This window comes from Streptomyces sp. BRA346 (genome assembly GCF_052851135.1).
The window spans coordinates 1-54,680 of sequence record NZ_JAIWIH010000043.1 but is presented as its reverse complement, the minus strand read 5'-3'; the positions used below and the strand labels follow the sequence as shown (position 1 = coordinate 54,680).

At 69.5% G+C, this 54,680-nt stretch carries 51 protein-coding genes and 1 pseudogene; 8 read left to right on the top strand and 44 right to left on the bottom strand.

Annotated elements, in window-relative coordinates:
- From LCH29_RS37215 to LCH29_RS37205, 3 genes and pseudogenes are all read left to right on the top strand, one after another.
- Positions 1 to 557, top strand: a pseudogene (locus tag LCH29_RS37215) (DUF2637 domain-containing protein); the annotation flags it as partial.
- Positions 558 to 1,901: 1,344 nt separating this feature from the next.
- Positions 1,902 to 2,438 carry a hypothetical protein gene (locus LCH29_RS37210; RefSeq protein ID WP_446466104.1) on the top strand — a complete coding sequence of 179 codons (537 nt, stop codon included), beginning with the start codon at positions 1,902 to 1,904 and terminating at the stop codon, positions 2,436 to 2,438.
- 442 nt (positions 2,439 to 2,880) lie between these two features.
- A complete protein-coding gene (locus tag LCH29_RS37205; protein ID WP_446466103.1) occupies positions 2,881 to 4,746 on the top strand; it encodes a hypothetical protein in 1,866 nt (621 codons plus the stop codon).
- A gap of 127 nt (positions 4,747 to 4,873) precedes the next feature.
- On the opposite strand, the gene LCH29_RS37200 is transcribed toward LCH29_RS37205, so the two are convergent.
- The 24 genes from LCH29_RS37200 to LCH29_RS37085 all read right to left on the bottom strand — a co-directional run bounded on the left by LCH29_RS37200 (position 4,874) and on the right by LCH29_RS37085 (position 31,034).
- Positions 4,874 to 8,191, bottom strand: coding sequence for a LysM peptidoglycan-binding domain-containing protein (locus tag LCH29_RS37200; protein ID WP_446466102.1), 3,318 nt, complete (start codon positions 8,189 to 8,191; stop codon positions 4,874 to 4,876).
- Positions 8,192 to 8,668, bottom strand: a complete 477-nt coding sequence (locus tag LCH29_RS37195; RefSeq protein WP_446466101.1) for a TadE/TadG family type IV pilus assembly protein — start codon at positions 8,666 to 8,668, stop codon at positions 8,192 to 8,194. It abuts the gene before it with no gap.
- Between the two features lie 2 nt (positions 8,669 to 8,670).
- On the bottom strand, positions 8,671 to 9,117 hold the full coding sequence (locus LCH29_RS37190) for a TadE/TadG family type IV pilus assembly protein (protein ID WP_446466100.1): 447 nt from the start codon (positions 9,115 to 9,117) through the stop codon (positions 8,671 to 8,673).
- A 1-nt stretch (position 9,118) separates the two neighbouring features.
- Positions 9,119 to 9,547 carry a TadE family protein gene (locus LCH29_RS37185; RefSeq protein ID WP_446466099.1) on the bottom strand — a complete coding sequence of 143 codons (429 nt, stop codon included), beginning with the start codon at positions 9,545 to 9,547 and terminating at the stop codon, positions 9,119 to 9,121.
- Positions 9,547 to 9,756, bottom strand: coding sequence for a hypothetical protein (locus LCH29_RS37180; protein ID WP_446466098.1), 210 nt, complete (start codon positions 9,754 to 9,756; stop codon positions 9,547 to 9,549). Before LCH29_RS37180 ends, LCH29_RS37185 begins: the two co-directional genes overlap by 1 nt.
- Before the next feature lie 46 nt (positions 9,757 to 9,802).
- Entirely contained in the window at positions 9,803 to 10,690 is an 888-nt protein-coding gene (locus LCH29_RS37175; RefSeq protein WP_446466097.1) for a type II secretion system F family protein, read from the bottom strand.
- Positions 10,687 to 11,616 (bottom strand): type II secretion system F family protein, encoded by a 930-nt coding sequence (locus LCH29_RS37170; RefSeq protein WP_446466096.1) that lies wholly within the window; start codon positions 11,614 to 11,616, stop codon positions 10,687 to 10,689. The genes LCH29_RS37175 and LCH29_RS37170 overlap by 4 nt, the downstream gene beginning before the upstream one ends.
- Positions 11,613 to 13,022 (bottom strand): CpaF family protein, encoded by a 1,410-nt coding sequence (locus LCH29_RS37165; RefSeq protein WP_446466095.1) that lies wholly within the window; start codon positions 13,020 to 13,022, stop codon positions 11,613 to 11,615. The genes LCH29_RS37170 and LCH29_RS37165 overlap by 4 nt, the downstream gene beginning before the upstream one ends.
- Positions 13,023 to 13,128: 106 nt before the next feature.
- Positions 13,129 to 13,968, bottom strand: coding sequence for a hypothetical protein (locus LCH29_RS37160; protein ID WP_446466094.1), 840 nt, complete (start codon positions 13,966 to 13,968; stop codon positions 13,129 to 13,131).
- Entirely contained in the window at positions 13,968 to 14,645 is a 678-nt protein-coding gene (locus tag LCH29_RS37155; RefSeq protein WP_446466093.1) for an SAF domain-containing protein, read from the bottom strand. The genes LCH29_RS37160 and LCH29_RS37155 overlap by 1 nt, the downstream gene beginning before the upstream one ends.
- Before the next feature lie 25 nt (positions 14,646 to 14,670).
- Positions 14,671 to 15,423, bottom strand: coding sequence for an ATP/GTP-binding protein (locus LCH29_RS37150; protein WP_446466092.1), 753 nt, complete (start codon positions 15,421 to 15,423; stop codon positions 14,671 to 14,673).
- A 107-nt stretch (positions 15,424 to 15,530) separates the two neighbouring features.
- Positions 15,531 to 16,130, bottom strand: coding sequence for a hypothetical protein (locus tag LCH29_RS37145; protein WP_446466091.1), 600 nt, complete (start codon positions 16,128 to 16,130; stop codon positions 15,531 to 15,533).
- A 64-nt stretch (positions 16,131 to 16,194) separates the two neighbouring features.
- On the bottom strand, positions 16,195 to 16,989 hold the full coding sequence (locus LCH29_RS37140; RefSeq protein WP_446466090.1) for an SAM-dependent methyltransferase: 795 nt from the start codon (positions 16,987 to 16,989) through the stop codon (positions 16,195 to 16,197).
- Positions 16,986 to 17,798: a helix-turn-helix domain-containing protein gene (locus tag LCH29_RS37135; RefSeq protein ID WP_446466089.1), complete on the bottom strand. Its 813-nt coding sequence runs from the start codon at positions 17,796 to 17,798 to the stop codon at positions 16,986 to 16,988. The genes LCH29_RS37140 and LCH29_RS37135 overlap by 4 nt, the downstream gene beginning before the upstream one ends.
- Positions 17,799 to 18,138: 340 nt before the next feature.
- Positions 18,139 to 19,086 carry a replication-relaxation family protein gene (locus LCH29_RS37130; RefSeq protein WP_446466088.1) on the bottom strand — a complete coding sequence of 316 codons (948 nt, stop codon included), beginning with the start codon at positions 19,084 to 19,086 and terminating at the stop codon, positions 18,139 to 18,141.
- A complete protein-coding gene (locus LCH29_RS37125) occupies positions 19,083 to 21,725 on the bottom strand; it encodes an ATP/GTP-binding protein (protein WP_446466087.1) in 2,643 nt (880 codons plus the stop codon). The genes LCH29_RS37130 and LCH29_RS37125 overlap by 4 nt, the downstream gene beginning before the upstream one ends.
- A complete protein-coding gene (locus LCH29_RS37120) occupies positions 21,707 to 21,955 on the bottom strand; it encodes a hypothetical protein (RefSeq protein WP_446466086.1) in 249 nt (82 codons plus the stop codon). The genes LCH29_RS37125 and LCH29_RS37120 overlap by 19 nt, the downstream gene beginning before the upstream one ends.
- A 431-nt stretch (positions 21,956 to 22,386) precedes the next feature.
- Positions 22,387 to 23,511 carry a C40 family peptidase gene (locus LCH29_RS37115; RefSeq protein ID WP_446466085.1) on the bottom strand — a complete coding sequence of 375 codons (1,125 nt, stop codon included), beginning with the start codon at positions 23,509 to 23,511 and terminating at the stop codon, positions 22,387 to 22,389.
- Positions 23,508 to 26,048 carry a hypothetical protein gene (locus LCH29_RS37110; protein WP_446466084.1) on the bottom strand — a complete coding sequence of 847 codons (2,541 nt, stop codon included), beginning with the start codon at positions 26,046 to 26,048 and terminating at the stop codon, positions 23,508 to 23,510. Before LCH29_RS37110 ends, LCH29_RS37115 begins: the two co-directional genes overlap by 4 nt.
- Before the next feature lie 7 nt (positions 26,049 to 26,055).
- Positions 26,056 to 26,448: a hypothetical protein gene (locus tag LCH29_RS37105; RefSeq protein ID WP_446466083.1), complete on the bottom strand. Its 393-nt coding sequence runs from the start codon at positions 26,446 to 26,448 to the stop codon at positions 26,056 to 26,058.
- Positions 26,445 to 29,108, bottom strand: a complete 2,664-nt coding sequence (locus tag LCH29_RS37100; protein ID WP_446466082.1) for an ATP-binding protein — start codon at positions 29,106 to 29,108, stop codon at positions 26,445 to 26,447. Before LCH29_RS37100 ends, LCH29_RS37105 begins: the two co-directional genes overlap by 4 nt.
- Positions 29,108 to 29,701 carry a hypothetical protein gene (locus LCH29_RS37095; protein WP_446466081.1) on the bottom strand — a complete coding sequence of 198 codons (594 nt, stop codon included), beginning with the start codon at positions 29,699 to 29,701 and terminating at the stop codon, positions 29,108 to 29,110. The genes LCH29_RS37100 and LCH29_RS37095 overlap by 1 nt, the downstream gene beginning before the upstream one ends.
- Positions 29,698 to 30,012, bottom strand: coding sequence for a hypothetical protein (locus LCH29_RS37090; protein WP_446466080.1), 315 nt, complete (start codon positions 30,010 to 30,012; stop codon positions 29,698 to 29,700). The genes LCH29_RS37095 and LCH29_RS37090 overlap by 4 nt, the downstream gene beginning before the upstream one ends.
- Positions 30,009 to 31,034, bottom strand: a complete 1,026-nt coding sequence (locus LCH29_RS37085) for a conjugal transfer protein (protein WP_446466079.1) — start codon at positions 31,032 to 31,034, stop codon at positions 30,009 to 30,011. The genes LCH29_RS37090 and LCH29_RS37085 overlap by 4 nt, the downstream gene beginning before the upstream one ends.
- A 704-nt stretch (positions 31,035 to 31,738) precedes the next feature.
- Between LCH29_RS37085 and LCH29_RS37080 the strand changes: the two genes are divergently transcribed.
- The 3 genes from LCH29_RS37080 to LCH29_RS37070 all read left to right on the top strand — a co-directional run bounded on the left by LCH29_RS37080 (position 31,739) and on the right by LCH29_RS37070 (position 34,009).
- Positions 31,739 to 31,951 carry a hypothetical protein gene (locus LCH29_RS37080; RefSeq protein WP_446466078.1) on the top strand — a complete coding sequence of 71 codons (213 nt, stop codon included), beginning with the start codon at positions 31,739 to 31,741 and terminating at the stop codon, positions 31,949 to 31,951.
- Positions 31,952 to 32,051: 100 nt separating this feature from the next.
- Positions 32,052 to 33,326, top strand: a complete 1,275-nt coding sequence (locus tag LCH29_RS37075; protein WP_446466077.1) for a hypothetical protein — start codon at positions 32,052 to 32,054, stop codon at positions 33,324 to 33,326.
- A 200-nt stretch (positions 33,327 to 33,526) separates the two neighbouring features.
- Positions 33,527 to 34,009, top strand: a complete 483-nt coding sequence (locus LCH29_RS37070) for a hypothetical protein (protein ID WP_446466076.1) — start codon at positions 33,527 to 33,529, stop codon at positions 34,007 to 34,009.
- Between the two features lie 295 nt (positions 34,010 to 34,304).
- Here the strand turns inward: LCH29_RS37070 and LCH29_RS37065 are convergent, their stop codons facing one another.
- From LCH29_RS37065 to LCH29_RS37030, 8 genes are all read right to left on the bottom strand, one after another.
- The gene (locus tag LCH29_RS37065; RefSeq protein ID WP_446466075.1) at positions 34,305 to 35,192 is read right to left on the bottom strand and encodes a hypothetical protein; all 888 of its coding nucleotides are present in this window, start codon (positions 35,190 to 35,192) and stop codon (positions 34,305 to 34,307) included.
- Positions 35,193 to 35,244: 52 nt separating this feature from the next.
- On the bottom strand, positions 35,245 to 35,604 hold the full coding sequence (locus LCH29_RS37060; RefSeq protein WP_446466074.1) for a hypothetical protein: 360 nt from the start codon (positions 35,602 to 35,604) through the stop codon (positions 35,245 to 35,247).
- Positions 35,605 to 35,827: 223 nt separating this feature from the next.
- Complete coding sequence (locus LCH29_RS37055) at positions 35,828 to 36,472, bottom strand: hypothetical protein (protein ID WP_446466073.1); 645 nt, start codon at positions 36,470 to 36,472, stop codon at positions 35,828 to 35,830.
- Between the two features lie 282 nt (positions 36,473 to 36,754).
- Positions 36,755 to 37,759, bottom strand: a complete 1,005-nt coding sequence (locus tag LCH29_RS37050) for a DUF4007 family protein (RefSeq protein WP_446466072.1) — start codon at positions 37,757 to 37,759, stop codon at positions 36,755 to 36,757.
- 178 nt (positions 37,760 to 37,937) lie between these two features.
- Positions 37,938 to 38,885: an AAA family ATPase gene (locus tag LCH29_RS37045; RefSeq protein ID WP_446466071.1), complete on the bottom strand. Its 948-nt coding sequence runs from the start codon at positions 38,883 to 38,885 to the stop codon at positions 37,938 to 37,940.
- Positions 38,886 to 38,900: 15 nt separating this feature from the next.
- Positions 38,901 to 39,446 (bottom strand): single-stranded DNA-binding protein, encoded by a 546-nt coding sequence (gene ssb / locus LCH29_RS37040; protein WP_446466070.1) that lies wholly within the window; start codon positions 39,444 to 39,446, stop codon positions 38,901 to 38,903.
- A 177-nt stretch (positions 39,447 to 39,623) separates the two neighbouring features.
- Complete coding sequence (locus LCH29_RS37035; protein WP_446466069.1) at positions 39,624 to 40,094, bottom strand: hypothetical protein; 471 nt, start codon at positions 40,092 to 40,094, stop codon at positions 39,624 to 39,626.
- Between the two features lie 264 nt (positions 40,095 to 40,358).
- Positions 40,359 to 40,946, bottom strand: a complete 588-nt coding sequence (locus tag LCH29_RS37030; RefSeq protein WP_446466068.1) for an N-6 DNA methylase — start codon at positions 40,944 to 40,946, stop codon at positions 40,359 to 40,361.
- 168 nt (positions 40,947 to 41,114) lie between these two features.
- Here LCH29_RS37030 and istA point away from each other — a divergent pair, with 168 nt between their 5' ends.
- Both istA and istB read left to right on the top strand, forming a co-directional pair.
- Positions 41,115 to 42,749, top strand: coding sequence for an IS21 family transposase (istA, locus tag LCH29_RS37025; RefSeq protein WP_446466105.1), 1,635 nt, complete (start codon positions 41,115 to 41,117; stop codon positions 42,747 to 42,749).
- Positions 42,746 to 43,543, top strand: a complete 798-nt coding sequence (gene istB / locus LCH29_RS37020; RefSeq protein WP_446466067.1) for an IS21-like element helper ATPase IstB — start codon at positions 42,746 to 42,748, stop codon at positions 43,541 to 43,543. The genes istA and istB overlap by 4 nt, the downstream gene beginning before the upstream one ends.
- A gap of 11 nt (positions 43,544 to 43,554) precedes the next feature.
- On the opposite strand, the gene LCH29_RS37015 is transcribed toward istB, so the two are convergent.
- The 12 genes from LCH29_RS37015 to LCH29_RS36960 all read right to left on the bottom strand — a co-directional run bounded on the left by LCH29_RS37015 (position 43,555) and on the right by LCH29_RS36960 (position 53,129).
- Positions 43,555 to 43,947: a nuclear transport factor 2 family protein gene (locus LCH29_RS37015; protein ID WP_446466066.1), complete on the bottom strand. Its 393-nt coding sequence runs from the start codon at positions 43,945 to 43,947 to the stop codon at positions 43,555 to 43,557.
- 244 nt (positions 43,948 to 44,191) lie between these two features.
- Positions 44,192 to 44,515, bottom strand: coding sequence for a hypothetical protein (locus LCH29_RS37010; RefSeq protein WP_446466065.1), 324 nt, complete (start codon positions 44,513 to 44,515; stop codon positions 44,192 to 44,194).
- Positions 44,516 to 44,974: 459 nt separating this feature from the next.
- Positions 44,975 to 46,546 carry a ParB/RepB/Spo0J family partition protein gene (locus tag LCH29_RS37005; RefSeq protein ID WP_446466064.1) on the bottom strand — a complete coding sequence of 524 codons (1,572 nt, stop codon included), beginning with the start codon at positions 46,544 to 46,546 and terminating at the stop codon, positions 44,975 to 44,977.
- A gap of 42 nt (positions 46,547 to 46,588) precedes the next feature.
- The gene (locus tag LCH29_RS37000; RefSeq protein WP_446466063.1) at positions 46,589 to 46,906 is read right to left on the bottom strand and encodes a hypothetical protein; all 318 of its coding nucleotides are present in this window, start codon (positions 46,904 to 46,906) and stop codon (positions 46,589 to 46,591) included.
- Between the two features lie 412 nt (positions 46,907 to 47,318).
- On the bottom strand, positions 47,319 to 47,849 hold the full coding sequence (locus tag LCH29_RS36995; protein WP_446466062.1) for a hypothetical protein: 531 nt from the start codon (positions 47,847 to 47,849) through the stop codon (positions 47,319 to 47,321).
- A gap of 97 nt (positions 47,850 to 47,946) precedes the next feature.
- Positions 47,947 to 48,312, bottom strand: coding sequence for a DUF3846 domain-containing protein (locus LCH29_RS36990; RefSeq protein WP_446466061.1), 366 nt, complete (start codon positions 48,310 to 48,312; stop codon positions 47,947 to 47,949).
- A gap of 162 nt (positions 48,313 to 48,474) precedes the next feature.
- On the bottom strand, positions 48,475 to 48,984 hold the full coding sequence (locus LCH29_RS36985) for a hypothetical protein (RefSeq protein ID WP_446466060.1): 510 nt from the start codon (positions 48,982 to 48,984) through the stop codon (positions 48,475 to 48,477).
- Between the two features lie 125 nt (positions 48,985 to 49,109).
- A complete protein-coding gene (locus tag LCH29_RS36980; protein ID WP_446466059.1) occupies positions 49,110 to 49,748 on the bottom strand; it encodes a hypothetical protein in 639 nt (212 codons plus the stop codon).
- A 193-nt stretch (positions 49,749 to 49,941) separates the two neighbouring features.
- Entirely contained in the window at positions 49,942 to 50,406 is a 465-nt protein-coding gene (locus tag LCH29_RS36975) for a hypothetical protein (RefSeq protein ID WP_446466058.1), read from the bottom strand.
- A gap of 355 nt (positions 50,407 to 50,761) precedes the next feature.
- Positions 50,762 to 51,862, bottom strand: a complete 1,101-nt coding sequence (locus LCH29_RS36970; RefSeq protein ID WP_446466057.1) for a DUF932 domain-containing protein — start codon at positions 51,860 to 51,862, stop codon at positions 50,762 to 50,764.
- Positions 51,863 to 52,156: 294 nt separating this feature from the next.
- Positions 52,157 to 52,549, bottom strand: coding sequence for a hypothetical protein (locus tag LCH29_RS36965; RefSeq protein ID WP_446466056.1), 393 nt, complete (start codon positions 52,547 to 52,549; stop codon positions 52,157 to 52,159).
- Positions 52,550 to 52,634: 85 nt separating this feature from the next.
- A complete protein-coding gene (locus LCH29_RS36960) occupies positions 52,635 to 53,129 on the bottom strand; it encodes a hypothetical protein (protein WP_446466055.1) in 495 nt (164 codons plus the stop codon).
- Positions 53,130 to 54,680: the final 1,551 nt, after the last annotated feature.

Sequence of the window (54,680 nt, the reverse complement as noted above, 5' to 3'; positions counted from 1 at the left end):
CGGCGCCTTCGCCAACGTCTTCCCCATCGGGATCGACGCCGGGATCTGCGTCCTGCTGGCCCTGGATCTGCTGCTGACCTGGATCCGCATCCCCTTCCCCCTGCTGCGCCAGACCGCGTGGATGCTGACCGCGGCGACCATCGCCTTCAACGGCGCCGCCGCCTGGCCGGACCCGATCGGCGTCGGCATGCACGGCGTCATCCCGGTGCTCTTCGTGGTCTCCGTCGAGGCCGCCCGGCACGCGATCGGCCGGATCGCCGACATCACCGCCGACCGGCACATGGAGTCGGTCCGCATCGCCCGCTGGCTGCTGGCGCCGATACCGACCTTCCGGCTGTGGCGCCGGATGAAGCTGTGGGAGCTGCGCAGCTACGACGAGGTCATCCGGCTGGAACAGGACCGGCTGGTCTACCAGACCCGGCTGCAGGCCCGCTACGGGCGGCAGTGGCGCCGCAAGGCCCCGGTGGAGGCGCTGATGCCGCTGCGGCTGGCGCGCTACGGGGTGCCGCTGTCCGACACCGCCCCGGCGGGCCTCGAGGCGGCCGGGCTGGAACCGTCTGCGTTCTCCCCCGCCGCCGCGCTGCCCAGAGGACGGGCCACGGCGCAGGAAGTGACCGGGGAAGCGGCCCGTCAGCCGGGCCACGAGACGGCGTACCAGACACCCGGCGCGAACTCCTCCAGCCACCCGAACGGCCCTGTGATGGACCCGGCCGGGCAGCGGCCCCAAGCCCTACAGCTCACGCTGCCCCAGCCGAACATGGGAGTCGCTCAGAGCGCGTATGTCCCGGAGCAGCGCGACCAGGAGCAGCCGTACGTCGAGCACGGGCATCCGGGGCAGCGCGCCGCGGCGGCGATGCCGGACGACGTCTCGCGCGATGAGGTGTTCTACGCGGCCTACCGCCAGTACCTCGCCGACAACGGACGCTTCCCCTCCGCGTACCAGTTCGGGCAGCGGCTGCGGGAGACCTACGGCGTCGCCGACCTCAGCAACGACGAGCTGACCGGCTACGTGAACCACTACAAGGACCGCTCCCGCGGCACAACCGATGAAGGCTCCGCCACCCCGCTCCCGCCCGCGCACGAACAAGGGCGCGAGCTCGTCGGCGCCGGCCGTGCCCGCCCCCTGGGCCCTCAACGGACCATGAACGGGCATGATCACGGCACGGCTGTGCCGCGGCAGCGGGGCCGCGCACCAGAGCCCGACCACGAGGGCCCGTCAGGTGCCTCGTACTCCGACGGGCCGCAGCGGGCTCGCCCGGGTGCCCACCCGCTCGGCGACACCTCCCGACCGAACCTCGCCAACTCCGGCGCCACTCCCCCGGCCGAACCCTTGTTGCCAGCGGCGCCAGCTGACGAGCACGGCGCTTCCGGCCCGGGCCGAGGACCGGCCGAGCCGCAGGAGGCTGCGGAGCCCGGTCACATTCCCCAGAAGCAGTCCCCCGCTGCCGGGACCGTGGCGGACCGCTACTACACCGCCTGGCGTTCATATCGCGAGGAGCATGGTGCCCCGCCCAATGGCGAGCAGCTGTCTGAGTGGCTCCATGCCCGTGGCGTCACCGGCAGGAACGGCAAGGCGGTCAGCCCCAGCACCCTGCGCCGCTACATCTCCTCCTACCCCTGCTACGAGGTCTGGGCCGAGCACGCCGAAACCTATGGGCAGGAGCTGACCGCGGAAGAGCTGGAGCAGCTGCTGGCCGACCGTGGGCTCATGCGCAACAACGGGGGCACGGCGTGGACCGTGGGCGATCTGGAGCGCCTCCTGCCCGACTTCCAGCGACGCCGCCAGCTGGGCCTGTCCACCGACTGATCAGCGCTCATCGCCAACCGCTCCCCGTCCCCCGCCGCCCGCGGACAACAAGCACGGCACGAAGACCCCTCGACCCCATCACCCTGGAGGCGCTGTGACTGACCAGACGGGACGAGGCCACGCCCGGCAGAGCCGGACCACAGCTGCTCCCGCTGTGCACCTCGACGGACACCTGGTACGGGGCGGCGCACTGCGCATTGACCCTGATGCCAGCTCGCTGCGCATCGACCTTCCCGGGGAGGCCACTGCGCAGGACGACCTCCTGCGGGAGCTGATCGGGGACACCATCGACCGCGGCCACTACCACCGCCAAGCGCCCATGCACGTGCACGGCAGCGGGCAGCGCATGCAGCTCCCGGTGAACGTGGCCGCCTGGGCACTGGCCTGCGCCTGGCGAGGGCTGGACCTGCCGTACCTCCTGTACGGCCCGGTCGTCGTCACCGGGCCGTACGTCGGCCGTGTTTTTCGAGGGCTGGACGAACGGCTGGTCTACGAAGCTGAGGACGTGGCCCGCCGAGTGGGGGAGCTGCGCAATGAGTGGGCAACCCGGGCTCCGGTGGACGAGTCCGCTGCCCGGCGTGAACTGCTCGCGTACGCCCGGCGAGCCGTGCGCTCGTCGGAACCATCCTGAACGGTTGCCGCGAGCGCGCGCAGGGACAGCTGCGCAATTGATCTTGGGCTTTGGTGACCGAGCCAGTCCGGGCTGTGTAGCGCCTCGCCCGGCCGATTGCGCAGCCTGAGCCGGTCCAGCGAGGACTGGTCGAGGACGATTGCGCAGCCCCTGGTCATCGAGCCAGCGGAAGCAGTGCGTCTCGCCGGGCGTGCCGACCGAGATGCATCGAGCCGGTACCGGCTGATCGAGGGACCTGCACTCGATGTAGTTGGAGCATGACGGACGGGTGGGTTAGATTCCTCCCGCCTGGCCTCGGACGCGGCCAGTTCTGGATGCCCGACCCGACCGCTGGCATCGGCAGAGAACCTACGTCGCTCGCACTCGTGATTCTCATGTGCTGTTGCTGTGTTGACTGCGCCTTCGCTGCCCGGGTCGGGGGGTGGCCTGGAGGAAGCGCGCCATGTACAGCATTGACCAGCTCAGCAACGCCGCCGCCGACCTGACCGGTGAGTCTTTGGAAGGCGCTCGACTGCGCCTCAGCACGCTTCAGTGCTTCGGTCAGTTGATCCCGGCTGCCTCGTCGCAACAGGCGCTGCTGGAATCCGTGCTCGCTTCCGTGCTGGGCGCGGTCGACGGGCAGTGCCGACCGTTCGGAGTACGGGAGGCCAAGCCCGTGGACGAGGGCCTGGCGCTGCGGGTGGAGCGGGCCGAGGAGATCAACGCGTTGCTCGGGCTGCTGCCGTACCGAACGAAGAAGGGCCCGTGGTGCGGAGTGCGCGGACTCGTCGTTCAGACCGACGGTGCCCGGCTCCGGTTCGGTATCCGCCCCTGGCTGTACGAGCGGTTCTGGCGGTCGGCCGAACCGGCGGTATGGGTGGCCGGACCGCACAAGGAAGACCTGGAAGCTCTGCTGGCTGCCCACGAAGAGCAGGTCCGGGCGGCCGGGAACAGCGTGCAGTGGGATCCGCAGCACCCCGACCCCGGGCCCAAGCGACAGGAACCGGTCACGCGCAACCTGATGCGCCGACTCGGCGCCTCCTCCGCGATGGGCAGTGCGTTGCTGCGGCGTCCGCGTCTTTGGGACAGCCTGGTCGGCTACGCCGGGGTGCGGCTGGACACCCGGATGACCGACTACGGACTCGACTGGATCGTGGAGCGTGAGGTGACCGGTCCGGAGTTCGACGACGCCCGGCTGAGCGAGGTACTCGCCGACCACATCGTGGGCTGCGGACTGCGCGTCCTGGACCATGAGTGCGGCACCACGGAGTGCACCTTGCGGCTGGCGCCGCGGCCCGGCGTGCGGGGCTGGCGGGGCGTGCTCACCGTGCACAGCCGCCGAGCCTCGTCCAGCACGCACGTTGAGATGCCCGGTCCACGACCGCTGACGGCCACCGGCGATTGTCGTCGCATCAGCCGTCCGCCAACGAAGCCCAGCAGTCCGGACCATGGCCTTCTGGACCGCGGCGGGGCCGTCATCCAGCTCACCGGCGTACCACGCGCCGATGGAGTCCGCAGAGACGACCTGTCCTGGGTGGCGGAACAGATCGCGGCCGTCTGGACAGCCCAAGGACTGGCCACCGCGGTCGTCCTCGCTCAGGACCAAGACTTCGACTTCAGCTTCATGAACCCAGACCAGCCTGCATGGGCCACGACCTCGGTTCCGGAAACCGCCCCGGGATGGCGGCGGCTGCGTATTGCCCCGCCGCCCGGAGAACTGTGGTCGTTGGAAATCTCCCCCAACGAGGCAGCGGTCGCCGCCGCGTTGGACGACGCTCGACGCGCCTACGACCGCATCATCCTGATCGACAGGCACGACGACTGGCCCTACGAAGACCAACCCCTTGGCACGCTCGCCGATGCGCGCATCCTCGTGCACCGGGCAGTGCCCTACGAGCGGAGCATCCCCATCCCCGTCACGACCGGGCAGGACACCAGGGCTGTCCTGCTGACACCACCTGAATCGGCCGTGCAGTGGCGCCAGCAGGAACTGGGCCGATGGACCCCGAGGCGCCCAGTGACCGGGATGCTGCTCCTCCACCGTGCGGACCAGAACGTACCGCTTGATGACTTCGACCTGGCCGTCGAGGGCCAGCTCGCCCGCTACGGGACACCCGTCCTGGGACGCTTCCCGACCAACAGGGAGACCGTCTGCGACCCCGGGTACAGCCCGCACCCGCCCACCGTCCTGGACCCGCCAGCCGAACAGCCCACACATGCCCAGATGACCACCGCAGCAGACGCGCTCGCCCGCCACCTGTGGCCTGACACCCCTCGTACCGCCGAGCTGGCCGAGACGCCAAACGCCTGCCCCTCATCGTCGGATTGATGCGCGCACGGAAGCGGGGCGACGGCAGTGCCTCCGGGCGTCTCGCTTCCCCGCAGAAATGCTGCGCAATCGAGTCGAAACATGGCTGCGCAACGCCTCGGCTACTGCGCAGCCCCGTCCAGGTGCTCTACACCACGTCCTTGGACGCGGGGTCGGCGAGGAGAGATTTGATCAGCTCCTCGGTCTCCGGGTCGAGGTCGAGGTCGAGGGCGCGGTTGGCCTGCTGGAGGGCGGTGATCGCGCTGTGCAGTCCGGCCCGGTTGCCCGCCCGGTGCTCGATGCGCATCCAGTCGCGGTACAGCAACTCGGCGTGCGGCTCGACGTCGATGCCGACGGCGATCGCGCGGCGGGCGGCGTCCAGATCGTGCTGCGAGGTGTGGGAGGAACGGTAGGTGGCCAGGGTGTGGGCCACATCCACCACGCGGCTGATCATCTCCTGCTGAAGGGGCGCAGCCCAGGGCAGGTCGCGGCCGCCGAGGGGCCTACCGCGGACTAGGCCGAGTGCCTGTTCCAGGTCGCTGACGGCGGAGACAGCGGAGCCGGAGGCCAGCCCGCGCTCGGCGAGCTGCTGGAAACGCGTCCAGTCGCAGCGCACGGCGGGGGAGAGGCGGTAAGGGTCGGATCCGCGGGTCCGACGCGGCACGTACGGATTGCCTTCGGCGTCGGTGCCGAGGCGGTTGCGCAGCCCGTACATGCGGGAGTTGAGGGTGGCGGTGGACCACGGGGTCACGGGGTCCATGGCCTCGCAGATGCCGACGGCGTCGCGGTGCGGCCGGAAGTACAGCAGGAGCGCCAGCTCGGACAGCTTGGGGCCATGGCCGGAGGCGCCGATGCCGGTGACTTCGAGCGGACCGAGCACCCGGATCTCCGGTGCGTGCAGATCGCGTGCCGGAGAAGTCTCCAACTCGGGAGCGGCCCCAGCCTTCCCGCTGGGGACGTCGACAGCCTCGCTGTCGGGGCGGGCGTCGTCGGGGTCCTCGGTGTCCTGAGGCTGTTCGCCCGCAGGGGCCGCGGCGGCAGGATCCAGGAGAGGCTGGGTGGTGGGGGAGTCGGCGTCGGGATCGGCGTCTTGGGGTTCTGCGACGGGGGAGAGGAGCCGGAGCCCGGCCGGGTCGCCGACGGCGCCGAGCAGAGCAGGGAAGGCATCCCCCTGAGGCGGCTGGCCCTCGGCGGCCGCAGCCTCAGGGGGCGCCTGCACATCGTCCGGAAGAGAGGCCGGGGTCGAGTCGTCCGGCTCGGACGGCACGTTCTCCCACACACCGTCAGCTGGGCGGGACGGTTCGTCGGCGACGGCGAGCGTCTCCACGAGCTGCTGGTAGTCGTTGGCGGAGACGGCCTGCAACCGCAGCCGCACGCCGAGCGCCTCCAGCTCCTGCGGGGTGTCGGTGGAGCGTGCATCCACCCGGACCGCATCGGGGAAGAGCGGGCTGATGCCGTCGGCGGGAAGCACCGCGGCGACCCGCAGGCCCCGCGCCCTGTCGAGCGCGTCGGCCAGCTGCCACGCCTCCTTCTCGGTGATGTGGGTGGCGCAGATCAGCATCCACGGCAACTGGGCACCGAGCTCGGGGTCCTGGTGGGCTTCGAGAAGCCGCTCGCCCAGGTCCCGGACGGCGGCCGCGGCGTGGGGGAGATGCCGGACCCGGCTGGTGGGCAGCAAGTGGGGCAGCTCGCGGCCGAGCCCGACGAGGAGGATGTCGGCCTGGTCCGCCCACGGGCTCATCCCCGTCTCCAGCGCGATCGCCGCGCACACGGCCGCGACCTGGTCCGGGTCCCCGTCGATGAGCAGGGTGCGCAGCTGGGGGAGGTTGACCAGGTGCAGATCGCCGTCGTCGTCAGCGCCGAGCGTCGCCAGGCCCGGATAGGGGGCCGGGGCCTGCCGCGCCTGGTCCGGCTCCAGGAGGTCGGCTTGCCTGTCGAGGGTCCACCAGCCCGCCTCGGCGGCGGTGAACGGCGGCAGGGGGGCCGCAGGTTCGTCGGGAAGCAGGCCGACGGTCTGCGGGGTGACCCGCGCGCCCCGTACCGGAGGCAGACTCGTGCCGGTCTGGTCGGCGTGATGGGCGAGGGTGCGCAGCGCGGTGTCGAGGAGTTCGGCGCTGGCGGGGGTGGCACTGGCGGTCAGGGCCTGTTCCAGGCGGCTGGTGTCCTTGGGCATGGCGATGGTCTCGCCGGGCTTGCGGCGGCGCTGCTGGATCAGACGCCGGATGCCGAGGCCGCCGACGACGATGGCGGCCAGCAAGGCACCGATACCGGCGATGGTGCGCATCTGGATGCCGTCCGAGTGCGCGGCGGGTTCGGCAGCTGGCTGGTCTGGCTGCCGCTCCGGAGCGGTCGGTTTCGGCGTGGCCGGTGGTCGTGCCGATTGGGTGCTGTCCTCGCCGCGCTGGTGGTGCGAGGGGTTCTCCGAGCGGTTGCTGGCGCCCGGGCTGGGGGTCTGCTGGCCGGGGTGGGAGGGGGCCGTGGTGCCCGGAGCGGGGGAGGAGCCGCGGTCGCCGTGGTCTTGTGAAGGAGCTCGTTCGCTGTCGCGTTGCGAGGGGCGGTCTCCGGGGGACGGGTCGGAGATGGGGAGGGCGAGCCGCTGGCCGGGGTAGATCTGGTCCGGGTCGGTGAGGGTGCGGGCACCGGGGGTGGTGGGGTTGTCGTTCAGGTCGAAGATTTCGCTGTAGCGGGCCGGGTCCCCCAGCTGGGTCTCGGCGATCGCGGAGAGGGTGTCGCCGGGCGCGACGGTGACGGTGCGGGTCGGGGTGTGCGGCCGCGGGGGAGAGGCGTCGGAGTGGTCGGCGGCGGGCAGCAGGAGTGTCCAGCCGGGCTGGAGGAAGGCGTCGGCGTCGAAGTGGCTGCCGTCGGCCATGGTGCGGCCCTGGTTCAGCTCGGCGATCGTCGTCCAGAGTTCACCGCGGCCCAGTTCCCTCTCCGCGATGCTCCACAGGCTCTCGGCTGGGCGGGCGTCACGCACGGTGTAGGTGCGCTGCCCGCTGGAGCGCTCGGCCGCCTTCTGCTGCGGGGCCTGATGGTCGGCGGGCCGGGCGCCGGGAGAGGGATCGGCGGTGGAGGCCGCGGTGGCCGATACGGGGGTGGCCAGCGCGGTGCCGGTCGGCAGCAGGACGAGGATGCTGCTGATCAGGGTGGCGGCCGCGCGGCGGCTGACGGTGAGACGACCGGGGCGCAGCGAGCGGCCGCGGAGCTGGGCGGGGATTTCGAGCAGGACGCAGAGGGTGAAATGGGCCCAGGCGATCCAGGCGATGCCGACCAGGGCCAGGAGGAAAACGCTTCCGGTGTCCTGGCGGTCCAGGAGATGGGGCAGGTCGTCGTGGGCGCTGGCCCAAACGGGCCCGGTGACCATGGCCAGCAGGACGGGAAGCCCGATGACGGCCGCGGCCAGGACCAGGAGGCTGGCCAGGGCGCGCAGAACCGCGCGGCGCGGCGCCGAGGGCGGGGGAGTGGGCATTTACGGGCCTTCCTCGGGACTGTCCACACCGTGGAGGAGCGTGGCCTGTCCGTGTCCGCTCACATCCAAGGAGGTGACGCCGGCGACGGCCAGGAATTTGGTGTTGTAGACGGTGCGCGTGGTCACCGTCAGAGTCTTGCCGTCGGGCGAGACGCGGACGCTGCCGGCGACGCCGGTGGCCCGCAGATAGGAACGGGCCGCGGCCTGGGCGGCCTGCGGATCGGCGACCAGCGCGCGGCCGGGGATGGCCTGCCCAGGATCGATCGCCTGGCCGCCGGCCCGGGCCGCCTCGGTGGCCAGGGCGTCAGCGCGCTCTGTGGCCCGGGCCTTGCCGCCGCCGTCCACGGCGATGCCGATGATGGCCAGCAGCGGCAGCACGCATATGGCCAGGAAGACAGCCACACCGCCGCGGTCTCCCACCGGACGGCGGGCGCGGCAGAACGCGGCGATGCCCGGGCTCCAGCGGATTCTTCGCATCCTCAGGCTCCTTCGCGTTGCCGGTACTGGTCGACGACGGAGGTGAAGGTCGACTCCAGCGTGCGGGACCCGGGGACGGGCAGCAGCAGGTCGGCGAGCTCGACCGTGCACCGCACGGTCACGGTCACCGAACCGGCCTGCCCCAGCGGAGCGTTGAGGCCACTGGTATCGACCGCCACGCTGGTGCTCGCGCAAGCGACGCCCTGGTCGGACAGGGACTCCTCGGCCGCCGACTGGGCTGCCTCCTGGGCGGCCGCGGCCGAGCGCGCGAGGGAGGCCTCGCGCGCGGCGTCCTCGGCCGCCGCGTCGATTTTCGAGCCCGAGATCACCATGCGACCTCCGGCGAGCGCCAGACACAAGAACATGATCAAAAGCGGGGTGATGATGGCGGCCTGAACCGCTTCACTGCCCCGGTCCTCGGCCAGACGATCACCAACCGTGCGCGACACGTCAGCCTCCCGGGGTGGTGAAGCGTTCCACGGCCCCGGACGCGGACTGGGTGACCGCCAGGTCGGGCACGAACGGCAGCAACGACGGCGCCGCCCCGTGCACCTGGACACGGACCCGCTCCCCGGTGCTTCCGGCCGTGGAGACCGTGGCGCCGCGCAGACTGTCCCCAGCCGTGCGCTCCAGTACCTGGCGGGCACGTGCCGCCCCCGCGCCGGGGCCCGCCTGGTAGGTGCGCCCGGCGGTGACGCCTTCACGCGCGGCGGCCAGGGCGATTTCGCGTGCGTAGTACCACATGCTGGCCTGCACGACCGCGACCGTGAGCAGGATGACGACCGGGAAGACGATGGCCATCTGGACGCTGGCGTCGCCGCGGTCGCCGGCCAGACGTGCTCTCCACCGGTCCCAGACGCTCGGCACGGCCGCGGCCATCAGATGCCCGACAGCTTGCCGTTGTACTTCGCGATCACCGCGGCGATGGTCCCGGCGATCAGGATGGCTCCGGTGATGCTGGCCACCCAGATGATGACCGTGGTGATGCTGATGTCGCCCCGGTCGGGACGCCGCCGCATCTCCTCCAGCCGCTCGTCCAAAGCGGCGAGGACGACGGCCGCCTTCGCGGTGATGAAACGCGTGGACACGATTCCATTCCCCTCTACTTTTGCTGATGCGTGGTCAATACGGTGGTCAGGCGGCCGTGAGGATGCGCAGGACAGCCGGGAACGCGATCAGCAGCATGACCAGCACCGCCAGCAGGGCGCCGGGGGCGGTCATCTTCTCGCTGTCCGAGTTCGCCTCAGCGGCCTGCGCCTCCAGCAGCTCGGTCCGCAGACTCAGCGCGCGCGCCCGCAAGCTGGCGTAGACCGCGGCCCCGTCATGCGCCGACCGGCGCATGATCTCGGCGATGTCTTCCAGGACGGGAAGCTCCAGCTCGCGGTGGAGGTCCTCGAGGGCCTCCCACGGTGCGATGCGGTCGACCCGCGCCCGCAGCAGCGCCTGTTGCAGCAACTGGAACGGCCACCCCTGCCCGACGCCTGCCGCGCGTTCCATGGCCTCGGTCGGTCCGGCGCCGCCCGCCCGCTTGAGAGCCACCAGGTCCAGGTAGGCCGTGATGCCGTGGGCGAACTCCTCCCGGGCGCGCTTGGCCTGGTCCCGCACTTGCAGATCCGGCACGACCCACAGCAGGGCGGCGACCGCCAGTCCAGCCACGCCCGGCACATACAGGGGCACGCCCGCCCCGAGCAGTAGCCACGGAGCCGCGGCCACTACCGGCGCCAGCAGCCCCAGAACGGCCAGGGCGACCTTGGTCAGCAAGAACCGCTCCGGGGTCTGCCGCAGCAGGGCGAGGTTCCGGGTTGGCATCCGTACACCGGGCAGACTGCCGAGCCGGTCGACCAGCCACCGGCCCCACACCGCGTCCCGGTCCCCGGCCGCCTCGCTGAGATCGGCGGCCCCCGGCGGGGTGCGCCGCAGGGCTGCGGCCAGCGACGGTTGCGGGCGCACCAACTCCCGCACCAGCAGAGCGACTCCCGCGCCCACGGCGCATCCGGCCACCACAGCAGCGCTGTTGATCACGATGCCTCCAACGGTTCGGCCGCCGCGACCGGCTCGGCGGCCGCGCGGACCCGGCTGCGCGGGTCGGCAATCAGGAACCGGGGCACCGGGCGGTGCTCGGCCAGCGACCGCATCCACGTCAGCACCGCGACGAACCCCGCGGACACCGCGGCCAGGACCAGCTCGCCGAGCAGACTCCCGTACGGGGCGGTGTAGCCGGGCACCAGAAACCCGAGCCCGACCACCCCGACGGTGATGAGCGTCATCCACCGCACGGTCTGCCGCGGCTTGGCCCGGTCCGCTTCGATCTGGCGCCGCTTGCCGACCTCCTCACGCACCGTCTCGGCCAGGTCCTCCAGCGACTGCGCCAGCCCCGGGCCACGGTCGGCGATCGACAAAATCAAGGCCGCGACCACCTTGTCCGCGGTGATGTCGCCCAGCTCATCAGCGAACTCCCGCAGCGCCTCCTCCGGCGCCCAGCCCAGCTGGAGCCGATCGGCCAGGGCCGCGACCGGCTCTTCCAGCACGGCCGGAGCCCCCTTCCGGCTGGCGATCAAGGCCTGTTGCAACCCCCGGCCCACCCGCAGACCATCCGCCAGCTGGCGCGCCCAGTGACTCAGCGCCTCCAGCTGCACAATGCGGGTCTGCGAGGAGCGGGTGGGCGACAGCAGCCAGGGCACCCCCACGACCACGAGCCCTGCCAGCGCACCGGCCACGAACATGCCGGTCACCAGCCAGACGACCAGACCGAGCACGCCACCGGCCACCCAGCGGGCCCGCCGCCGCATCCGCTGCTCCACCGGATCCGGCTGACCAGCGCTCCTGGCCCGCCACCGGGCAAGCCAACCCGGCCGCGGGGGAGTGGTCGTACCGGCCACCCCGGCGGCCAGCGCCACCAGGCCACCGACCAGGGCCATGCCGCACACCACCATCATCAGCGCCGTCATGCCGCCCCCACCTTCAGCGACAGCGGCTGCCCGGCCCAGCTGTCGTACGACGGGCTGAGCAGGTGGTCGGGGAACCCCACGCGCCGCAGATCCGCGATACACGCCGGGTACATGCGCGGTACCGCCCGCACTTCGCCGAACTCCTCACCCGGGGTGAAGATCGCGTTCGTGGCGGGGCGCCCGTACTCCCCGGTCCCGGTCACCTCCAGCACGTGGCTGATGAACCGGTGCCGCTGCCCGCCGATCTGTGTCTCGTCCAGCATCCGCACGAACACGATGAAGTCCAGACCGTTGGCGGCCTGCCGGTAGGCCAGCTGATCGCTCATGTTGCCCTGCGCCAGCAGATACAGCTCGGCGATCCGGTCGAAGACCACCGATGGATCGGAGGCGTGCAGGGTGCACAGGTTGCCGCCCTGTCCGTTGGTCATTGCCTGGAGCATCGCCACGATCTCCGGACCGCGGACCTCCCCGACCACGATCCGCGACAGCGACATCCGCAGCGCCCGGTACATCAGGTCCAGGAGCGTGATCTCTCCCATGAGCCGTCCGTCCGGGCCGCGTTCGCCGTTGGACTCGCGCGCCTCCATGGCCACCACCTGCTGGTGGAAGCCGTTGGTGTGCGCGAACAGCTCGAACTCGGTCTCGATGGTCGCGAACCGCTGGTTCGGGTCGATCTCCTTGAGCATGGCCCGCATCAGGGATGTCTTGCCGCTCGCCTGCGGTCCGGCGATCAGCACGTTCTTCTCCGCCTTCACGCAGGCGGACAGGAAGCTGGCCAGGGTGGGGTTGATCGCGCCCAGGCGGACCATGTCGCCCAGATCCGCTTCCTGCACCCGGTGCCGGCGGATCGTTACATACGTCCGCGGGCTCACCGCCGTGACCGCCTGCAGCCGCGATCCGTCCTTCAGCCGCAGCGCGAGCATCGGGCTGGCAGTGGTCAGAGTGCGCTCGCTCTGCCCTTCGTCCGCGCTGGCCAGACGCCGCAGCAGCTCCAGCAGTTCCTCTTCGGAGTCCGCCACCGGCGCCACGCGCTCCCGGCGCCCCCCGGCCAAGTCCAGCCATACCTCGTGGGGGCCGTTGATGAAGATGTTCTCCACCAGATCGTTGTCCAGATGCGGCTGCAGTCGTCCCGCCCGGAACAGCTCGTCGAACACCGCGCGGGCCAGCGCCGCGTCCTCCGCCGGGGTCGGGCTGACCCCGCGCTCGGCCGCGGCCGCGTCCGACCACTCCGCCACCGCCGCGTTGATCCAGTCCCGGGCCCGCTGCTCGACGCTCGCCACCGCCACCGACGGCTGCGTCTTGCGGTACTCGGTGATCTGCCGGGCGATGCGGTCCTTGACCAGTGCCACGGCCTGACGGTCGACCACCACCTGCGGCACCCCATCGCCCAGCACAGCAGAGGGCACTGCGCCCACCGGCGCACCGGCAGACTGAACCTGCCCCGGCCCGGCGGCAGCGGCCGGACCATTCCACGGCCGCGGGACCCGTACGCTCGGGTCCGGATGCAAAGGCCTACCACGCACCAGCTGTCACCTCCCCGCCACCGTTCACCGGCCCTCCGCGGGGCGCCAGACGTGCCCGCCGCAGCGCAACCCGCTGGCGCAACGGCGTCGTCGCCCCCGCAACGGCCCGCATCAGCTCGCTGCGCGCAAACGAGCGCGGCTGCTCCACTCCGTCCGACAGCACCCGGGCCAGCGCCGGGCGGTGGGGGAGGGTGGCAACGACCGGCACTTTCAGCAGCCGCTGCACCTCCCCGGCCGAATACGGCCCTTCCTCCACCAGCAGCAGCCCGATCTCACCCACCCGCTCCTGCAACGTCTCGATCCGCATCTGTACTGCCTGGATCCCGCGCATCGTGGACCGCGCCACCATCACCAGCAGGTCCGCGCGCTGGGCCAGGACCGCCGAGGGGCCGGATGCCCCGTTGCGGCCGAGGTCGATGAGCACGTCATGCGGAAACTGCGGATGCCGCTCGATCCCCGCGAACAGATCGGCCAGGGGTTCCCAGGCCGGCGCCAGTGCGGCCGCCTGCGCCGGATCGGTAATCCCGGGCAGCACGAGACGGTCGCCCGTGGGCTGCTCCGTCCGCCCGTCGTCGGTCATGTCGACCAGCTGCCGCCAGAACGCCTCGGGCAGCTCGCCCTTACGCGCCGCGACCGAGAGGTTCTTCAGCCCGTACCGGTCGGACAACGTGCCCTGCAGCAGCCCGTACAGCACCGATCCGCCGTCGGGGTCGCACTCCGCCAGCACCACTCGCCGTCCCGGATCCAGCGGCCAGGACAGCAGCAGGCCCAGCGCGGTCGTCGTCACCCCGGGCGCACCGGTACCGCCTGCCAACGCGATCACGGCCATCACGAACCGCCCTGCGCGTCGATCAGCAGCCGGACATCGCCGGTGGACACCCACGAAGCCAGCGTCGGAGCCTGGGACCGCGCCGCCGCGACGTCGATGACCACCTCCCCGGTACCGGGGGAGGGGGCGCCGACCTTCACCACGTGCGCCGGGATTGGCTGCTGCTGGCTCGCGCCCGCTTCCTGGTCCTCGCCCGGCACCTGGACGATGTGCACCCGCTGACCGGGCGCCAGATCGCTGGCGGGTACCTGGTCGGGCTTCAGCCCCATCGGCACGACCTGCTCACCGGCCTTGACCAGGGAGTTGCCGGTCACCTGCCCGCTGGACAACAGCGACCCCGGCGTCAGCTCCACCGCCGCCCGCTTGCCCACCACACCGGCCCGGTCCGCGGACTTCACCGCCTTGACCGCCGGATCCAGCGCCACCGACGCCTTGCCCAGGTCCCGGTCGGTGACCACCTGCCCGACCGGCACATGCCGGACCACGGTCACCACCTCGGTGCGCTGCCCGCTCTCCATCAGCAGCACCGCACCGCCCGCCCCGCCACCGGTGATCAGCACCACCGCCAGGGCGATCAGACCTGGTCTCCTGCGCCGGGCCGACACCCGCGGGGGAACCACCGGCCCCGTCGGCGCGGGTGCACCGGTGGTCTGGGCGTTACGGTCTTTGGTCTTCAACTCTCGATCCCTCCCGGCACCGGCGTCAGCCGAGCGCCTGCAACTCGCCGACTGGCACATCGACTTGCGAGTCCCGGACTTCGGTGAGTTCCCCTGACTGCCCGCCGCCGGTCCACTCCACCGACCAGGTGGCGGTCGCGGTCACCGTGTACTTCTCCCCGGGCTCCGACGCGGAGGTCCGCGCATAGGTATGGCCGCAGTCCGGCGAGTTCCGGTTGCCGTACGCCTTCCGGTACGCCGTCCCCGCCCCCGCGCAGGTGACGGTCTCCCCGTCCCCCATCGACCACTTGATGGTTTTGACCTTGGCGGTCGCGGTCACGGTCACCGCCCCGGCCGAGGCCGACGCCGAGGTCGGCCCGAAGGTCGTGGGCGACTTGCCCACGTGCATCCACACCGGCACCCCCACCGTCCACCGCCCCGCCGCACGGGGGCTGACGATGTCCGGCCCGGTCAGCTGCATCTTGTCCACGGCCTGCTGCGCCAGGACGGCGGGGTCGACGGCCGGAGGCGGGTCACCGGCCCAGAACGCTCCGCCGAGGATGACCTCGTTGGCCCTGTCCCCGCCGGCCATGGGGCACGGGCGGATGTAGACCGCGCCGTCATCCGGGGAGTGCCCCTGCCACAGCTCACTGCCCGCGGGAGGCTGCGGAGACAGCTTCCGCGCGTTGCACCCCTGCTTCAGAGCGGGCGTCGGGCCGCCGCCGTCGCCGTGCGCGGGCTGCTGCGAGTCGCCCTGGTCCGAACCGGCGCTGCCGGGGTCGGTGGCGCCGACGCACACGTAGGAGACCTGGCCGGCGCAGTCACCGACGCTGGCTCCTCCGCCTGGGGAGTCCGCACGGGCGGCGCCGGGAGCGGCCAGCGCGAGAGCGGCGGCCGCTCCGAGGACTAACAGGTGTTGTTTTGAGGCTTCACGTCCAGGATTTTCCATTGCTTCCCCCACTTCTCGGCTTTCACTGCTGCTGCGTACTTCTTCAACTGGCCCTTCGGAGCGGGCACTGTTTTCCCCGTTTTGCGGTTCTTCGTCTTCCAGTCGGAGACGTCCAGGCAGTCGTTGAGCGTGGCCGACGGGACCTTCCGCTCCAGGTCAAGGTCAGTGACCTGGGCGTCGTGGGCCGGCTTGCCGGTGAGCACGTTGCCCGCCCTCTTCAGGCTCGTCAGATCGCTCTCGGCACGGGACAGGGCGTTCCCGGTGGCATACCGGGTCAGCTCGGTGCCGGTGGAGTCCGCCTTCGCGTACGCCTTGACCTGCTCGTCCCAGAAGTGGCCGTAGGCGCCCAGGACCTCCTTCTTCGCCGCCTGCTGCGGATCGGCGGCCGGCGGGGAGGACTCCGGCGCGGACGAGGACGCCGCGGTGCCGGACGGTTTCGCCCCGTCGTCCGCCTGCCCGTCCTCGCCGCAGCCGGAGACGAACAGGGCGGCTCCCGCCAGCGCCGCGAGCGCCGGGCGACGATGGACAAAACGGGCGGATGAATGTCGTGCTGTCACAGGACCTCTTCCGTGGTCGTGGTGGCGAGCCGGTCCTCGCGAACGGCTCCCGCTGGCAGCGGATTTACGGCTTGTACGCCAGAGCGGCGTGAATGCAGGACTCGGCCTCCGGGCCCGCCAGGCTGCCGGGGTCAGGTCTCCAGCGGTTGGTGGCCACGATGCCGGGAGCCAGGACCGCCAGGCCCGCCTGCTCCAGGAACGCGGCGATGGTGACCTTGTCGCGCGGGGTGACGATGACGCCGCCCTCGGCGTACATGCGGGTCAGGGTCTCCACCGGATGCTGCTCGTCGTCGTAGTCGAAGGTGCCCTGGCTGAAAGCGAGGTAGCTGCCCGACGGCACCGCGCTGACCAGTCGCTTGATGATCCCGGCCGGATCCGCGCTGTCCGGGACGAACAGGAAAACGCTCGCGAGCATGAGCCCGACCGGCTGATCGAAGTCGATGAGCTCGCGTACCACCGGTGACTCCACGATGGCGTCGGGGTCGCGCACGTCGGCGGTGAGATGACGGACCCGGTCATCGACGGCGAAGGAGGCCTGCTGGTTGGCGGTGATCACCGCGTCCTGGTCGACGTAGACGACCCGGCACTCGGGATCGGCGGCCTGCGCGACCTCGTGGACATTGGGCTCGTGCGCCAGCCCGGAGCCGATGTCGAGGAACTGCCGGATGCCGTAGTCGGTGAGCGTGCGAACAGCCCGCATTACGAAGCGGCGTTGGTTGCGGGCGATGAGCCGCACATTGGGCACCTGCTGCTCAATCCGCTGGGCCAGCGTCAGATCGCCAGGCCAGTTGTCCCGCTCGTCCCCCAGGAAGTGCGCATACAGCCGCGCCCCGTGCGCGGGCATGCTGTGGTCGGTCATGCTGCTGCTCTCCAGTGGTCATGGATCCGCTCCAGCAGGCGGCGCGTCTCGTCCCCGATGGACGTGGCCTGCCCGGCGGTCTGGTCAAGCACTTCGGTGTACCGCGCGACGGCCGCCGCCTTGTTCACGAAGACCAGGTCGTCCAGCTGCTCGGTGCAGACGATGTCCGGCAACTCGCGCACGCGCATGCGATAGGCGCAGCACGCTCCCGCCCGCGAGGCCGGCGCGGGGCCGGACGAGAACGGCACGACCTGGAGGTTGATGCGGGGCCGGGACGCCATCTCGAGCAGGTGGGCGAGCTGGTCGGCCATGACGCTGGGCGCCCCGATCTGCCAGTGCAGCACGGACTCATCCAGCACCACCCACAGCAGCGGCCCGGTGGGTTTGCCCAGCACGGCCTGGCGCTGCCGCAGAAGATCGAGCCGCCAGTCCGGCTCCGTGTCAGGGGCCGTGGCGCGGGCGTAGTTCTCGGTCTGCAGCAGGGCGGGGACCTCCCACGGCGCGTACGCCCGGATCCTGGCCGCGGCGCCCTCCAGCATCACGCACTCGGCCAGCGACGCGGGCAGGTCGTACTGGTCCCACCAGTTCCGGCCCGCAGCCCGCCCCGCCAGGGCCACCAGCGCGGCGATCTCCCCCTCTCCCGCCCCGTAGTACTCAAGCAGCGCGCGTAGATCCGGCTCCCGCGGGGGCCTGTGCAGCCCCTGCTCCATGCGCCGGATGGTGGTGTGATGCAGCCCGAGCCGGTCAGCGGCCTGCGTGAAGCTACGGCCGCCCCGCTGCCGCAGCTCCTGCAAGTGCTGGGCCAGCACTCTGCGAAGTATCGCCGGACTGTCCGACATGTCACCCCCTGCCTGTGCCCGTCGACCACTACACGCTGCCACGCGCATCGAAAATTGCGAATCGCATTCTGCGCGTCGGATGTGACGCCAGTGATGCTAGTGGTCACCCCGCTACTCAGGGCAAGCAAAATACCGTCATTGCGCGTAACGAAATCGCACAACTGCTCTGACCTTCCGCGTAGTTGAGTCACAACAGGTCCCCTTGAAGTGGCTCACAGGTCGGTCCACGCAGCGCGCTCTCCCGGGGAACCCCGCCGTCAGCGCCCCAGGGGCTCAGCGAGCGCTGTCCAGACCGGTGTGCGTGGACAGATCACAGGTCGGTCCACGCACACCGGTCCGCTGGCTTGTCCGTCCGCCAGCGTTCCGGAGGGCCCGCCAGATGCGTCCACACCGGGGCCCGCGGTCCGTGCTCTTGAAGGTCGGACAGGATCGCGGCGCCGAGCGGAACCTTGCTCGCCATCCGGGCCACCAGCGGGTGCTCGGCCACCATGCCCCGAAGATCCTCGATGCGGCGCTGGTAGTCAGAGGGACGAGCGTTGGAGAGCACGAACAGCACTCGGGGGAAAACCGGGTACCAGCGCTGCCACGTGGGGGCGGCGGCCTGCTGACGCGCGGCATCCCGACGAGCGGTTGACGGCGGGGTATGGGCGTAGAACCGGGCGTACTTGATCAGCTTGCTGGCGAGCTTTCCGCTGTTCTCGGTGGCGCGATCGACCTCGACGAACGCTTGCAACTGTGCCCGCGCGCCGCGCAGCGAAGCGGCGCCGTAATACATCAGCGCGTCCGCCCTGAGCAGGTCACCGTCGGCTAAGTGGTGAGTGGTCTCCGGAGACCAGTCCCACGGTCCGTGATCGTCGCCGTGCTCCCGGGCATCCCGAACGAAGGTCAGGTGCGTGTCCACGACCGCACGCGTATGAGCGGCGACCAGAGAGGCGATCGTCTTGCCCGTGATCGGATACCTGGACCGGTCCCGAAGCTCCGGCCACCGGTCGGTGGCGTGCACGCCGCGGCGCGTGAGATACCAGGCTCGCAGCCTGTTGGCCGTCGGCAGAGTGATGAAATCGATCAGATGCTCTTGGCGGAGCATGACCAAGATGGCGGACAACTGCTGTCGGGAGCCGGTCCACAGCAGTGTCTGCAACTGCCGGGTATCGACGACCCGGTGCTGAGCCAGGGCCGCAAGGACACGGTGCGCCAAGGTCTCCCCGGGCGCCGGGCCGGCGCGCTCGGCTTGCGGCGCGGATGCGGACGAGGTCATTGATACCTCCGAGCTGTATTGGCGGCCGCGTCGGGCGACGGGCCGGCAGAATCAGGAACTGAAGAGGAGTCAGTGGGCCGAGCCGTGGCCTCATGGGCCGAGCGAGTGAGGAACTCGAGGACCTTTTCCTGCTGATGGCTGGCGACGTTGATCAGCTCGCCGACAGGCCGGGCACCTGCCATGTTGTCTGCGGCCTGGTTGAGTGCGCCGACGTCCCTGGGGCGGGCGAGCCGACCGAAGACCTCGTGCAGTTCAGGACCCCGCAGATACAGCGGACCGACGCGGTGACCGCTGACGGTCAGGCTGGCGTAATGGTGATACCGCTCCAACTCGGCAACCTCGGCGGGGTCAACCTGATCCCCCCACTCGTTGGTGATGAACCGGATCGCCTCCAGGGACCCAGTGGTGGTGAAGAGCGTGGAGGAGTTCTGCAAGAGCGAGCCGCGGACGGCACCACTCAGCCGCTGTAGCAACTGGGTCATGCCGTGCACGCGCACCCGGAACTTCCTCAGCTGCTCCAGGATCTCGGCGATGCTGGTGTCGGCCGCCCCATCCAGAGAGATGAGCTCGTCCAGGTAGGCGCGGAAGGGCACCCGCTGCTGCTCGTCCACGTCACGCCTGGACAGTCCGGCGCGGAGCAGGTCGCGCACCAGCAAGGCCACCAAGAGCCGATCGGTGGGCCCGTTGCCGGCCGGGCAGATCCACACCACCATTCGGCGGTCCATGGCGGTTCGGATGTCGTAGGCGCCCACGGGGCTGCCGAGCATCGCCCGGGTGACCGGATTGGCAGCAAGCCGGTCCAAAGGGTTGATGACCGTCGGTAGAGCGTCCGCCGGAAACGCGAGAAAGGACGTGCGCCACCAAGCGACCTGCTCGTCATCGAGGACCCCCAGAACCGCTTCGCGGAACACCGGATCCGTCAGCAGGGGGCGAACATGGAAAAGCGTCGCCTGGCAGCCCGCCATCCGGGACCGGCACGCCGCCGCGTTGACCGCGACGAGAGCCTGCACAGCTTTCGTCGCGATAGTGATCGCCCGCGGCGCGGTGACATCACTCCAGCCCAGCGCAGAGGCGAACGCGTCCACGACCGCTGCCACCACTTCGTGGGCCCGCTGCCCGCAATCCATGCCCAACGGGTTCCAGCAGCCCAAGCGTGCCTGCCGACTCGTCACGGCCAAGTCGATCCGCGCGATCCGCTCCATGATCGCGTCATGGGCGAGGAAGGGGGCGGCACGTTTCCACGAGTCCCCATGCGGGTCCATGTACAGCAGCCCGTGCCCGGCATGCGCCAGCCCCACCGCCTGGCACAAGGCGCGCTCGGTCTTGCCTCCCCCCGCCTTGCCGATCGCCACCTCGAACAAGGTCTCCTCCTCACGGGTAGCCAGCAGCCGCCACCGGCCATCCGCCCCGCAGTGCCAGCCCTGCAACAGCAACTCCGGACTCTGCAGACGGAAGGAGGGGACATCCCTCGGCATCAGCGGCAACCGGCAATGCACGGTCGGCGGCTTCAGAAGCCCGGCGACCTCCTCGACGTGGACCCAGTTGCTGCGCGGCGCCCGCATCTGCCCCGTACGCCACCGGTGATCGAAGACTGCGCGCCACGGCGGCCGGTCCGGTCCGATACGGATCGGACCCCACAGCCTGCCCATCCAGGCGAAGCGGGTGCGCGCGGCGAAGACGTCGAGAGCGGCATGGATCTGCCGCATCCGGCGTTCCGCTCGGCCATCGGTATTCGACGAACAGCGCACCATCAACTGGACGCGTACCAGATGCGCGTCCTCCGTCAGCTTGCCCAGCACCCGTTCCCGGTCGACGCGCCGAGGAGCGGGCGGCATCAACATGCGCCGCGGAGAATAAGACCCCCTGCCGGCCTCGCCCGGCATCAGCAGACGTGTGAGCTGGTAGGCGACGGAGTCCTCCACCTCGCGCGCACCCTGATACATCCACCGAGTGGCGCGGCGCGCCTCGCGCCGCTCGGCCTGGCGGGCTGCCTCGACCACCTGCCAACGGCGCATCTTCAGCTGCCAGCGAGGCGCCGGTTGCAGATCCAGGCACACCTCCGCCAGATCACCGAGCTCGGCCCGCAGATCGGCGACCGCATCCACCAGCGGTTGCAGCGGATCCGGTTCCAACGGAACCTCGCGCAGCCGGTCTCCCGCACCACCGTGCAACGCGAACTGGGCCCGGACGGTGAACGTACGCTGCTTGTCCCGGATGATCGGCGCGGTCTTCTCACACCGCACCTGCCCATAGGGAGTGGTCCGCAGCAGGTGAACCGCACGGGCAGGCCCCTCCACCCGGTACGACAGCGGGCGCGTCCCATCGGCCCGCATCCGGATCCGTACCGCTTTCGCCCGCCGCGGTGTCCACCACGGACCCGCTACCGCCACACGCGACAGCAGCGTCCCGTACCGGAAAATCTCCTCGGCAGAGGGATCGAACCGCCGGGACGGTATCAGCTCGACCGCCATGCGCTGTCCGCTGGCTCGCTCCGCCAGGCGCCCTTTGCACCAGATACTCACGACCCACAGCAGCAGACCAGTCAGCAGGATCCACCACCGAAGTGCCCACACCGACGCCACGGCATCCACCGTGGCCTGCACAATGCCGCCGTTCACGTTCAACGCGACGGTACCCACCTGGAACCTCCCTTCGCCGGGGTGAGGAGCACCCGGGCTGTGCGGTTGTCGAGGAATCCGGACCCCGAGGCCCCGGCCCAGACCAGGTGCACCACCACCTGGTGGTCGTTCATGCGGCTGGCGACGGCGGCCTGGATACGGAAGTGGCGGTAGGGGCGCACCGGGTGGTCATCGGGGAAGTAGCCGGGCCACCGCTCCCGGCCGTGGCCGGTGACCTCGGCGGTCCACACGGCGCGGCCGAGCCGGGCCAGCTGCCGTTCGCTGCCGGCAGACAGACGGGTACGGAGGGATCGCTCCAGCGCGCGCTGGATGGCGGCATCGCCCGCGGCCCCTTCGCCGGGCGGCGGCAGGGCCTCGTGCCGTGGGGGAGCGCTGGAACTCTGCCTGTCCTCATGAGGTGAAGGGCCGGCCGACCGCGCGGGTGCCGCCGGTGCGCTAGCCGGTGGTGAGGCAGAAGCCGGCGCGGACGCTGACGGGACGTGGGGGCGAGCGGCCGGTCTGCTGCCGGGGGTCTGCGCGAGGAGTACCGCCCCGACCAGTGCCAGTGCGGCGGCTGCTGCCACCAGTGGCCAGCCCGGACGATGGAAGCGGCGTGGCGCTTCCGGACGCGCAGAACCGGTCGCGAGGCGCTGCCGCTGCCGGGGGCCCTTCCCCGTGGGGGTCACCATGGCCGGGCTCCGCCCGCGTAGTCGGGCATGACGCTCACCGGATCGATCCGGACCTTCGTCCCCGGCCGGAGCGCGTTGATCATCTGACCCTTGCCGAGATAGATGCCGACGTGATGGATCGTCCCGTTCTCCGTGGGCACGTAGCCGAAGAACACCAGGTCCCCTGGCTGAAGCGCTCGCACTCCGGCGGACGCGGGGATACGGCGGCCCACCCCGGCCTGCTCGGCAGCGGTCCGCGGCAGGGCGATCCCGGCCTTCGCGAAGGCGTAGGTGGTCAGGCCCGAGCAGTCGAACCCACGGATCTGGTCCCCGGAGGATCCGCCCGGGCTGCAGCAGAGCCCGTATGACGGGCCCTTGGCGGTTCCACCGCCCCACGAATACGGCACCCCACGCTGACCGAGCGCCGCCGTTACCACCGTCCGAGCCGCCCCCTTGACCTGCTTGACCGACGGAGTGGCGCCTTCGGACTTGTAGCGGCTGATCCAGCCGATCACATCGGTGACGTAGGCACTGGAGTGGTTGTACGAGCCGATGGCCGCCTCCAGCTGCGGCCGCTTCGTCAGGTCGCGGCCCTTCCCGCTCCCGCACAGGTAGACCGCCGCGCTCAGCGCCGCGTCGTCCACGTTGTGCGGGTCCCGGCGACCGTCTCCGTTCCCGTCTTCTGCCACCGCGCGGAAGGTGGAGGGCAGGAACTGGAAGGGGCCGACCGCGCGCTCGCCGGCGCGGTCGCCGTCCCACCGGCCACGGTCGGTATCCGGCATGGCCGTGGTGTTGCCGCCCGCCCCGGAACCGTCGAGCCGCGGACCCAGGATGCGCGGCCGGACATCACCGCGGGCGCTCACCGTGTGCCCGGCGGCGTGCCCGGACTCGATTTTGGCGACGCCGGCCAGGACCGCCCACTCCATCCCCTCACACTGGGGACGGTAGGAACGCACCTTCTCCGAGGCCGCGATGTAGGCGGTGAGCATGCGGGCCGGAATACCGGCCGCCGCCGCCCCCACGCTGGAGGACGCACCTCCGGACCCCGACGACGCCGACATCGACATCGTCATCGGCCCGGCACAGCACACCAGCGCGAAGAACAGCACCACGCCCAGGCACCCCAGCTTCCGCTTCACGAATCCTCACCACCCTCGGCGTCCCGGCCCCACCGCGGACGCCGCTCCCAGGTGGAGCGCTGAGCGAGCATCAGGGAATCGAGAACCCGCCGCCGCGCCTCGCGCCGCGGGTCGACACCGGCGCTGACAGAGGAGGCGGGACGCGAGCCGCCGGTGCGCGCACTCGGACGGTGCGGTGAGGTGGAGAGCACGGCGGCCGCGGTGGTGTTCCGTACGCCGCGGCGTACGGCGTCGGCAGCAGCCGGTCCGTACACCTGGGCGGCCGTGGCGGTGCGCTGGCCAGCCCGGTCGATCGCCCGTCCGGCCTGCACCCAGCCCTGCGCATCGTTGCGCACCTGGTTGCCGTAGACGCGCAGCTGGGTGCGAGCATCCGTCGCCGCCCGGCTGACGCGGCCGCGGCCGCGGGCCGCGGCGGCGGGCAGCCCGTAGGTGGAGTAGTAGCTCAGGCGCCCGGCGCCGCGTGCGATGCGGTACCCGCGGTAGCGCACCATCCGGTTGTGGACCCGGGTCCCCAGCAGCGTCCGGCCGTCCCTCGGGTCGTACAGCACCTCCCCGGTGCGCGGGCTGGCGACCATCCGCGCCCCGCCGTCCCGGCCCGAGCCGGTCTCCTCCCCGCCACCGGAGCTGCTGCTGTCACCGTCGCTGTTCGAGGCGGCGGCCGTGGGCTTGCGAAGCCGGGCGAGCTTGTCGTCATCCGGGCGGCGGCCGATCAGCAGGCCGTACGCAGCCCGTGCCCCGAGCTGGGCTGGAATGAGGGCGGGGGCCAGGCCGCGCCGCGCTTCGGCGGCGGCATCGCCCAGCAGCTGCCCGGAGTCGACGGGCATACCCGTTCCGTCGGTCAACGCGGACAGCTGGTTCAGCAACCTGTGGCGGGTACTCAACGCGGCGTGCGCCTGGGACCCGCCGCCAAGAGCCAGCAGCCCCGGGCGCCCGATCGCGCCTGCCCCGTGCATGGCCAGGGCCGCTCCGATCTCGGAGGTGTCCCCGGGTAGATGCGTGCCGCCGACCTTGGCGTAACGCATGCGCATCGCCATCCGGGACCCGAAGTCGCTCGCGCCGCGCAGCAGTCGGCGGTGGAAGGCGAGGGCGGCCAGCGCCAGCGCGTCCACCAGGAGCAGCCGCTCGACCATCAGGTCCGGGCCGTCCATCAGCACCGCGTCCACACCAATCCCGAAAGCGGGCAGGAACAGCGCCGTGACGAACATCAGCAGGACGCTGATGAAGTAGATGGACACCCACCGCCACACCACCATGCGGCTGGGCCCGGGCAGCATGCCCCACACCAGGGCGACGCCGCCGACCGCGGCCGCGCCGACGTCGGCGCCCTGGGCGCCGAGCAGCACCAGCGCCATGGTGCTGACCAGCGCGGTGATCAAAATGACGGCGATCAGCAGCAGCAGCACGGCGCCGACCCGATCCCAGGTGGGATCCTGCGCGTACGCGGCGGCAGCCTTGCCGGTCTTCCCCGAGTCCTCCAAGTCCTCCATGAAGTCGTCGAAATCCGTCTCGGAGGGATCGAGCGCGCTCAGCGGATCGGTCTTGAGCTTGATCAGATCCCCGATCTCATGGAGCGTCGCATCCCTGCGGCTCTCTCCCCGCAGGCAGTACTCCAGAGCGCGACCGGTCAGCGGGGCTGGCTCGGCCTTGCACGTCTCCTCCCGCTCGGCACGCTTGGCCGCCGAGTCGTACTCCTTGCCCCGCACCCACTTCAGGTGGGCGGCATACGCCTTCTTGTCGTCCGGGTCCTTCGGATCGAGAATGCGGCCGTACTGCAGCAACTCGTACGGCTTGACGACCAGGACGTCGGTGAGCACGTCCTGGATGGGCCGGGACACCGCATCGGAGCGCAGATCACTCTTGTTGCACGCATCCTGGGCCGGGCCGACGACCAGCTCGCACGGGTCGTCCGCGGTCCCGGGGCCCCAGTGGCTGTTGATCGTGATCTGGCTGACTTCCATGGCGGCCTGGTGGGACTGTTCCAGGGGCCCGCTGCGGCCCAGCAGATAGTCGGGGCGGATCAGGCTGCTGGTGGCGAGCGCCGCGATCAGCAGGGTCAGCACGATCTCGCCGAGCCCGCGGCCGACCTTGCCGCGCTGGAACAAGATCAGCCCGAAGACGAAGGCCCAGGACAGCAGCACGCCCTTGAGCCCGAGGGTGTCCACGACGATCTTGTTGTACTCGTCGGACACCTGTTGCGCGGGCCGGATCAGCACCTTCAGCAGCGGGAAGTCGAACGCGGTCTCGGTCAGCCAGCAGGACAGGCCCACCATCAGCCTCACCAGCGTGAACAGTCCGCCGAGCAGCAGAGTGCGGATCTGCCCGCCGACGTTCGTCACGTTCCCGCCGTCGGCGTTGAGTTCATACCGGTTCAACGGGGCGCCCTCGGAGGTGGTGAAGTTCAGCGGCGCCAGCAGACCGCCGCCGCCCCCCTTGCCGTCCGCCGCCGCGGCCACCGTCGTGTTCACCGTGCAGAACACGACAGTGAGCAGCACCACGAACCCGGCCGCGCGCAGCGTGCCCCGGTCCAATCGCCTCACGGGCCCATCACCGCCGCCGCCCGGAGACCGTGTACACCACCAGCGCCAGGCCGGCGGGCACCAGCAGCATCACCCACCACGAGCCGGCGGGGTCGGCGCCGGTGCTCTCCCCGGGCAGATGCTCATGGCAGCCGTTGCCCACCGGTTCGGCCGGCGGCGTGCACTCGGGCGTCGCCGACGCCCCCTCCGCTCCGCTCGTCGACGGCGCGGACGGAGTGGGGGTAAAGGCCTTGCCGGTCCGGGGGAGCGCCGCGTCGAGCAGGGCCTCGCCTCCGGCCAGCAGAGCCAACGCCAGGACGGCACCGGCCACGGCCAGCAGCACGAAGACGGCCACGTTCCCCGCCCTGCTGTAGCGCCGCGGGCCGGCCGACGCCGGCCGGATGCACTTGGTCGGCTTCATGTCTGCCTCCCGCGGGTCGCGGCGGCGGCCGGGTCCGGCTTGTGCAGATCGACGCGACCGGGCAGATCACCGGGCGTGGTGAAGATCTGGTCCACGATGCGGCTCACCGGCGGCACGATGACCTTGACGCGGCCCACCTGCATGGACGGAAAGCGCATCAGCATCTCGCCCTCGCGGCCCTGCTTCCCGACCGGAGACAGCCCGCTGGTCACCAGCCGCAGCAGGCTCTGATCCTGCGGATCGAGACCGAGGAACTCCAGCGCCCGCCGTGCCCGTTCCGGGGCGGAGGTGCGGCCCACCGCCTTGTACGCCAGCAGCCCGCCGAGGTCATGGAGGTGGGATTCGTCCGGAGCGCCGAAGATCGCGGCCGCGCCGTGCTTGCGGCCGTCGTAGGTGATCTCGTGTGCCAGGGCCCGGCCCTCAGCGCTGCTGGTGAGCCAGTAGCACTCGTCCATGACGATCTGGGTGAAGCGCGAGGGATCACTGAACGCGGACTGCCGGGCGATCGCCGCGATGAGATACATGACCGCCCGGCCGATCAGCGCCTCCAGCGGCTGCTGCCGCAGCACGTCGGGCTGGGCCAAGGCCTCCATCGGCGGCAGGGTGAGCCCGGCGGTGGTGACGACCACCAGGTCCTGGCCGAGCTGGTCCAGGCGCAGCGGCGGCAGGTCGGGGTCGAAGACCATGGCCGCCAGCGGGTTGGACACCACGATCCGCAGCAGGTCGGTCAGCGTCTGCGCCGCCTCCTGCCGTGCCGGGCCGCCCGCGGTCTCGGCGTCCGTCATCTCCTGCAGCGCGCTCAAGACCGCGGCCATGGACGGCGCCGGGGAGGCGGCCGCCTTTTCGACGGCCCGGTGCAGCACCGCACCGGAGGTGGTCATCGGCCCGATCCCCAACTGCAGGGTCAGGTAGCTCATCGCATAGTGGGCACCGGCCGGGCCGGTGAAGGTCCGCAGCGGGTCGATCGACATCCGGGCCGAGGCTGCGTCGATCACCTGGCAGGTCCCCGGCGCGGCGGTCTCGGCGAAAGCGGCCCACTCGCGCACCGGGGTGCGGTCGATGACGATCGCCTGCCCGCCGCGGTCGACCACCGAGATGGTCAGCAGCTTCTCCAGGACCGATTTGCCGCTGCCCAGATCGCCGATGACCCCCGCCGACGCGGAGGCCTGCTGCTGCGGTGCGTTGGCGACGTCGACCAGGACGGGACGCACCGTGCCGCAGTCCAGATCGATCCCGATCAGCGCGCCGCGCCCATCACCCACGCTCGTGTCCGCGAACGCCCCGGTCATTGCCCAGTCCTCGGACAGCTGGACCTGCCGGAACTCCCGCCGGATGGCGGGCGGCCACGCCGCGCCCGGCAGACCGAAGGCGAGCAGCCGCTCCTGCAGACCTACCGGCCGCACCGCCCGGTAGTCCGCACCTCGCAACAGCCCCGTCAGCGTGCGGGCCCGCGCGTCACAGGTCCTGGTGTCCCGGCCCCAGACCGTCAGTACGGTCACCGGCTGCACCTCGACCTCCGCGCTGGTCCGCGACAGCCGCGCGTCCTCCTCGCCCAGATCCTGGGCCGCGCCCGGCAGCGAGCTGGGCATCCCGCTGGGCTTGGCGTCCCACTGATCGGCCTGGTCGACCAGCTCGTTCCGCTTCTTCTGCAACTGCTCCTTGGCGCGCTCCGCGCTCAGGATCTCCAGCTCCACCAGGAAGTCGACCGGGAAGGAAAGGCTCTCCAGCTGCGCGAACAGATCTGCGACGTCCTCACCCACCGCAGGCGGCACCTCCGCCAGGACCAGGTGCGCCTGATACCCGGTGCCCGCCTCGGACTCCACCTCAAGCCAGTTGCGCCGCAGCGGCGAAGGGACCGCAGCCCGCCACCACGGCTTCCGGCCCCGCCCGGCCCGAGCCTGCCCGCCCGGGCCTTCGCTGTCCCCTTCCCTCTCATCCCCGGCCTCCGCCCCGGGACCGGATGCTCCGGTGTGGCCGCCTTCGGCCAGCCGGACCTGCCCGAGGTCCGCGTACGAGGGACAGCACAGCTCTCCGTCGCGCACCCGGCCGCCGTACTGCTCATCCAGCTCGGCATCGGACAGCAGCGGCTCATCCATCCCGCGGTGCACCGCGTGCTGCACCATCCACACGATCTCCGCCGGGCTGGCCGGCCGCAGCGGCAGCCCGCTGCCCAACGCGGCCGCCACCCGCTCGGCCTGCCCCTGGTAGGCCACGACCTCCTCCCGGCGCACCGGAGTCGGCGGCAGGCCAAGCGCGGACTGGATATCCGCCCGGATCGAGCCGACCACCGCCGACGCGGCACCACGGCCAGGAGCCGACAGCGGCACCGCCAGCCACAGCGTCCGGGTGTGCATCTCCTGGTCCTCCAGCAGATCCAGACCGGCCTCGACCGTCTGGGCCCAGCCCGGACACCGCTCCAGATCCACCCCGGCGACCATCTGCTCGGCCACCTCGGCCGGATCCACCTGCGCGCACAGCCCGAACAACCGCGGGGTGCCCGTCAGCGACCGGACCAGGGACGTCACCTGGCCCAGCACCTCCTCCCGGACCTGATCCGGGACGTACCGGCCACCGACCGCGGTGACCCGCCAGATCCCCCACACCCCTCCGTGCACGGACCACAGAATGTGCCCGGCCAGATGCCGGATGGGCACACGCATCACTGCCCCCTCCCATTCGTCTGCTCATCGGATGCACCGGCGCCCAGCAGCTGCTGCAGCGCGGTCTGCGGCACGGGCACCGCCTCCGCACGGCCGCGCCGGGAGCGCCTGGACCGGCGCGTACGGGCACCTCGCCCTGACGGCGGTGAGGAGGCCGGCGCCGGGCGCGGCCGCAACACCGGTGCGCGCGGCGGCAGTACCTCGGCCGCGGCGACGGGCGGTTCGATGGTGAAAGCCCCCAGCAGGAGCGTGGGCTGGCGATCCCGCGCCGGGCGGCCGCCGATCCGGCCCGGGGGAGGCTGCAGCAGCACGCCGACCCAGCCGCCGAGCGCCGCCCACGGAGACCGGCCCCCGATCCGCGTCCGCCGCGCCATCCACACCGCCACCGCCCACGCCGCCACCGGCACCGGGCCCAGCCACGACCACCAGCTGAACGTCTTGATCAGCAGCACCGCCCCGACGAACGCGACCGCCACCTGCGGCGGCGTGTACGGGCCGAGTGGAATCTTCCAGTCACCGACCCGCCCCAGCACCCACGGGTGCCGCCGCGCCGAGGTGTACGTCCGGCTCACCCGCCGCTCCGGGGCGCTCACCGCGACTCCTTAGCCGGCGGGCCGACCCGGTCCACGACTTCGGTCACCGCGGGCGAGGACTTCGAGGGGTTGTTGACCTCGTCCTCGAACATCGCAGCCAGGCTGAACTTCGAGGCGTAGATGCCCAGAGCGACGGCCATCGCCAGCAGGGCCCCGATCCCCGCTTTCAGACTGCCGCGGCGCACCAGCTCAATGATCACGATCCACGACAGCGCCACCGGAAGCCCCTTGTCGGCCCACTCGCCGAGCATGCTCAGCCAGCTGTTCCCCAGGTCATCGAGCTTCCCCGCCAGCACCACACCGTCGCTCATCGCGCACCGCCAGCAGCCCACGCCCACCGGACCGCGCCCGGCCGCTCCTCCAGCCGACCGAAGCCAGCACCGTGAGCGCGCACGGCCCCCGCCTGGTCGGCGCTCAGCGAAGCGATCTCCCAGCGCCCGGCCCGTGCCGACATCCGCAGGCTGTAGACCAGCGGCCAGGCGGCCGTCTGATCAACCGCCCGCACCCGCACCTGAACCCGAACCGCCGTACCGTCGGGCGGCACCGAGCCCTTGGCCGCGGCGTCATCGGCCGACACCTGCTCGACCTCCACCCGCTCGTACAACGACCCGCCCACCGGCGCCAACCGCAGCCCCGGCGCCAGATACCGCTCCACCTCACCCGTCCCGCCGCCGGTCAGGTAGGCCGACAAGAAATCGGCCGCCGTCGACACCAGCTCGCTGCCCTCCGGCACCGAGACGCCGTACGCCGACTCCGGCACCCGCGCCGCAGACGGCCCAGCCACCCGGGCCGGACCCGTCGTCACCGCGAACGCGCCCGCCCCGCCGCCGCCCGAGACCACCAGCGGCACCGCGAAGTAGCGCACCTGACCGCCGGAGAACTGCGCAGCCACCGTCACCGACCACGCACCGCCCGCCAGCCGCGCACTGCGCACCGCCGTCACCCGCTCCAGTCCCCGGTCCGGCTGCGCACTCTCACGCGGCTCCGGCAGATCCACCCCCGGGGCCATCGCACGGATCCTGCGCACCGCCGTGCTCCCCTCGCTCCGGCCGTCGCTGCGCAGCCACAGCGTCACGAACAGCTCGGCGTATCCCGAAGGGTCAGCGATCCGCACCTTCCGCGGCGCCGTGCTCTCCTTCGTCACCGGGGCCGTGTCCGGGGAGCCGCCAACCATCAGCAGCAGCGCGGCCGGGCCAGCGGCCAGCGCGGCCCACATCCCCACCCGGCCCATCCGGACCCAGCGACGAGCCCTCAGCAGCCGCACCGGGACCGCCACCCCGGACGGCGGCTGCCCGGCATCCGGCAACACCTCGCGGCGTCGGAACACAGACATACGAACTCCAGGTCAGAAGCGGTGATTCGGTACCTGGAGACAACCCGGCATGCGTGACCGGTCCACTGGCCAGCCGACGTTGACCACAGTCACGACCGGGTCACATCCGGCTGGCAACGCCGTGGTCAACCAACCGGTCAACCCCCACCACAGCCGCGGCCGCGCTCCACCACCCGCCCGTCACCAGACCTCGCCGGCCGTTGAGCGGCACTGGGCCCGCACCACTGCCAGCCACCCCAGCCACCCGCCGGGCACCCGCCTCGTCGGCAGACGCCTCCGGCAGCACTTCCGGTGCGGCGGGAGACAGGCCAGGCGCCGCCGCTCTGCGCAGCGACCGCCGTCTGAGCCCTCGCCCCCGGCCGCGCAATCCGGGCTGCGCACCCTTCGCCGAGCGCACTGCACAGCCGGTCTTCGCCCCCACTGCGCAGTTCCGGCTGCGCGATCCCCTGACCCCGTGAGCTCGTCCGTGACCAGATCGATGACCACGAAGTCACTACAGCCCGCGTGACGTGAATGTGACTCGCGGTCACCGGATGTGGTGAGCGTTCCGGTCACAGCACCCGGGTCTGCTGATCACCAAGCAGAACCCGTCCCCGAGGAGGAGCCCGATGCTCTGGCGCCGTCCCCTACTTGGCCGCCGCTCCAGCGCGCCCGCAGCGCCCGCGGTCGACTGCACCTCGCGTACTACGCCACCGGCGCCGTCCGTGCTGATCAACGAATTGCTGGCTGTCAGCTCGCACACCCGCAACATCGGAACCTGGCTCGCGGCGCGCGAGACTCACCCGGAGGAGTACCTGAGGCTCGCGCGCAGCGTGGTCGCGGACCTGGCGTGCGGCTGGGAGCTCCAAAGCGGAGGCGGACGGCCCGAAGACCTGCTGACCGAAGCCCTCACCCGCGCTCACGGGAACGACGCGTGACCCGCTGGTCCACCGTCGGCCCGGCACAGCACCGTGCCGGGACCACGGCCTGCCCGCCCCCGGTACTCCGCGCACTCCGCACGAACTGCGACGGCCGGACGTGAGCGGAGTCGACGCCGCCGCCTATGTCATGCGGCTGCGGCTTCCCACACCGGCCCACAAGCTCGTCCTCCTCGCCATCGCCACCAGGTGCGACCAGCACTACTCCGCGTTCCCCAGCCGAGCGCTGATCGCGGGCGAAGCGCTGGTGAGCGAGGAACGCGCCAAGACCCTGCTCCGGGATCTGCGGCGTGAGGGCTACCTGTCCGCCCGGCAGCGCTACCGCGGCAACGGCTCGAAGACCAGCAACAGGTTCTTCGTCCACGGGCCATGGGACCAGTGGGGCGGCACCAACGCCCCTTTCAGCGAGATCGACCACTACCAGGACCACGACGACCGGTACGCAGCTGTCCGCGACGGCGACTTCATTCCGCGCCCCGCTTCGAGGCCGGACCGGCCCGCGGGGGCAGGGGTTGCTGACAACCCCTGTCCCGACCAGGGCGGACCCACCGACGGGGGAGGGGGCGCCGACGACCCCTCCCAGGGGTTACCGGTGACACCCTCCCTGGGTGTCACCGGCGCACCCTCCATAACCGGACACAATGAACCCACCGAGGGGAACCGCCTTCCGGACGTCCGAAGGACCAGTGCGGGTGGTAAGGGCTCTTCGGGCATCCGCCGGAAGCAGCAGAAGACCATCACGGCCCGGCCGCGCCGACGGCCCGCGGGATGGGACGAGGTCGCCGCAGCTCTACCCCGCGAGGTTCGGCCCGCACGCCCGAACGGACGCCTCGCCCCCACGCTCGTCCGCGCCATCTGCATCGCCCTCACCGGGGCCCCCGGATCGGAGGCCGGCGCCTGCCCGATCCCGTCCCGCACCCCCGAACAGCTCATCGCCCGTATCAACCGCCGCTGGTACCAAGCCCGCGGACCCGAGCGAGCGGCCGCCGACTACGCCGGCCCGGACCGCATCCGGCGCCCCGTCGGTTACGTCGCTGACCTCCTTACCGCCCATGAGTGTCCCGACCTTTCCTGTGAGGACGGGCTGATCATCGGCACCGACGAGCCGTGCGCTGCCTGCCGGGCCCGCCGTGCCGAAGAGCGGGAGGCCGAGCACGCACGCGCTGCTGTCGAGGAACGTCTCGCCCGGGAGGCCGAGCAGCGGGCCGCCCGTGAGGAGCACGAGGCGGTGGCAGTGCGCGAAGAGCACCGCGTCCGCCAGCAGCTGGCCGCCGCAGGCCACTGGGGCGCCTTCCTCGACCACGAAGTGCAGACGCACATGCGCCGCTGGCGCGACCAGCACCTCGACCGCGAGGGCACGCCCCATGCGCTCTGACACCGCTGGCGCTGCTCGACCTGCCTCCTGCGCCGGCCGGATCACCCACCAGCCCGGTCACGGCACTCGAAATACCGGTCGACAGCCAATCCCCGCTCCGGTGCAGCCGCGCGGCCGCGGGCCGCCGAGTCGCCCCGGCCCGCACCAGCACAGCGACCGCAGACCCGCGAACGCATGAACCTTCGAAGGGGATGATTCACATGAACATGATCCGCAAAGCCATCGTCGCGGCCTCGGCCGCAGCCATGATCGGCGGCACCGTCACCGTCGCAACCGCGCCCAGCGCCAGCGCCACCGACAGGGCCAACCGCTGCGGCTCCAGCTACCACTTCAAGAAGTCGTGGCCCATCAAGAACGTCTGGGGCAGCGACACCGAGGGCCGCACGGTCGGCTACATCGACGTCTACTGGTCCAACGCCACCGGCAAGAACTGCGCCGTCGCCCGACCGAAGAACGGTATCCACAACCCGAACCACATCAAGGCGCGGATCGTCAGGAGCGGAACGGGCAACTGGGACCAGGACGGCTACCGCAGCGGGCAGAACCACAAGAAGTTCGCCGGACCGGTCTACGCGAAGGCCCCGCGCGGCAAGTGCGTCAACATCGAGGGCGGATTCGATTACAACGCGAGCTGGGACCGTGCTGAAGCCTGGGGCTCCTACGAGAAGAAGCACTGCTCGTAATCCACGCTGAAGTACAAAGGAGGGCTGCCGCCTCAAGGGGTGGCAGCCCTCTCGCGGCCGCGGGCGCGAGAGGCCGGCGGAATCGTGATCAGACTGACTCGAGACGGCGGCGCAGCAGAAGGGAAACGATGGCCGGTTCCGGAACGCCTGGGCGCCCGGCGGGGAGGTTGACAGCCTCCCCCCGGCCATCGGCCGACACACTCGGCCCGCCTGGGCCACGAAGTGCCCTGACCGAGTGCCGTACACCGACAGGATAGCCGCTGATGCGAGTCATCCCGCCGGCTCGCTCCCACCGTCAGCCAGTGACGTCGAGCTGGCGGTGCGCTTCGGCCAGAGAGCTCTCCCAGGCGATGACGCTGCCGTGGCCAGGGTGCGTCTGAGCCAGATGCGTGATCGTCACGCTGCCTGGAGTGGAGCCCGCGGCCCGGAGTGCTTCGAGGGCGGCGTTGAGGCGTCGCTCGGCCAGCTCCGCGCTGGAGGGGGCTTCCTGCCGGGCCCGTGCGAGGTCCACGATGCGGGCGCGCTTCCACCGGTAGGTGGTGACCCGCCCCGGGATGACCTCGTCAGGCTCCATGAGCTCGGGGAGGATGCCGCGGGCGATGGCGCGGTTCAGCTGCAGGTGGCTGCTGTAGCCGAGGATCGGCGCCGCTGTTTTGGCATCGATCAGCTCGTCGGGGTCGCCGTCCTCGGGGGGCGGGCTCGTCTTCGGGGTTCCGGTCTTGCTCAGGGGGTTTCCGGGACCGGGGCGGTCGGCGAGCCAGTCCGCGATGGTGTCCACCCGCCACTTTCGGCGCTTGCGCCCGCCAGGGGTCGACTCCACGACGTCCGGGTCCGGGAAGTACCCGGGGGAATCGACGAGCCAGGCCAGCACGGTCGATGTCGACTTGTGCCCGAGGATCTGCTTGGACACCTGCGAGGTTGACAGCAGAGTGTCCCGCGGCTGTGCCAGCAGAGGGTGGTTCGGATTGGCTCGGGACAACTGCTGCTTGGATGCCTGGTAGGTCTCGACGAAGGGCGCGATCGTCCGTCGCTTCCAGCGCCGTTTGCCGTTCTTCTCGTCCGGTTCCGGGCAGTTGGTGGTCGCGCGGTCCCGGTACAGCTCGCTCAGCCGGGAGGGACTGATCCCGAACTCTTCGTGAATCTGGTGGGCGTCCAGAAGCTCATCGCCGGTGGTGTTGCCCATCGTGTCCTCCTGGACTCGTCTCCGGAATGGGGGAGGATGCTCTGCGTGCCGTCTACGGTGCGTCGTTGCGGTGACCGTCGATCAGCCATACGTCGCGCTGCTCGGCCTGGTCGGTCAGGGCCGCGTAGGCCATGGCGGCGGGTGTGCTGGTCCATACGGCGAAGAGGAGTTCCTCGACCGCGTCCTGTCGGTCCGATCCTGCTCGCCAGGGCACGTTTTCCAGGGCACACCAGGCAGCCAGGTCATGGTCGTACAGTCCGGCACAGCGTTCGCGGACGGATCGCCCCGTTGACGCCAGGCCGGCGCAATACAGGTCGTGGCCTTGCTCCAGGGCGATGTGCAGCTGTTCGGTACTGCAGGACAACGCGGTCGCAGCGAGGTCCAGCAGGTCCTGAGTGGTTTCGCTGTCCATCAGACCCTCTTTTCATCGTGAGGCCGGCACCGGCAATGATTTCGATACTAGTTATTTATGTCGGGTGTCGCAAGTCCCCGCCTGAGACGATCTTGAAATCTGCCGACCGGTGATGGATCTCGCCGGGCATGCGTGCGCCCCAGGGCGACCATTTCGGCAGTCGCACTGGGGGGAATCCGGGGGCCCGGCCTCCTGGCTTCTGGCGACGCTGAGGGGGGCGGTCCTACCAGAGGCGTTCGCCCGCACGGCGCCGCGCTTCGGCCCGCGTCGCCCGGAGGCGGCCCTGGAGGTGCTGGCTGTCGTACAGCAGGCGGGTGAGGGGATACACCAGCCATTCGCGGGCCTCGCTCGCCCCCGCTGTGATCAGCTCTGTGCGCCACGCGGAGGCAGGGGCGTTCAGCGCGTCCAGGCCATCCAGGAGCGCGTCGGTCCTGAGGCGGGTTCGGCCCTGCGCCTCGAGTTCCGCGAGCGCGGCGTCGATCGTGTGCACGTGGGGCTGCCGTCCGTACCAGGCGGTGTACGCGCTGGCGGCTGCCCGGTGGACCTCAAGCCATCGGCGGCGCAGCTGTGTCAGGGCCTCGGGGACCTCCTGGTGGGCGTGGCCGAAGTAGAGGGTCGGCTCTCTCGCGCTGTCCCCATTGCTGAATTTCCACAGCAGGACTGCTTGTCGCCCCGCCGTGAGGGCGTCGGCGACGGTCATCGTGACATCAGGGCCGACAACGCCGTGCCATCGACCACTGAACCGCGTGTAGTAGACGGTGGCGACCATCTCCCCGTCCGGGGCCATCACGTCGCGGTTGTCGTGCTCGTCCGGGCCGGCGGCCCGCAGAACGAATCCGTCGGTGCCGGGGATGGTGACGTCGGGCACAGCTGCATCCTCCTCATGGATCGATGACGATCTGTCGGCGACAGGGGGGCGGCGGCCCTAACCACGACCCGGGGCTCAGGGGCCTGGGCGATGCTCTGGTGTCCCACCCGGGTCCAGAGGGTCAGTGGCCGCAGTTGGACTTCGGCCGCGCGGACCGCCCTCGGAGGAAGGGCGAATTCCTGGGGGCTCGGTGATCCGGGGTGAGGGCGTGTGAGCCATGAGGCCTTCTTCCGCGCAGTCGATACCAGATAACTGACGTGGTGTGGAAGCAGGCTTCGCCTGCTATGCGGACTGGATCGTGCGGTACGGGATGTCCTCCCGTTCTGGCTGGACGCCGAGTCGTTGCCGTATGTCCCCGTACCGGCCGTCGAGCACCTCCCAGGCCAGGGCGAGCGGAGGCGCGCTGAAGGTGAGCATCTCCTGGCCGACGCCGTCGTCGACGACATCAAGCTCATGGTGGGTCCGGGCAGTGACCCTCAGAGCCCGGCGCAGCGCTTCCGGCCCGACCCGCATCACGCGGCCAGGGCCGGCGTCGTCGTGCAGCAGTCGGCTCAGCGCCACCTGGCCGGGACGGTCCGGCTGGAGGCGGGCCGCGTAGGCCAGGCAGACGTATGCCAGCACTGCGGCAGGTGCGCTGTTCCCCGCCTGCCGGCTGAGCAGCACTGTCCCGTCCGGGGCGTGGTTCATGAGACCGAGGCCGCTGAAAGGGCGGTCGAAGATGTCCTCGGCGGCGGCCTGCGGCTGCCCGCCCGGGCATGACCTGGTGTACATGCGGAGCATGCAGTTCACGTCCCGCCGGATCACGGCGTCGCTGGTCGGGCGCCATCCTGCGGAGGCGGCCGCGGCCTGTACGCCGTGTATGAGCTGTTCCCGTTCGAGACGGGTCCATGGCGACATGCAGAACGTGTAGTACCAGGCGGGCACCAGACACGGGGGAGAGAGCAACCACCAGTGCAGCAGCCAGAGGCTGGCGTCGTCTTCCAGGTACGGATCGGCGCCTTCGTCCTCCAGCAGCCACCGCGCTCGGTCCGTGGGGATGACGTCTCTGGCATTCCCCGGCCGGTGGCGGAGTTCGTCGGAGAGGCGGAAGGCTGCGGACCAGAATCTCATCGAGGTCACCATGCTCTTGCCGACGCCGAGCCTGACGATGGCGTCGGCGGCTGCGAAGAGGCGGCAGTCCTCCTTCAGGGCGAGGTAGGCCTTGAGCAGCCAGCCGTGCCGGGGTGAGTAGGAACCGTGCCGGGCGTGGAGGGGGACGACGTCCGGCGGAAATGGGGGCACGGGCATGCCGATCTCTCCGGTGCGTGCGGGTTGGCGGGGAGCCGCGACGGTGGTGGGCCTGCAATTAGGAGGGGCGGCGGGAGGACGCTGCGCAGAGGACGGACGGCTCAGTGTGGCGGTCGGCCGACCGTCGCCAGGTTCTTCCCGGGGCCGGGACGGTCTTCCCCCTGCGTGCATCGGATCGTCATGTGCCAGGGCGCGCCTCGCGGTGGTGCTTCAAGATGTGGCCACGCTTGAGGATGAGGGCGTCGAGCGTGGTGGGCTCGCCGTGCAGATCCAGCACCGCCATGGCCCCGGCCCGGCTGGCGAGGGCCTCGGCGCGCAACTGGCCGAGCGAGTCGAACGTGGCTTCCGGATCACGGGCGCGGTCGATGAAGGAGGCTTGCGGCCAGTTGGGGACGCCTTCGGATGCCCACTTCCCGATGGTGTGGCCGAGGTCTTCGCCGGGCTGCTCGAAGACCTCCCCCGCCAGGGACGGGATCCGGCTCTTGCCGAAGCGCACGGTGGCGACCGGGCCGAGGGTGCCAACGGCGTCGAGGTCGTAGTCGAGATCGGAACGTTGCTCGGGCCGGAGGCTGAGGCGGAGGGCGTACTGGCGTCCCTGGACGTCGGTGTCGATGACGGTGTCGGTCCGCGAGTTGAGGGTGAGGATGACGTGACCGGGATAGGCGAAGAGGGCTGCGGTGACGCGTCGGTCCATCGGCCGGTACCTGTTCCACCCGGCATTGGAAGCGCCGTAACCCGAGCGCGTCTCGTCGGTGACCTTGTCCAGCATCCCGCCCGACCCGCTCCAGAACGCGGTGTACCGGTCGATGATCAGCACAGGGTAGGCGCGCATCGCGGCGACAGCCAGGCACTTGAAGAGCCGTTCGGGGTCGAAGTGGGTGAGTTCCAGCGTGTCGAAGGGCACGGTGTCGGCGTACTTCGCGGCGGTGCCGCCGGTGGTGTCGATGACGGCGATGGGGCCGCCGAGCGCGGAGGCGACCAGGAGGGAGGTCAGGGTGCGACCGGACCCTGACGGTCCTTCGAAGGCGATGCGGACGGGGCGGGACTCCTTGACGGCGGGCTGGAACTCCGAAGGCTGCGGAAGGATGGTCTCGGGCTGGGGGAAGGGGCGGTCGTCGCTGGACATGGAGCGCTCCAGGGATCAGGTGATACGGAAGGCGGAGGGGTCGGCGACGGCTCGGGAGGCCGTGGCGGTGAACGCGGCCCATCCGGTCACCGGCCGTCGGCGGTTCGCGGTCTGCTGGCTGCTGAGACCGCGCGCTCGGGCGGGGGCTTCTGGCGAGTCGGGTGGTGTGGGAGGCGTACTGCTCGCCAGCGCGGGCGGAAGGCTCTGCTCGGAGTAGGCGATCCGGTGGCGCAGGCTGAGCCCGACGTCGTCGGCATCCAAGTCGAAGACGGTACGGCGCACGCCCTGGGTGTCGGTGTAGGTGCGCTGGCGCAGACGGCCCTGCACGATGACGCGCATGCCGCGCACGAGGGATTCGCAGACGTGCTCGGCGACGCCGCGCCAGACCGTGCAGGTGAGGAACAACGGCTCTCCGTCGGTCCACCGCCCCGCGCTGCGGTCGTAGACACGCGGGGTGGAGGCGACGCGGAATCGGGCGACGGCCGTACCGGCGTCGGTGAAGCGTATCTCCGGGTCCGCGACCAGATTGCCGGTGACCGTGACGGTGGTCTCGCCCGTCATCGTGATGTCCGTGAGGGCTGGAACCGGGCGGGCGCGGGGGGAGCTGCATGGGCTGGTGTCAGGAAGGCGGGGATGGACATCGGCACGAATCACTCCTGCACACACGGAAATCGTTAATTCGATACTAGGTATAAAACCGCTGTGGTGCAACCGGGCCCCGATCGCACTGCGGACCGCTCACGACCGCTCAGCCACCTCGGCGGACTCCGAAGGATCTTGAGGGAGTTCGGCAGCGCGAACGAGGTCCAGACCGTAGATGAACACCCCGTCCTCCTGGACGGCCCTGATCGTGCACAGGGGTCTCCAACCGCCGAAGTTCCAAGCGCCCAGTTCGTCGGCCCACTCGCCCATGCCGTACGTGTCGCCCACGTCATTGAGGTCTCGGCACTCTCCGGCATGCGTCCAATACCGGCCGGAGACCGCCACGCTCCCGGAGGGGAAGAAAGCCAGCTCCAGCCACCGGGCGTCGAACGGGCCCTGGAAGGTTGAACCGGTCAGGATGTCGCACACGGCAGCAGCAAGATGAGTACACATGACGCGGGCCAGCCGGTTGGGCGCCGCGGTGCGAGTGCGGTACGCAGCCAGACGTGCGTGGTACAAGGCGGATGCCTCGGGGAGGGCGGACGAGGTGAAGGATGAGTCGTTCATGCGGCTCGCTGCTCCTTGTGCGGACGAACGGATCGAGGGGGAAGAGAGCGTCCATCGACGGCGGGTACTTCACCGGATGCGGCGCGCTGTGTTGGCGAAGGCCAAGGCGCCTGAGGGGCGAGGGCGTGACGAGCGGGCTCTGCGTCCCGGCACATCGCGGTGACCGCCCCGAGAGCCAGCCGCTCCGTGAGGTCCGCGGGGTGCCGACTCCGGGCCCAGCCCGGCGGGCCCGGCCCGGAGGCAGGGCGGCCGCGACAGCGCTCGTCATGCCGTCCCTGGGCCAAGGGCGTCGGGCAGCAGCCTCTGGAACGCGGCTACGGGCTCTGCTGCGCCCAGGAGCGCAGTACGACGTGCGAATGCCGCCGCACGCTCCTCCAGTGCCTGAGAGCGAGGATCCGGCTGCTCGAGGATGTCGACGCAGGAGACGAGCACCCGTGGGCCGAGCTGCCAGATGAACGCGTTCACAGCGCAGCATGCTGCGGCGATCGGGTCGACGTCGTTCAGCGACCATCCGAAATCGGCGGGATCGCGGCCGGTGTCCCGCAGGCGCTGAGCGGCGGCGCGGAAGAGACCGCCGGTGCCGGCCGCAGGGTCGTCGAACCACTGCCTGGGCTCATCCGGCAGCGTCAGACGAGCCATCAGCGCAGCGGCGTCCGGCGGAGTATGCGCCTCACCGATCGCCTTGCCTGCTCGGCCGGATCGCAGCTCCGTCAGAAGGACGCTGAAGACATCGGCCCGCGAGCGCTGGTACGGATCCGCGCCCCCGGTCACCTCGAGGAGGCCCGCTCGCAGAGCTGCCTGGGTGACCGCATGGACAGCGTCGAGACGTTTCGGTCCGAGCTCCTCCTCCAACCACGAGTGAAGCGTGGCTTTATCGAGCAGTAGTGACGTCACTTGTCGATGAGTTTGGGAGGCGCCCCGGATCACGAACGAGTGGTGTTGACGAGTTTGGGAGGCACCGGGTCTCTTGCCAGGGCAGCATCGGGATGCTCCTGGTGAAAGGTGCTGGTCATGCCGCCGATGTCGAAGGTCGAGCTGTACGCGGCGATTCGGCGTGACCATCGCGGCGGCATGTCGATGCGCGAGCTTGAGCGCAAGCACGGCGTGACGTGGCGGACGGTGCGGAAGGCGTTGGACTCGGCCTGGCCGGAGCCGCGCAAGAAGCTCCCGCCCCGGGCGAGTGCCCTGGATCCGTTCAAGCCGGTGATCGACGAGATCCTGCGGTCGGATCTGGACGCGCCGCGCAAGCAGCGTCACACGGTCACACGGATCTTTCACCGGCTGGTCGAGGAGCACGAGGCGGACGTCTCCTACGGGATGGTCCGCTACTACGTCGCCGGCCGGAAGCCGGAGATCTTGGTCGAGTCCGGCAAGGCGCCGCTGGAGGCGTTCGTCCCGCAGACCCACCAGCCAGGCCATGAGGCGGAAGTCGACTTCGGTGACGTGACTGTGCGGCTCGCCGGAGAGCTGGTGACCTGCTATCTGTTCTCCTTCCGCCTGTCGTATTCGGGCAAGGCCGTCCACCGCGTGTTCGCCTCGGCCGGCCAAGAAGCCTTCTTCGAAGGCCACGTCCACGCGCTGCGGACGCTGGGTGGTGTCCCGCGGAGCAAGGTCCGCTACGACAACCTCAAGGCTGCCGTCGCCCGGGTGCTGGGGCTGAACCGGGCCAGGGTGGAAACGGACCGGTGGATCGCGTTCAAGTCGCACTATGGCATCGAGAGTTTCTACTGCCGGCCCGGCATCGAAGGGGCCCACGAGAAGGGCGGAGTCGAAGGCCAGATCGGCTACTTTCGCCGCAACCACTTCGTTCCCGTTCCTGAGGTCTCCTCGCTTGCCGAGCTGAACGAGATGGTTGACCAGTGGGACCGGCAGGACGGCGCCCGCCGGATCGGGTCCAGGCCCAAGACGGTCGCGGACTACTTCGCAATCGAACAGCCACTGCTGCTGCCGTTGCCCGACGAGCCGTTCGAGACTGGGCGGATGTTCACACCACGAGTCGACCGCTACAGCCAGATCCCTGTCCGCACCAACCGCTACTCGGTGCCGACCCGCCTGATCGGCAAACGCGTCCGGGTCGTTCTGCACGCTTCTCACCTGGTGGTTTACGACAGGAACGTGGAAGTGGCACGACATGAGCGGCTGATCGCCAAGGGCGCCGTCCGCCTGGATCTGGACCACTACCTGGAGGCCCTGGTCCGCAAGCCCGGTGCCTTCCCTGGCTCCACCGCCCTCGAACAGGCCCGCTCCGCAGGGAAGTTCACACCGATCCATGACGCCTGGTGGAACCAGGCCAAGAAGATCCACGGCGAGCGGGACGGCACCCGGGCCCTGATCGAGGTGCTACTGCTGAGCCGTCACCTGCCCCACGAGCATGTCGTCGCCGGTCTGGCCGCGGCCCTGAGGGCCGGGGCCATGACCGCGGATGCTGTCGCGCTGGAGGCCCGAAAGGCCGCCCAGGCAGAGACCGAACCCGGCCCCGCAGCAGGCCAGCTGGTTCCCGGCAAGCCACCGGCGACAGTGACATCCCTGCACGAGTGGCGCCTCGCCCACCTTCCGCCGGACACCAGGCCGCTGCCCTCGGTGACCCCCTACGACCAGTTGCTCCGATACCGCCGCGACAGCAGCGGTGACCACCGTGAGGGAGAAGCGCAATGACCCTGCCCCGCCAGCGAGGCTTGACCGAACAGGCCGCCGATGCCGCCATCGACAGTGCTTGCCGCATGCTGCGGCTGCCGTCGATCCGCAAGGAGTTCCCCGACATCGCCGAGCGGGCGCTGAAGGAGCAGATGAGCTACCGCGGCTTCCTCGCCGAACTGATGATGGCCGAATGCGACGACCGGGCCCGCCGCCGCTCGGAGAGGCGGATCAAGGCAGCGAACTTCCCGCGGGAGAAGTCCCTTCGGGCGTTCGACTTCGACGCGAACCCCAACATCGACGCGGCCACCGTCCACACCCTCGCCAGCTGCGAATGGATCAAGAACGGCCAGCCGCTCTGCCTGATCGGTGACTCCGGCACCGGCAAGTCACACATGCTGATCGCTCTGGGCACCGAGGCGGCGATGAAGGGCTACCGGGTCCGCTACACACTGGCCACGAAGCTGGTAAACGAGCTGGTCGAGGCGGCCGACGAGAAGCAGCTGAACAAGACCATCGCCCGCTACGGGCGTGTTGATCTTTTGTGCATCGATGAGCTCGGCTACATGGAACTCGACCGGCACGGCGCCGAACTCCTCTTCCAGGTCCTGACCGAACGCGAGGAGAAGAACAGCGTCGCCATCGCCTCCAACGAGTCGTTCGGAGGCTGGACGAAGACGTTCACGGACCCGCGGCTCTGCGCCGCCATTGTCGACCGGCTCACCTTCAACGGCACCATCATCGAGACCGGCACCGACTCCTACCGCCTCGCCAGCACCCGAGCACGAGCCGAAGAACCCGCCAAGAGGGGATGAGCGCCAGGGATTCAGAGGTCTTGAACCACGGTTCCTTGGTGGTAGAGAACCGTCCAGCCGTCGGCACCCTGCTGCCAGATCGTTGCCCGCCGTGTTCTCCGTCCGTTGAGGACCAATGTGTACGTCAGCAGATAGACAGCCGCGGCCAGTTCCTGGCAGTGAAAGTCGGAGGTCTCCCAGTCCTCGGCTAGTGGAGACTTATAGCGTTCCTCCAGGACATCGAGAACGTACTCACGGCTGTAGCGGCGTCCTGACGCGCCTGTCTCCCAGAAGTCCGGGGCTGTCATGACCTCAAAATCAGCCCTGGTCGTTCCGAACGTGGGTCGGTGGAAGAGCGGTTCCCTGCGGACAAGCTCGTCGAGAACACCACGCAGTCGATCTTCGGTCACGAGGTCGGGTTCCATCTTCACTACATAACACGGCCGAACCCGGCACGGCATCCCAATTGGTATCCCATTCCCGGATGGCGACCTGCTCGAACGGTTCAAAGGCGCTGCCCTCTGCCGCTACCTGCTTCGACGGCCAGCCGCCCTGACGGGCGACTGGCCGTTCCGCGTTCGCGGCCGTGTCAGTGCCGTCATTTCTGCTCAACATTCACGAGCCAGTTGATCACCGACCGCCTCCGAAACCCGTCGACAAACGCTGTTCCTAGAGACGAACGAAGCCATGAAGCGGGCGCGCCCAGTGTGCAAGCTCCGGACGGATGATCCACAACAGTGCCCAGACACGCCGGTGGTGTGCGACCAACTCAGACGGAGTGAAGCCCGCAAGATGCTCGGCAACAGCGGCCCCGCGCTCGGGCTGGCGCAGCATGGCGAGCGAGGCCACCACCCCGACCGGGATCTCCAGATTCCCCCTGTCGCGACTGCCGTGCCACGCGCGCGACACTTTCTGCGAGATGTCCGCCACCAGACGCTCCGGCGCCGCGTCCTCGACCGGCGGAGCTGACGGATCCCTGCGGTGGTCAGCCACCGGGGGAGGAGACGATCGTGCTCCGTGGTCGGAGTCGTTGGGATCGGAAGAACAGAACTGAGTCATTGAAACTCCTCAGAGATCGGGCGCGGCTCCGGCCGGTCTTTGCGGGCCGGAGTCGCGCCGACAGCCAGCGACGAAGCGGGGAGGGGACCGCGGCCCGCTCGTGCAACCTGTTGAGCTAGGGACTTCCGCCAGGTCGGCGCGGCTTCCGGCGTTTGCGCGGGTGATAGGGACGCTTGCGGAAGAGATGGAAGCCCCGGCAGCTCGGACAGAACTGGAAGCTGCGCACGGCGGAGCCACGGGCTCTGGCGGCCCCGAGCGCGGCACGGGCTATCGCCCGGTCCGCATAGCGCCTCCGGCCGGAGGGGCACCAGCTGGACATGGAAACTCCACGAGGAAGAGGCCGGGTGCCGGGCGCGGCGGATGGAGGGGTGCCGCGCCCGGCGGTGGCGACGGTCAGGCGGCCTGTGCGGTGGACTCGTCCTGCGAGGGCGGCCAGCTCTGAGTGAGGGCCATGTCCTCGATCTCGGACAGCCGGTATCCCTCGTCACGCAGATGCACCAGGTACGCGGCCTGTAGGCGGTCCAGACGCTGCCACGCCTTCGGCTCGCGCATGCTGTATTCGCACGCGGCGACGACCTGGGCGTAGATCTGGTGCCATCCCCTGGCCTTGCCGTGGCGCTCGACCAGTTCGTCGAACGGCCCCCCGGTGCGACGGCTCGACGCGGCGGGGTCCGCGTTCGGGTCGGGAACGCCGAGGTAGCGGGCGACGGTCTCGGTGTCCTTCTTGTCGCACCACTTCGCCCACTGGTACGGGGAGTTCATCACCACGCGCAGGGCGAACAGCCGCGCGGCGTCGGACAGAGACCTGCCCTGGCAGCGCTTGCGCAAGAACTCCTCCCGCACCGTGCGCGCGGTCTTCCACGCCTTGTTTCCTGCGATCGTGCGCTGCCGCGCCTCCTTCTCTTCCGCGCTCATGGACTGTTTGGGCTTCTTCGCGCCGGGCCGGAGCTTGTGCCCGTACTGAGCGGGGTCCGAGCAGAACCAGACCGGGTGCGACTCCTCGTCAAGGCGAGCGGAATGACCTGCGCAGTGCACGTGCTTCTCCACCGACAGCGGCATGCCCAGATCGGTGCACAGGTCGGTCAGCGGCCGGGAGGTGTCCTTCGTGCCGTAGGAGAAGTGGTCCGGCAGCAACGGAACACCCGCTTCCTCCAGCTCCTTCAGCGACTTCTCCCGCGCGCGGGTCTCGGCCTTGAACTGCTTCAGCCGCGCCAGGGCGTGCTCCCAGTGGCCGCGTCCGTCCTCGCCCTCGGCGTCGTCCTTGGCTTTCGCCTCCTCCAGCGCCCGAGCGGCGCCGTACACGTCCTCGACGTCCGCCAGCTCCGCCATCTGCACCAGGTCGAAGCCCTGGACTGTGGCGCGTTGCAGGGATTCCTCGTCCAGCCGTGCAGCCTGCCGGGCGGCACGGATCTCGGCCCGCTTGATCTTCAGAGCGCGGGCCATCTGCTCACGCTCGGCCTCGGTCATTTCCACCAGCGCCAGCGTCTCGATCGCCCGGACGCGGTCGCGCTGCTTCATCTGCTCCCGGTGGTCGTTCTCGATCAGCGACAGCAGGTGTGTCATCGCGTCACGGTCCACCAGGTCCTCGCGGATGATGGCGGGTATCTCGCGGACGGGCCTGTCCTCGGCCTCCGCCGTCGTGTTGGCGTTCTGGAGTGCCTGGACGCGTCGCCAGCCCTTGAAGGCGCCGTAGGTGCCATCGGGGTTCGGCCGGACGCTGATGGCGTCCTGGACGCCGAGTTCCGCGACCGACGCGATCAGCTTCTCGTCGGGCTCGGTGTCGGTGGTCCTGGCGTTGCAGGCGTCACGGACGATCTGAGACGGATCGAGACGGACGATGCGCTGGTCCGGCTCTTCGGGGATCGGCGGTTCGGCTCCGCTCTTCGGGCTCTGGCTCGAAGCCACAGGTGCGGCGGGCGGCGCGCCTTTCCCGTTGGCGCGCTTGAGTGCTGTGGTGCTGGACAAGGGGATCTCCTGTACGCAGAGCGGCTGGTGACGCGCGTCGGATCACGCGTCGGGGCCGCGGATGATGTGGATGGTCAGGGCGTTCCGGCCGCCTGATGAGGCGGGGGGCCGGTGCGGGGAGAGCAGGAAGTCGAAGGCTTCCCGTACGAGCAGGCAACTGGTGCTGGACGGCTCGTTCTCACCGCACGCGGCGGCAGCGGCACGGATGACGGGGTCGGTCGCCTCGGCAGAGCTGTAGGCCAGTCCGTGCCGCAGCAGGTGGTCGGCTATCCGGAAGACCTTCATGGCGCGATGGGTCGTGCGGTAGCGGTCCCTCGGCCAGCCGGGAGGCATGGGCGCGGGGCGTTCGGCATGGGTCATGAGAACGGATCTCCTCGTTGGGTTGCTGAGAGCGAGTGCTGTTGAAGGTCGCGCCGGTGGCTGCGTGAAGGGGAGCGGCGCGGCTGGGAGGCTGAGGGGGATCTGTGCGCCTCGGCTCCGTCGGACCGGCAGCCTGAGGCTGGGAGCATCGGATCGCGGCTGCGCCTCACGAGTAATTCGATACTAGATGTTTATGTGGGTCGAGGCAAGCCGGTATCTGTCGTGATCAAGGCGGTGATGGTCCATCGGGGCGGCCGGTGGGTATCCCGGCGTGTATCGGGGTGGGCTCGAAGCGCCTGGTCGCGCTCACCGGCACCGGCCCCAAGGCCGGCACGAGCTTCGCGGAGTGACCGGCGGGCCCGGGACTGCCCCGCCCCGGGCCGCCTGCATGAGTCACATGGCGCCAGGGCCCTCATTCACCACGGTGCACGGGGCCGTCGACGGTGTTGACGAACGGGCACTCCGAAGGGGCAGGGGGAAACAGCGCGCCGATGACGGAGCGCGCGCTGTGGGCACGGGCATGGTCAGCGCCGAACTTCCACTCTGCATCCCAGCCCCCGTCGCTGCCGATGACGAAGGCGCGCGGCGCCAGCTGCCAGCAGCGCAGCAGGATCGCGCACACGGCCAGGTCGTACGGCTTGCGAGCGGTCTTGCAGAACGACCACACGAATCCCCGCGTGGCGTACTGACCAGCCCCGTACGGGTCGTGCGCCGGATTCGGCGGCCCTGGCGAGATCACCAGAGATTCGTGATCGAATTGCCCATTCAGGGCGATGCAGCTCTCCGAAGTCTCTGGGCTGCCACGCCCCAGGGGCCCGGTGACGGCAATGCCGAGCGACTGGACGTGCGCGACGATGCGCCGGGCATCGGCCACCATGCGAGGCCACGCATCCTGAAACTCCCTGGTGCTGGGCGCGTACGCGAAGTAGTGGGTGTAACCCATGATTTCTCCCTGGGGATTGGCACGGAGTCCCCGGCGGGGCAGACGTGAAGCCGTGCGGCCTCGCCGGGGCCCGGGAACGGGCTGGTCGCCCTGCGGCCTACAGGTCGGCCAGGGTGTGCAGAAGCGCGGTCACCTGGTCCCGCAGCAGCGGCATCGTGTTGCCCTCGGCATCCGGGCCGCCGGTCAGTAGGACCGGGCCGTGGTAGTCCTGGTAGACAAACCCGAAGCGGCGCGCGAGGACGGTAGCGAAGGGATTGACTGGGTGGTTGAACTGCCCCTCGTCATCGATCCACATGTCCCACCTGTGGGTCAGCGCGACGACGTCGAAGCGGTCGCATCGCAGGGTTGCGCGGAGTACGGCGGCGCGAGCTTCGCGGTCTTCCTCGGTGTGTGCAGTGGGCAGGTCGATCTCGACAAGCTGGCCGTCACCGGTCAGCAGAAACGCGGACGGCGTACGCGACAAGGCTGAAGTTCTCCTCGGGCACGGGAAAGGCGGATTGAGGGCCCGGCGGGCAGGAGCGGCGACATGCAGCGCGGGGGATCGCTGCGCGCTGCTCGACCACCCGCCGGACCCGGGGCGGCCGGGCCACGAAGGGAAGAGACCCGGCCGGTCATGGGGCTGTGATCAGCGCGAGCGATCGACGGTGACGACCGCGTTGTCGGACACCCTGATGTCCCACAGGTCGTTAGGGTCTTCGCCTTGCGCGACGATCACACCGTTGACTTCATGGTCGAAGGTGAAGCGCTCGAACTCCGGTGGATAGGTGCGTCCGCGCACTGGAGCGCGCAGCTCGGCGGCGAGATCGGCATCCGGCTTCAGGAATGTGTCGATCAGGTATTCCATCCACGAGGCCGCGCTGTAGAACTTCTCCCCACCGCTCCACGTCAGCGCCGTGCCGTAATCGTTGGGCACCCATTCACACCACAGTCCGGGCTGCCCGGCGGGGGGTCCGTTGTAGTTCGTGATGTCCTTGTCGAGGCCCTGCCCGAAGGCGCCGGAACCGTCGATGACGTACGGCCCCCGGGTGCGGTCCATGCGGCGCGTGCCGGAGAACGACCGCAGGTAGGCGATCTCATGGGGGTTCAGAGGCGGGCAGATGGTGACCCGGCCGGTGAAAGTAGTGGTGTAGCCCATGGAAGGCTCCTTCGCGTGAATTCGGCGTCGTTGAGGGCGTCACCCCTCAATTATTCGATACTAGGTAAACATGTGGCGGAGGTCGCGTATTCCCCGGCTGCTTCGGCATCGTGCCTCTCGCGGTGTCAGCGCACGAGGAATCCCCCGTGTTTGGCGGCTGTGGCGAGATACTCGATCCACTGTGGCCACCAGCTCGCCTCTTCGATGATCTGCGAGAGCAGCCCAGGGTCTTTCCCCCGGTTCTCTCCGTACGCCGAAAGCGCCGCGCGGATTTCAGCCGGGGTGACGATCCACCCGCCAGGGCTTCCGAGCTTGTGGGCGACTACTCCGTCAGCAGGGACAGGGGCCCACGAGAGATGTGCTTCCATGGCCTCCTGGAAACGACGGACCGCCTCCGGCGCCTCCCCCCGGGCGGGGGAGTCGCAGTACTCGCTGCACTCGTTGAGGCTGATGCCAAACGCCTCTGGATCGGGCCTCTCCGGGGGATGCAAAACCGTCAGCGAGAGCATCCCGAAGTGATGCATGAACGCTCGACACTCCCTCATGGTCCAGTTACCGAACTGGAGATAGGAGGCGTGCACCTCATACATCCGGTCGTACGCCTCGCTGACCCTTTTCTGCGCAGCTCGGTATGCCGGGTCATTGAACGGAAGGAAGAGCGCATCCCGCTCCTCCACGGCTGTGTCGAATGCTTGCCGGGCGGCCTCGTACCTTTCGGCTTCCCCGTCCGGTGTGTGCACCATATGCAGGTCGTAGTGACCCATGAATGAAATCCTTCATGCTTCGGCGGTCCCTTCGGCGTCACCCGAAGTAGTTCGATACTAGGTATAACAGGGGTTGGGGAACGGCTATTCCCCGGCCGCTGCACAGAAACTGACGGTGCCTGTGAAGGACTCGATAGGGCGCGCGCATGGCGCCCAGCGCCCCGGAGCCTCCGGGGCGCTGGGCGAGCGAGGGCTACACCTCTGTAGGGAGAATCGGATACGCGTTTCGGTACTCGACCAACTCCCTCGGATCCTCCGGAAGGCACATCGCGTCGGCCAGGACGGGGGACCCGGACAACTCGCTGCCGGTAAGCGGCTGCAAACCAGTCCGGTTGATCGTCCACCCCCGAATGCCGATCCGAGACTCCCTTTCGGTGCGCATCGCCAACGCGCCGGCGCGTACCGCGAGGCCCCACCCCAACACCTCGGTGAAGTCAGCCATACTCGCCACCTCTGCACTCACGCGCTTCCAGCCGGTGCGGCCCTCGGGAATTACGAAATGCGCGGTTTCGAACAGGGAGGTCCCAACCGGGAGATCCGCCAGGCACATGATGTAATGCGTGCCCTCTCCCGCCTCGCGGATCAGCTCGCACACCGCTCGCAAGGAGGATTCGATAGTGGGCGGCAGCACGCTGCGATTTCTGATGTTGAAGTCCATGACATCCTCAAGTCGATACTAGATGATTCTATGGTTGTGTGTCGCCCCGGTCGGGAGCATCGCGCCTCGACTCTGCACGCGGCGTCTCGTTGGACATCACGGACAATGATCGAGTCGACGGACCCGGCTCAGAGAAGGCGGGGGGAAGGCCCGGCCCTGCCCCTCGCGGGCCTTAAGCACAGGGCCGGGCCTGGAACCCGGTGTGCCGCAGGGGGGGGACATCCGCGGCACACCGGGGGCCACTACCCGCCGGGACCCTTCGAGGACCCAAAGCGGAGTCCGAAGGACCGGACGGGAGCTTGAAATGCTCCAGTGAGCGACGGGGCGGTGCGCCGCCCCGTCGGAGCTGGTGGGGCTACGCTGCGGCAGCCAGCGACATAGCTGTCAGCGCCTGGCCTTGCAGCTCGTATGCCGCATCGCCGTCGCTGAGAGTCTGGGCGGTGGCAGTCACTGCCTGCATCACACCGCCCGCCGTGGCCTGCCCGCCAGCGGTGAAGTGATTCAGGACGGACTCGCGCACGCTGTCGCTGAACTTCAACCGCCTGCTGACGTATTCGATGGTCTCGCTGGGCTTCTCGACCTTCTGCCCCGCCTCGCGCTGGATCTCCGTCAGCTTCCGCTCCACGTAGGCGTGATCCATGAACGTTGCCACAGCATCCCGCGTCTGGGAGGTGATCAGCGAGAGGTTCCTCGTCTGGGTCTCCTCCGAGTACCGGATCACTCCTTCATCCAGCTTGGCGCCCAAATGGGTCTTGCCGAGCGCATCCTTGGTGATGGTCAGCCCGTTGGTGCACACCTGCACGACGATCTGAGGGGTGATGGTGTACCTCCCTGCGCCAACCTCGCTGTTCGCCAGGACGAAACCGGCTGATACGACGGGGAGGTCATCGCCGGTCTGCCCGGTGAAGGGTGAGCGGTACCCCTTCAACAGATCGCGGGCCATCACCTTGACGGCGCTGGATTCCACCCGCACCACCATGCGCCGGTCGGTGAGATCCGCCCCGAGGATCTTGATCGGATGACGGGCCTCCTTGACTCCTTCCAGCGCAGCCGTAAGGACGTCCAGATGGTCAATCACCTTGTAGCTGTCCGAGAGGAAAGCACGCAGCGTGCCGGGCGCTCCCCGGAAACCTCGGAGCAGAAACTTCCGCTCGGGCTCTCTTTCGAGCCAGCCCCTGACGTTGAGGTCGTACAGGTGGGGCGCTTCCGAGTGCATCCGGCGTAGGTAGGGCAGGGGGATGCTCAACTTGGAGGAAATCCCCTCATCCGCCACCGCGTTGGGCCTGTAGACCTGGTCACCAACGACGATGTCCCCCTCTTGGGCCGCAATGGCGCCTCCTGAAGCGACGGTGTCGAGCTTGACCTCCTCCTCGTGCGTGAGGGCCTGGAGCAGCTGCTCATAAGAAGCGTTCCGCTGGGACTCGGGCATGGTGAGCTGTGCGATTTCGTGAGCCACTTGGGGCTCTCCCTTCGTGTTGATCGGCGGGTCGCCCGGCGTCACCCGGGCGGCGTGATTCGATACTAGATGATTATGTGGTGATGGGCAAACCCCTGCTTGTCCAGGCACTTTCGGGCGGCTATGGGTGGGTGAGTGAGGACTACTGCCTTGATCTGCTTTGAGCCGACCTGCGGCACCGCGCACCTGGCCCCACACCGCAGCGGCCGGCGCCCCCGTGCGGGGCTCTGACGGCGCCTGCGGGGCGGGTGCCCCGTCGCTGGGGGGATTGCGACGGGGCACCCTGTCAGGGGGCTACACGATGCCGTACGTGTAGTCCTTGGACACCTCCCCCCACCGCTTCATCCCGTCGACGCGGTGAGGGTGGAACGGCGCCCAATACGTGGGCAGTACCCGCAGGAACTCCCTCGCCTCGTGGGTCTCGATTTCGAGGATCTTTGCGAGGACACGACGGTACAGCTCGATGTCGTCACAGTCGCTCGCCATGATCGCGAACTTCGCGTATGAACCATCGGTGTGGGACGGGTACCCCTCTTCGGCAAGGTGCCGTTCGGAGTGGTACGCGGGGAACACGAACGTAACCTCTACGGTTCCCTCGAACCGTTTGGTGTGGTCCTCGGCGGTGATCGACCAACCGGGCTTGTAGTCGAGTTGATTGATCAACCGCACTGCGGACTGGGTTTCCATCGAAATCGTTTCCCTTCGTGTGTTCGGCGGGCCGCTGGTGTCAATCAGTGGCCTTCGATACTAGATATACCCGGCTCCTGAGTCCTTAAACCTCCCCCCACTCCACGAGTGTCACACTCTCTTCCCGCACTTCGCGGAGTGCGGGAGTACGCTGCGCAAACCTCCTCAACTCGTAGAACGTTTTCACGGGGCCTCCTTCAGAGCGCCGGATGACTCCACTGATGTAGTAGTAGCCGTGGTGGCGCGTCAGAGACCCGTGGTACTGAACCTCGCGATCTATGAGGTCCTCAGATCGGGAATCGCGCATCGCTGCGGACAGATCAGCAGCGGGCAACGCGCGATCGGCTAGAGCTGGGCCCGTGTGCCCCGTTCTCACGCCCGTCACGAAACCTAAGACGAATGCTCGCCTCCGGTCATCGACCTGCCCATCAACGTGCGGAACACCCTTGCGCAGACGATGAGCCTTGATGCGGGCTTTTGCCTTTGAGTAGGCAGATGTGGCCTGCTCCAGTTCATGCGTGGTGGCAGGCTCCGGGTCCTCCTCAGGGGACGCGCTGTCAACTACGCGAGTCTCGCTCATGTCCTTCACTCCTCCCTGGAACTGGTCCGGCCCGTCGAAGCAACGGGCCGGACTGCCACTAGATGAAACGGCGCTCACGAAGGGAGTTGAGAATGTTACCTAGCCTGTAGGCAACAGCCTGCGGGGAGACTTCCCCCCGCTTACCTCCATGAATGGTTCCCACGAATTGGGGGCCAGTTTCTGAAAGGAGCATCAGAACATACGGGGCCCCCTCATTCGGGACTTTCAGAACGAGCGGTCCCGTCGCTGAATGGAACTGAATCCCTGTCAGTTCCGCATCTTCGTTTTCGACGACCTGAGCAGCCTCACGCCACTCCTTCGACGGAAGGAAATTGGCGATCCTGCGGGCGTGCACAGCTTCCGGTGATTTGAGGAATGCCCGACGGGCAATTCCCCCGGATACAGTCAGCTCAACTTTCACGTTGATCCCTTCGTGCTTTCGGCGTATCGCTCGGCGTCACCCGTGCGACTTCGATACTAGATATACCCGTGTGTCAGCGAACCAAACATCTCAACGGTGACGCGCCATCAAGCGCGCAATCCAGTGCACATCCAGAGGCACCCATCTGATGCGGCATCTGTTGCGGCCAGTAGAGGAGCAAGAGGGCAACAGTACAGGTGAGAGTGCCTTTTCGAGAGTGACCACGCGTAGACTTTCCCTCTCAGACCGACCCTCTTAGGAGTGATGAGTTGGGGCGTGGGTGCCTGCTCGGGAAACCACCGGGGGCGCTGCGCTAGCCGACGCTTCCTCAAGACACGACATGGGGCGCACGCTTACAGCGTGCGCCCCATGAAGCTCTCGGCAGTGCCTATAGCGCCAGGATTCTCAGCGCTCCTTATCGAGAATCTTCACGAGAGACTTTGCGACATTCTCCGTTCGACCCTTGCTGCGCCCCTTGCCGTAGCCGTGAATATAGATCATGACTATGACTGTAGCGATGAGAATTAGGCTTCCCATGACTCTCTCCTTCGTGATTTGGCGGTTTCGTCGGCGTCACCCGAGTGATTCGATACTAGGTTCATAGGCCGTGAGGGGTCAATAGACTGTTTGCGCCATTTCGGCGAGCGGATTCACGGGGGTGCCGTATTTTTACAGACTCTACCCGGCATCATGGAGTGATGCATCAGACTCGGCTGGGGTGGACACGAAAGAGGTACAGGGAGTACGGTCGCCCGTGAGCGGCGCCAGGGGCGCCACGAGAGAACTGACGGAAGGGCTGGGCCACTGTCCATCAACACTCACGCTCCATCACCTAGCGGCTGCGGCATACGGGATGACCGCCACCCACCCCGCCCCTCTTCGCAGCCCGCCAATCTTGAACCCTCATGCCACCAAAGCAAGCTGAGGGCATGGGGGCACAGAACACCCGACGCACCCTCCGCCAAATCATTCCCGCACACGCTGAACTGACCTTGTATCAGCCAAAGCGACCGCGATGAATTCCGGAGGAATTCATAAACAATTCCGGAGGAATTGTTTAAACCCCGGAGGGGTTTATCGTCTTTACGCCCCGTAGGGGCGTGCGTCGTTCCTCCGGAGGAGGACGCGCG

Excerpts from the sequence above, each read along its gene's own strand:
- LCH29_RS37060 (WP_446466074.1), bottom strand. The coding sequence starts at position 35,604 with ATGGACAGCGAAACCACTCAGGACCTGCTGGACCTCGCTGCGACCGCG.
- LCH29_RS36965 (WP_446466056.1), bottom strand. The coding sequence starts at position 52,549 with ATGGAAACCCAGTCCGCAGTGCGGTTGATCAATCAACTCGACTACAAG.
- LCH29_RS37205 (WP_446466103.1), top strand. The coding sequence starts at position 2,881 with ATGTACAGCATTGACCAGCTCAGCAACGCCGCCGCCGACCTGACCGGT.
- ssb (WP_446466070.1), bottom strand. The coding sequence starts at position 39,446 with ATGACGGGCGAGACCACCGTCACGGTCACCGGCAATCTGGTCGCGGAC.
- LCH29_RS37065 (WP_446466075.1), bottom strand. The coding sequence starts at position 35,192 with ATGGGCAACACCACCGGCGATGAGCTTCTGGACGCCCACCAGATTCAC.
- LCH29_RS36995 (WP_446466062.1), bottom strand. The coding sequence starts at position 47,849 with ATGGGTTACACCCACTACTTCGCGTACGCGCCCAGCACCAGGGAGTTT.
- LCH29_RS37200 (WP_446466102.1), bottom strand. The coding sequence starts at position 8,191 with ATGCCCACTCCCCCGCCCTCGGCGCCGCGCCGCGCGGTTCTGCGCGCC.
- LCH29_RS37170 (WP_446466096.1), bottom strand. The coding sequence starts at position 11,616 with ATGACGGCGCTGATGATGGTGGTGTGCGGCATGGCCCTGGTCGGTGGC.
- LCH29_RS36960 (WP_446466055.1), bottom strand. The coding sequence starts at position 53,129 with ATGAGCGAGACTCGCGTAGTTGACAGCGCGTCCCCTGAGGAGGACCCG.
- LCH29_RS37085 (WP_446466079.1), bottom strand. The coding sequence starts at position 31,034 with ATGTCTGTGTTCCGACGCCGCGAGGTGTTGCCGGATGCCGGGCAGCCG.
- LCH29_RS37105 (WP_446466083.1), bottom strand. The coding sequence starts at position 26,448 with ATGAAGCCGACCAAGTGCATCCGGCCGGCGTCGGCCGGCCCGCGGCGC.
- LCH29_RS36985 (WP_446466060.1), bottom strand. The coding sequence starts at position 48,984 with ATGGGCTACACCACTACTTTCACCGGCCGGGTCACCATCTGCCCGCCT.
- LCH29_RS37000 (WP_446466063.1), bottom strand. The coding sequence starts at position 46,906 with ATGACCCATGCCGAACGCCCCGCGCCCATGCCTCCCGGCTGGCCGAGG.
- LCH29_RS37045 (WP_446466071.1), bottom strand. The coding sequence starts at position 38,885 with ATGTCCAGCGACGACCGCCCCTTCCCCCAGCCCGAGACCATCCTTCCG.
- LCH29_RS36975 (WP_446466058.1), bottom strand. The coding sequence starts at position 50,406 with ATGGACTTCAACATCAGAAATCGCAGCGTGCTGCCGCCCACTATCGAA.
- LCH29_RS37035 (WP_446466069.1), bottom strand. The coding sequence starts at position 40,094 with ATGAACGACTCATCCTTCACCTCGTCCGCCCTCCCCGAGGCATCCGCC.
- LCH29_RS37015 (WP_446466066.1), bottom strand. The coding sequence starts at position 43,947 with ATGGAACCCGACCTCGTGACCGAAGATCGACTGCGTGGTGTTCTCGAC.
- LCH29_RS37050 (WP_446466072.1), bottom strand. The coding sequence starts at position 37,759 with ATGCCCGTGCCCCCATTTCCGCCGGACGTCGTCCCCCTCCACGCCCGG.
- LCH29_RS37160 (WP_446466094.1), bottom strand. The coding sequence starts at position 13,968 with ATGGCCGTGATCGCGTTGGCAGGCGGTACCGGTGCGCCCGGGGTGACG.
- LCH29_RS37090 (WP_446466080.1), bottom strand. The coding sequence starts at position 30,012 with ATGAGCGACGGTGTGGTGCTGGCGGGGAAGCTCGATGACCTGGGGAAC.
- istA (WP_446466105.1), top strand. The coding sequence starts at position 41,115 with ATGTCGAAGGTCGAGCTGTACGCGGCGATTCGGCGTGACCATCGCGGC.
- istB (WP_446466067.1), top strand. The coding sequence starts at position 42,746 with ATGACCCTGCCCCGCCAGCGAGGCTTGACCGAACAGGCCGCCGATGCC.
- LCH29_RS37185 (WP_446466099.1), bottom strand. The coding sequence starts at position 9,547 with ATGGCCGCGGCCGTGCCGAGCGTCTGGGACCGGTGGAGAGCACGTCTG.
- LCH29_RS37195 (WP_446466101.1), bottom strand. The coding sequence starts at position 8,668 with ATGCGAAGAATCCGCTGGAGCCCGGGCATCGCCGCGTTCTGCCGCGCC.
- LCH29_RS36980 (WP_446466059.1), bottom strand. The coding sequence starts at position 49,748 with ATGGGTCACTACGACCTGCATATGGTGCACACACCGGACGGGGAAGCC.
- LCH29_RS37100 (WP_446466082.1), bottom strand. The coding sequence starts at position 29,108 with ATGCGTGTGCCCATCCGGCATCTGGCCGGGCACATTCTGTGGTCCGTG.
- LCH29_RS37130 (WP_446466088.1), bottom strand. The coding sequence starts at position 19,086 with ATGACCTCGTCCGCATCCGCGCCGCAAGCCGAGCGCGCCGGCCCGGCG.
- LCH29_RS37070 (WP_446466076.1), top strand. The coding sequence starts at position 33,527 with ATGAACATGATCCGCAAAGCCATCGTCGCGGCCTCGGCCGCAGCCATG.
- LCH29_RS37140 (WP_446466090.1), bottom strand. The coding sequence starts at position 16,989 with ATGACCGACCACAGCATGCCCGCGCACGGGGCGCGGCTGTATGCGCAC.